General features: G+C 67.0%; 50 protein-coding genes and 1 pseudogene (2 of these 51 cut by a window edge). 27 read left to right on the top strand and 24 right to left on the bottom strand.

The features are described 5' to 3' along the window. The 15 genes from MKP05_RS04735 to MKP05_RS04805 all read left to right on the top strand — a co-directional run. Positions 1–352, top strand: partial view of a hypothetical protein gene (locus MKP05_RS04735; RefSeq protein WP_240567265.1) — the 3' end only. It extends 356 nt beyond the left edge of the window; the window shows 352 of its 708 coding nt (coding positions 357–708); its start codon lies off the left edge, out of view; it ends in the stop codon at positions 350–352. 117 nt (positions 353–469) lie between these two features. Then, the gene (locus tag MKP05_RS04740; protein ID WP_240567266.1) at positions 470–1,396 is read left to right on the top strand and encodes a LysO family transporter; all 927 of its coding nucleotides are present in this window, start codon (positions 470–472) and stop codon (positions 1,394–1,396) included. 236 nt (positions 1,397–1,632) lie between these two features. Next, entirely contained in the window at positions 1,633–2,904 is a 1,272-nt protein-coding gene (locus MKP05_RS04745; RefSeq protein WP_240567267.1) for an ABC transporter substrate-binding protein, read from the top strand. Positions 2,905–2,916: 12 nt separating this feature from the next. Further along, positions 2,917–3,894, top strand: coding sequence for a carbohydrate ABC transporter permease (locus MKP05_RS04750; RefSeq protein ID WP_240567268.1), 978 nt, complete (start codon positions 2,917–2,919; stop codon positions 3,892–3,894). After that, complete coding sequence (locus tag MKP05_RS04755) at positions 3,891–4,733, top strand: carbohydrate ABC transporter permease (RefSeq protein WP_240567269.1); 843 nt, start codon at positions 3,891–3,893, stop codon at positions 4,731–4,733. Before MKP05_RS04750 ends, MKP05_RS04755 begins: the two co-directional genes overlap by 4 nt. A gap of 24 nt (positions 4,734–4,757) precedes the next feature. After that, positions 4,758–6,380 carry an alpha-glucosidase gene (locus tag MKP05_RS04760; protein WP_240567270.1) on the top strand — a complete coding sequence of 541 codons (1,623 nt, stop codon included), beginning with the start codon at positions 4,758–4,760 and terminating at the stop codon, positions 6,378–6,380. A 47-nt stretch (positions 6,381–6,427) separates the two neighbouring features. After that, entirely contained in the window at positions 6,428–7,546 is a 1,119-nt protein-coding gene (locus tag MKP05_RS04765; protein ID WP_240567271.1) for an ABC transporter ATP-binding protein, read from the top strand. 419 nt (positions 7,547–7,965) lie between these two features. Further along, positions 7,966–9,225, top strand: a complete 1,260-nt coding sequence (locus MKP05_RS04770) for an ABC transporter substrate-binding protein (protein ID WP_373681009.1) — start codon at positions 7,966–7,968, stop codon at positions 9,223–9,225. Between the two features lie 67 nt (positions 9,226–9,292). Further along, complete coding sequence (locus tag MKP05_RS04775) at positions 9,293–10,942, top strand: alpha-amylase family glycosyl hydrolase (RefSeq protein ID WP_240567272.1); 1,650 nt, start codon at positions 9,293–9,295, stop codon at positions 10,940–10,942. 121 nt (positions 10,943–11,063) lie between these two features. Then, complete coding sequence (locus MKP05_RS04780; RefSeq protein ID WP_110282298.1) at positions 11,064–12,116, top strand: LacI family DNA-binding transcriptional regulator; 1,053 nt, start codon at positions 11,064–11,066, stop codon at positions 12,114–12,116. Positions 12,117–12,229: 113 nt separating this feature from the next. Beyond that, entirely contained in the window at positions 12,230–13,675 is a 1,446-nt protein-coding gene (locus MKP05_RS04785) for an ATP-binding protein (protein ID WP_240567273.1), read from the top strand. Further along, positions 13,672–14,391: a response regulator gene (locus MKP05_RS04790; protein WP_110282300.1), complete on the top strand. Its 720-nt coding sequence runs from the start codon at positions 13,672–13,674 to the stop codon at positions 14,389–14,391. Before MKP05_RS04785 ends, MKP05_RS04790 begins: the two co-directional genes overlap by 4 nt. A gap of 116 nt (positions 14,392–14,507) precedes the next feature. Continuing rightward, entirely contained in the window at positions 14,508–15,218 is a 711-nt protein-coding gene (locus MKP05_RS04795) for a type 2 periplasmic-binding domain-containing protein (RefSeq protein WP_240567274.1), read from the top strand. 456 nt (positions 15,219–15,674) lie between these two features. Continuing rightward, positions 15,675–17,723, top strand: coding sequence for a choline BCCT transporter BetT (betT, locus tag MKP05_RS04800; RefSeq protein ID WP_240567275.1), 2,049 nt, complete (start codon positions 15,675–15,677; stop codon positions 17,721–17,723). Positions 17,724–17,956: 233 nt separating this feature from the next. Further along, a complete protein-coding gene (locus MKP05_RS04805) occupies positions 17,957–18,196 on the top strand; it encodes a hypothetical protein (protein ID WP_240567276.1) in 240 nt (79 codons plus the stop codon). Between the two features lie 196 nt (positions 18,197–18,392). Here the strand turns inward: MKP05_RS04805 and MKP05_RS04810 are convergent, their stop codons facing one another. The 3 genes from MKP05_RS04810 to MKP05_RS04820 all read right to left on the bottom strand — a co-directional run bounded on the left by MKP05_RS04810 (position 18,393) and on the right by MKP05_RS04820 (position 20,152). Beyond that, complete coding sequence (locus tag MKP05_RS04810; protein ID WP_240567277.1) at positions 18,393–18,908, bottom strand: universal stress protein; 516 nt, start codon at positions 18,906–18,908, stop codon at positions 18,393–18,395. A 225-nt stretch (positions 18,909–19,133) separates the two neighbouring features. After that, complete coding sequence (locus tag MKP05_RS04815) at positions 19,134–19,553, bottom strand: secondary thiamine-phosphate synthase enzyme YjbQ (protein ID WP_240567278.1); 420 nt, start codon at positions 19,551–19,553, stop codon at positions 19,134–19,136. A 119-nt stretch (positions 19,554–19,672) separates the two neighbouring features. Further along, positions 19,673–20,152, bottom strand: coding sequence for a cupin domain-containing protein (locus MKP05_RS04820; RefSeq protein ID WP_240567279.1), 480 nt, complete (start codon positions 20,150–20,152; stop codon positions 19,673–19,675). 270 nt (positions 20,153–20,422) lie between these two features. On the opposite strand from MKP05_RS04820, the gene MKP05_RS04825 reads away from it, so the two are divergent. The 3 genes from MKP05_RS04825 to MKP05_RS04835 are packed head-to-tail and all read left to right on the top strand — an operon-like array spanning position 20,423 to position 22,538. Next, complete coding sequence (locus MKP05_RS04825) at positions 20,423–21,049, top strand: RNA polymerase sigma factor (protein ID WP_240567280.1); 627 nt, start codon at positions 20,423–20,425, stop codon at positions 21,047–21,049. After that, a complete protein-coding gene (locus tag MKP05_RS04830; protein ID WP_240567281.1) occupies positions 21,046–21,288 on the top strand; it encodes an anti-sigma factor family protein in 243 nt (80 codons plus the stop codon). Before MKP05_RS04825 ends, MKP05_RS04830 begins: the two co-directional genes overlap by 4 nt. Positions 21,289–21,320: 32 nt before the next feature. Beyond that, positions 21,321–22,538 carry a MerC family mercury resistance protein gene (locus tag MKP05_RS04835; protein WP_240567282.1) on the top strand — a complete coding sequence of 406 codons (1,218 nt, stop codon included), beginning with the start codon at positions 21,321–21,323 and terminating at the stop codon, positions 22,536–22,538. 110 nt (positions 22,539–22,648) lie between these two features. Here the strand turns inward: MKP05_RS04835 and adhP are convergent, their stop codons facing one another. The 5 genes from adhP to pedF form a co-directional block, all read right to left on the bottom strand. After that, entirely contained in the window at positions 22,649–23,677 is a 1,029-nt protein-coding gene (gene adhP / locus MKP05_RS04840; RefSeq protein ID WP_240567283.1) for an alcohol dehydrogenase AdhP, read from the bottom strand. A 307-nt stretch (positions 23,678–23,984) separates the two neighbouring features. Next, a complete protein-coding gene (gene exaC / locus MKP05_RS04845; protein WP_240567284.1) occupies positions 23,985–25,505 on the bottom strand; it encodes an acetaldehyde dehydrogenase ExaC in 1,521 nt (506 codons plus the stop codon). 205 nt (positions 25,506–25,710) lie between these two features. Next, positions 25,711–27,471: a PQQ-dependent methanol/ethanol family dehydrogenase gene (locus tag MKP05_RS04850; protein WP_240567285.1), complete on the bottom strand. Its 1,761-nt coding sequence runs from the start codon at positions 27,469–27,471 to the stop codon at positions 25,711–25,713. 360 nt (positions 27,472–27,831) lie between these two features. Further along, a complete protein-coding gene (locus tag MKP05_RS04855) occupies positions 27,832–28,761 on the bottom strand; it encodes a substrate-binding periplasmic protein (RefSeq protein WP_240567286.1) in 930 nt (309 codons plus the stop codon). Between the two features lie 34 nt (positions 28,762–28,795). Next, the gene (pedF, locus tag MKP05_RS04860; RefSeq protein WP_240567287.1) at positions 28,796–29,218 is read right to left on the bottom strand and encodes a cytochrome c-550 PedF; all 423 of its coding nucleotides are present in this window, start codon (positions 29,216–29,218) and stop codon (positions 28,796–28,798) included. A 300-nt stretch (positions 29,219–29,518) separates the two neighbouring features. Here pedF and MKP05_RS04865 point away from each other — a divergent pair, with 300 nt between their 5' ends. From MKP05_RS04865 to MKP05_RS04885, 5 genes and pseudogenes are all read left to right on the top strand, one after another. Further along, a complete protein-coding gene (locus MKP05_RS04865; protein ID WP_240567288.1) occupies positions 29,519–30,691 on the top strand; it encodes an ABC transporter substrate-binding protein in 1,173 nt (390 codons plus the stop codon). A 49-nt stretch (positions 30,692–30,740) separates the two neighbouring features. After that, a complete protein-coding gene (locus MKP05_RS04870) occupies positions 30,741–31,709 on the top strand; it encodes a YVTN family beta-propeller repeat protein (RefSeq protein ID WP_240567289.1) in 969 nt (322 codons plus the stop codon). A 35-nt stretch (positions 31,710–31,744) separates the two neighbouring features. Next, positions 31,745–32,491, top strand: a pseudogene (locus tag MKP05_RS04875) (ABC transporter ATP-binding protein). Continuing rightward, a complete protein-coding gene (locus MKP05_RS04880) occupies positions 32,488–33,276 on the top strand; it encodes an ABC transporter permease (RefSeq protein WP_240567290.1) in 789 nt (262 codons plus the stop codon). Before MKP05_RS04875 ends, MKP05_RS04880 begins: the two are co-directional and overlap by 4 nt. Positions 33,277–33,413: 137 nt before the next feature. Further along, a complete protein-coding gene (locus MKP05_RS04885) occupies positions 33,414–35,525 on the top strand; it encodes a NosR/NirI family protein (RefSeq protein WP_240567291.1) in 2,112 nt (703 codons plus the stop codon). A 562-nt stretch (positions 35,526–36,087) separates the two neighbouring features. Here the strand turns inward: MKP05_RS04885 and MKP05_RS04890 are convergent. Genes MKP05_RS04890 through MKP05_RS04900 form a run of 3 tightly spaced genes read right to left on the bottom strand, consistent with a single transcriptional unit; the run spans position 36,088 to position 38,535 of the window. Further along, entirely contained in the window at positions 36,088–36,759 is a 672-nt protein-coding gene (locus tag MKP05_RS04890) for an ABC transporter ATP-binding protein (protein WP_240567292.1), read from the bottom strand. Beyond that, entirely contained in the window at positions 36,752–37,513 is a 762-nt protein-coding gene (locus tag MKP05_RS04895) for an ABC transporter permease (RefSeq protein WP_110282317.1), read from the bottom strand. Before MKP05_RS04895 ends, MKP05_RS04890 begins: the two co-directional genes overlap by 8 nt. Then, a complete protein-coding gene (locus tag MKP05_RS04900; RefSeq protein WP_110282318.1) occupies positions 37,510–38,535 on the bottom strand; it encodes an ABC transporter substrate-binding protein in 1,026 nt (341 codons plus the stop codon). Before MKP05_RS04900 ends, MKP05_RS04895 begins: the two co-directional genes overlap by 4 nt. Positions 38,536–38,674: 139 nt before the next feature. On the opposite strand from MKP05_RS04900, the gene MKP05_RS04905 reads away from it, so the two are divergent. Together MKP05_RS04905 and MKP05_RS04910 are read left to right on the top strand one after the other, a co-directional pair. After that, positions 38,675–38,875 carry a hypothetical protein gene (locus MKP05_RS04905; RefSeq protein ID WP_240567293.1) on the top strand — a complete coding sequence of 67 codons (201 nt, stop codon included), beginning with the start codon at positions 38,675–38,677 and terminating at the stop codon, positions 38,873–38,875. A 61-nt stretch (positions 38,876–38,936) separates the two neighbouring features. Beyond that, positions 38,937–39,620, top strand: a complete 684-nt coding sequence (locus MKP05_RS04910; protein WP_110282829.1) for a response regulator — start codon at positions 38,937–38,939, stop codon at positions 39,618–39,620. Here the strand turns inward: MKP05_RS04910 and MKP05_RS04915 are convergent. The 7 genes from MKP05_RS04915 to pqqA all read right to left on the bottom strand — a co-directional run bounded on the left by MKP05_RS04915 (position 39,592) and on the right by pqqA (position 46,792). After that, positions 39,592–42,177, bottom strand: a complete 2,586-nt coding sequence (locus MKP05_RS04915; protein ID WP_240567294.1) for a PAS domain-containing hybrid sensor histidine kinase/response regulator — start codon at positions 42,175–42,177, stop codon at positions 39,592–39,594. The two genes, MKP05_RS04910 and MKP05_RS04915, sit on opposite strands and share 29 nt — an antisense overlap. Further along, complete coding sequence (gene nosP, locus MKP05_RS04920) at positions 42,152–43,339, bottom strand: nitric oxide-sensing protein NosP (RefSeq protein ID WP_240567295.1); 1,188 nt, start codon at positions 43,337–43,339, stop codon at positions 42,152–42,154. Before nosP ends, MKP05_RS04915 begins: the two co-directional genes overlap by 26 nt. A 148-nt stretch (positions 43,340–43,487) precedes the next feature. After that, entirely contained in the window at positions 43,488–44,636 is a 1,149-nt protein-coding gene (gene pqqE, locus MKP05_RS04925; protein WP_240567296.1) for a pyrroloquinoline quinone biosynthesis protein PqqE, read from the bottom strand. Then, positions 44,633–44,914 (bottom strand): pyrroloquinoline quinone biosynthesis peptide chaperone PqqD, encoded by a 282-nt coding sequence (pqqD, locus tag MKP05_RS04930; RefSeq protein ID WP_110282321.1) that lies wholly within the window; start codon positions 44,912–44,914, stop codon positions 44,633–44,635. Before pqqD ends, pqqE begins: the two co-directional genes overlap by 4 nt. Further along, complete coding sequence (pqqC, locus tag MKP05_RS04935; protein ID WP_110282322.1) at positions 44,911–45,687, bottom strand: pyrroloquinoline-quinone synthase PqqC; 777 nt, start codon at positions 45,685–45,687, stop codon at positions 44,911–44,913. The genes pqqD and pqqC overlap by 4 nt, the downstream gene beginning before the upstream one ends. A 23-nt stretch (positions 45,688–45,710) precedes the next feature. After that, positions 45,711–46,640: a pyrroloquinoline quinone biosynthesis protein PqqB gene (gene pqqB, locus MKP05_RS04940; protein WP_110282323.1), complete on the bottom strand. Its 930-nt coding sequence runs from the start codon at positions 46,638–46,640 to the stop codon at positions 45,711–45,713. Between the two features lie 80 nt (positions 46,641–46,720). Beyond that, entirely contained in the window at positions 46,721–46,792 is a 72-nt protein-coding gene (gene pqqA / locus MKP05_RS04945; RefSeq protein WP_102629406.1) for a pyrroloquinoline quinone precursor peptide PqqA, read from the bottom strand. A gap of 309 nt (positions 46,793–47,101) precedes the next feature. On the opposite strand from pqqA, the gene MKP05_RS04950 reads away from it, so the two are divergent. Next, positions 47,102–47,602, top strand: coding sequence for a hypothetical protein (locus MKP05_RS04950; protein ID WP_146218651.1), 501 nt, complete (start codon positions 47,102–47,104; stop codon positions 47,600–47,602). Between the two features lie 141 nt (positions 47,603–47,743). Here MKP05_RS04950 and MKP05_RS04955 read toward each other — a convergent pair whose 3' ends face one another. From MKP05_RS04955 to ptsP, 3 genes are read right to left on the bottom strand one after another with little or no spacing between them, the layout of a single operon-like run. Continuing rightward, positions 47,744–49,501, bottom strand: a complete 1,758-nt coding sequence (locus tag MKP05_RS04955) for a PTS fructose-like transporter subunit IIB (RefSeq protein WP_240567297.1) — start codon at positions 49,499–49,501, stop codon at positions 47,744–47,746. After that, positions 49,498–50,472 (bottom strand): 1-phosphofructokinase, encoded by a 975-nt coding sequence (gene pfkB, locus MKP05_RS04960; protein ID WP_240567298.1) that lies wholly within the window; start codon positions 50,470–50,472, stop codon positions 49,498–49,500. The genes MKP05_RS04955 and pfkB overlap by 4 nt, the downstream gene beginning before the upstream one ends. Beyond that, entirely contained in the window at positions 50,472–53,339 is a 2,868-nt protein-coding gene (ptsP, locus tag MKP05_RS04965; RefSeq protein WP_240567299.1) for a phosphoenolpyruvate--protein phosphotransferase, read from the bottom strand. Before ptsP ends, pfkB begins: the two co-directional genes overlap by 1 nt. A 206-nt stretch (positions 53,340–53,545) precedes the next feature. Between ptsP and cra the strand changes: the two genes are divergently transcribed. Beyond that, the gene (gene cra, locus MKP05_RS04970; RefSeq protein WP_240567300.1) at positions 53,546–54,568 is read left to right on the top strand and encodes a catabolite repressor/activator; all 1,023 of its coding nucleotides are present in this window, start codon (positions 53,546–53,548) and stop codon (positions 54,566–54,568) included. On the opposite strand, the gene MKP05_RS04975 is transcribed toward cra, so the two are convergent. From MKP05_RS04975 to MKP05_RS04985, 3 genes are all read right to left on the bottom strand, one after another. After that, complete coding sequence (locus MKP05_RS04975; protein WP_240567301.1) at positions 54,554–56,713, bottom strand: ATP-binding protein; 2,160 nt, start codon at positions 56,711–56,713, stop codon at positions 54,554–54,556. The genes cra and MKP05_RS04975 overlap by 15 nt on opposite strands. Before the next feature lie 35 nt (positions 56,714–56,748). Further along, a complete protein-coding gene (locus MKP05_RS04980) occupies positions 56,749–57,267 on the bottom strand; it encodes a putative pterin-binding protein (RefSeq protein WP_240567302.1) in 519 nt (172 codons plus the stop codon). A gap of 88 nt (positions 57,268–57,355) precedes the next feature. Beyond that, a protein-coding gene (locus tag MKP05_RS04985) for a lysozyme inhibitor LprI family protein (RefSeq protein WP_240567303.1) crosses the window boundary here: on the bottom strand, positions 57,356–57,671 show its 3' portion. The gene runs 203 nt beyond the window's last position; the window shows 316 of its 519 coding nt (coding positions 204–519); the start codon falls outside the window, past its right edge; it ends in the stop codon at positions 57,356–57,358.

Raw genomic sequence — 57,671 nt, forward strand, 5'->3', positions numbered from 1 at the left:
CGGCAGCGACGAACTGGCCGAGCGACCGGACCGCCAGACCGCCCTGTTCGAGCTGTCGCGCCGCGCCCTCACCGGCGACTGCCAGTACGCCTCCTGTCGGCTCGACTACCAGGACCACCGCGGCCGCGGGGAGCGGCTCGACTACCGGGTACTCGACCGCGAGACGCTCGCCCTGCCCGCCGGGGAGTTCGAAGCCGTCAGGGTCGAGGCCAGCGACCCCGAGAAGCCCCAGCGCCGGCTGCTGTTCAGTTTCCACCCCGAGTACCCCGGACTGCTGCTGGCGGTGGAATACCACCGCGACGGCAAGCGCCAGAGCCGCCTGTCGCTGACCGAGCTGGCCCGGGCCGACTGACATTCATGTCGCTGATCCCCCATTCGGGAAAAGCCTTTCCCCTCTCCCGCGGGCTTCTCTAAAGTAACGGGCCTCACGGCCGCCGACGGCGGCCCTATTGCCGGGAAGGGAGTCTCGATGCTGTCCGGTCTGCTGATCGTGCTGTTGCCGCTGGTGCTGGGCTATCTGGTGCCGGTTCACCAAGCCCGGGCCATGGCCCTGATCAATCACGGGGTGAACGCCTCGGTCTACGTGATCCTGCTGCTGATGGGGGTGAGCCTCGCCGGACTCGAGGACCTCACCAGCCAGCTCTCGCGCCTGGGCGGTCAGGCCCTGCAGCTGTTCGCGGTGATCAGCGTCCTGAACCTGGCAGGCCTGTGGTGGCTCTCCCGGCGGCTCGGCCTGCGTGCGGACCCGTCGCAGGTGGTACCCGGCGCGCCCACCAGCAAGCTGGCCGCCATTGCCGGCTCGCTCGCGTTGGTGGGCGTGGTGGTGCTGGGCGTGCTGCTGGGCCTGGCCGGCGGCGGCCTGGCCGGCGCGGCGCTGTTCGCCCAGACCGAGACCCTCGCCGAGTGGGTGCTCTACGCCCTGCTCGCGCTGATCGGCTGCCAGTTGCGCAACTCCGGCATGCCCCTGCGGCAGATCCTGCTCAATCGCTTCGGCCTGGCCATCGCCACGGTGCTGGCCGTGACCTCGCTCGCCGGCGGCCTGCTGGCCGCCCCCCTGCTCGACCTGGCCTGGAACGAGGGGCTGGCCATGGCCGCCGGCTTCGGCTGGTATTCGCTCTCGGGCATCCTGATCGGCGACCGGCTCGGGCCCCTGCTCGGTGGGGTGGCCTTCTTCAACGACCTGACCCGGGAGCTGCTCGCCTTCGTGCTGATCCCGCTGGTGATCCGCCGCCACGCGGCACTCGCCATCGGCTACGGCGGCGCCACCTCCATGGACTTCACCCTACCGGTGATCCAGCAGCACGGCGGCGTGGCCTGCGTGCCCATCGCCGTGGTCAGCGGCTTCATCCTGTCGCTGCTGTCGCCGCCGCTGATTCTGTTCCTGCTCTCCCTATGATGGGCGGCGGCCTCCAACCGCCGGCGCCCTCAGCTCGTAGCTCGTAGCTCGTAGCTCGTAGCTCGTAGCTCGTAGCTCGTAGCTCGTAGCTCGTTAGCCCAAAGTCTAGGTTGAACTTCGCGCCACGAAACGGCTAACTGGGCGCCATTGAACTTAATCGTTTAAGTTCACGCGATGACTGGCACTACCGACAGCCCTATCCATACTCAAAACAACAAGCCGACGAGGAAACCACCATGCTCAAGAAACAACTGATCACCGCCATCGCCCTGGCTGGCGCTACCACTGCCGGTACCAGCCAGGCCCAGGCAGCGGAGCTGACCATCTCCTGCGGCGCCGTGGGGGCCGAGCTCACCCTGTGCGAACAGGGCGTCGCCCAGTGGGAAGAGAAGACCGGCCACGAAGTGGATATCGTCTCCACGCCCAACTCCTCCACCGAACGCCTGTCGCTCTACCAGCAGATCCTCTCCGCCCAGTCCGACGACATCGACGTGATGCAGATCGACGTGGTGTGGCCGGGCCTGCTGGCCAACCACCTGCTCGATCTGAACGAGACCCTCGGTGCGGATGCCGCCGAGGGTCACTTCGAGACCATCGTCACCAACAACACCGTCGACGGCCGCCTGGTGGCCATGCCCTGGTTCACCGATGCCGGGGTGCTCTACTACCGCAAGGACCTGCTCGAGGAGTACGGCTTCGAGCCCCCCGAGACCTGGCAGGAACTGACCGAGATCGCCACCGAGATCCAGGCCGCCGAGCGAGAGGCGGGCAATGACAGGATGTGGGGCTATGTCTTCCAGGGCCGAGCCTACGAGGGCCTGACCTGCAACGCCCTGGAGTGGATCGCCAGCTACGGCGGCGGCAGCGTCGTCGACACCGACGGCGAGATCACCATCGACAACGAGCGCGCCGCCGAGGCCCTCGACCTGGCCGCCACCTGGATCGGCGAGATCTCCCCGGACGGCGCCCTCAACTATACCGAGGAGGAAGCCCGCGGCATCTTCCAGTCCGGCAACGCCGTCTTCATGCGCAACTGGCCCTACGCGTGGTCACTGGCCCAGAGCGAGGACAGCAACGTGCGCGACAAGGTTGGCGTGGTCAAGCTGCCGCACGGTGCCGACGGCGAAAGCGCGGCCACCCTGGGCGGCTGGAACCTGGCGGTGTCGAAGTACAGCGAGCATCCCGAACTCGCCGCCGACCTGGTGGCCTTCCTGACCGGCGAGGCCGAGCAGAAGCGTCGCGCCATCGAGGGCGCCTACAACCCCACCCTGGCCTCCCTCTACCAGGACGAGGAGGTGCTCGAGGCCGTGCCCTTCTTCGGCACCCTCTACGAGACCTTCACCAACGCCGTGGCTCGCCCCTCGGCGCCCACCGGCGACAACTACGGCCGCGTCAGCAACAGCTTCTTCAACGCCGTGCATCAGGTGCTCTCCGGAGACCTCAGCGGTGCCGAAGCCGTCGCCCAGGTGGATAGCGAACTCTCGCGCATCAAGCGTCGTCGCTGGTAACCGGAGGTCATCATGACGATTCAAGCAACCGACAGCGCCCCTGCGAAGGGGCGCGCCCCCCAGGCAAGCCATCATCGTGGTACCAAGGTTCGCCGCCAGCGCGTGCGTGCCGCCTGGACCTTTCTCGCGCCGATGCTGGTGGTGCTGGTCATGGTCGCCGGCTGGCCGCTGCTGCGCACTATCTACTTCAGTTTCACCGATGCCTCGTTGTCCGACACCGCCGGCGCGGCGCTGATCGGTTTCGAGAACTATCTCGTCTATGACGATGGCGCCTGGTACGGCCTGCTCGCCGACCCGGTGTGGTGGCGATCGGTATGGAACACGGTGTTCTTCAGCGTCGTCTCGGTGTCGCTGGAAGTGGTATTCGGCATCATCGTCGCCCTGCTGCTCAACGCCGAGTTCAAGGGCCGCATGCTGGTGCGTGCCGCCGTGCTGATTCCCTGGGCGATTCCCACCATCGTCTCGGCGAAGATGTGGGCCTGGATGCTCAACGACCAGTTCGGGATCATCAACCACATGCTGATGGCGATCGGCATCATCGATTCGCCCATCGCCTGGACCGCCAGCGCCTCCTACTCCATGTGGGCGGTGATCATGGTCGACGTCTGGAAGACCATCCCCTTCGTCGCGCTACTGGTCCTGGCCGCCCTGCAGATGCTGCCCAAGGACTGCTACGAGGCGGCGGAGGTCGACGGCATCCACCCCGTGCGCGTCTTCTTCAGGGTCACCCTGCCGCTGATCACGCCGGCCCTGATGGTCGCGGTGATCTTCCGCATGCTCGATGCCCTGCGGGTGTTCGACGTCATCTACGTACTGACCTCCAACGCCACCAGCACCATGACCATGTCGATCTACGCCCGCCAGCAGCTGGTCGAGTTCCAGGACGTGGGCTACGGCAGTGCCGCCTCGACCCTGCTGTTCCTGATCATCGCCCTGGCCACCGTAATCTACCTGTATCTCGGGCGCCGTCAACTGGGAGTGGAACAATGAACCAGTATCAGCTCATCAAACTCGCCAAGCGCGTGGGGCTCTATGCGCTCATCGCCGTGGTGATGGTTTATGCCGTCTTCCCCTTCTACTACGCCGTGATCACCTCGCTGAAACCCTCCAGCGAGCTGTTCCGCATCGACTTCTGGCTATCATCGCTGGATTTCGGCAACTATGTGCAGATCTTCTCCCAGAAGAGCTTCGTGCGTGCCATCTTCAACTCGATCATCGTCTCGCTCTCGGTGGTCTTCATCGCCCTGCTGCTGGGCATCACCGCCTCCTATGCCCTGGGTCGGGTGCGCTTCCGCGGCCGCACCACGGTGATGCTGGTGATCCTCGGGGTGTCGATGTTCCCCCAGGTGGCCGTGCTCTCCGGGCTCTTCGAGGTCATCCGCACCCTGAACCTCTATAACAACCCCGGTGGCCTGATACTGAGCTACACCATCTTCACCCTGCCCTTCACCGTCTGGGTGCTGACCACCTTCATGCGACAGCTGCCCATGGAGCTGGAAGAGGCGGCGATCATGGACGGCGCCACCCCCTGGGTGATCATCACCAAGGTATTCCTGCCGTTGATGTGGCCGGCCATGGCGACGACCGGCCTGCTGGCCTTCATCGCCGCCTGGAACGAGTTCCTGTTCGCCCTGACCTTCACCCTCACCGACGACCAGCGCACCGTGCCGGTAGCCATCGCCCTGATCTCCGGCGGCAGCCAGCACGAGCTGCCGTGGGGGGCGATCATGGCCGCGTCGGTGACCGTCACCGTCCCCCTGGTCATCCTGGTGATGATCTTCCAGCGGCGCATCGTCTCCGGCCTTACTGCCGGCGCCGTCAAGGGCTGATCCATGCTTTCAAGGACCCCCAACATGCAAGACAACCTGACCTGGTGGCGCGGCGGCGTCATCTACCAGATCTACCCGCGCAGTTTCATGGATGCCAACGGCGACGGCATCGGCGACCTCAAGGGCATCACCGATAAGCTCGACTATGTCGCCTCGCTGGGCGTCGACGGCATCTGGCTGTCGCCCTTCTTCACCTCGCCGATGCTCGACTTCGGTTATGACGTCAGTGATTATCGCGACGTCGACCCGATGTTCGGCACCCTGGGGGATTTCAAGGCCCTGCTCGCCCGAGCCCATGAGCTGGGCCTCAAGGTGATGATCGACCAGGTGATCAGCCACTCGTCCGACCAGCATCCCTGGTTCCAGGAGAGCCGCCAGAACCGCACCAACCCCAAGGCCGACTGGTACGTGTGGGCCGACCCCAAGCCGGACGGCACGCCGCCCAACAACTGGCTGTCGATCTTCGGCGGGCCGGCCTGGACCTTCGATTCGCGTCGGCGTCAGTACTACCTGCACAACTTCCTGACCAGCCAACCGGACCTCAACTTCCACAACCCCGAGGTCCGCCAGGCGAACCTGGACAACATGCGCTTCTGGCTGGAGCTGGGCGTCGACGGCTTCCGCCTGGATACCGTCAACTTCTACTTCCACGACGCCGAGCTGCGCGACAACCCGCCGGTGCCGGCCGGCGAGGCCAAGACCCTGGGGGCACCGGACAGCAATCCCTACACCTGGCAGCGCCACGTCTATGACCTGAGCCGCCCCGAGAACCTCGACTTCCTCAAGGACCTGCGTGCCCTGATGGATGAGTTCCCCGGCACCACCACGGTGGGCGAGATCGGCGACGACAATCCGCTCCAGCGCATGGCCGAGTACACGGCCGGCGGCGACAAGCTGCACATGGCCTATACCTTCGACCTGCTCAATGACCCGCACTCGCCGGCCTATATCCGCGAGGTGATAGAGCGCTTCCAGCGGCTGGCCGGCGACGCCTGGCCGTGCTGGGCGCTGTCCAATCACGACGTGGTGCGCAGTGCCACCCGCTGGGGCCAGGGCGAAGATCCCGTGGCCTACCCCAAGGTGGCGCTGGCCCTGCTCTTCTCGCTACGCGGCAGCGTCTGCCTCTACCAGGGCGAGGAGCTCGGCCTGCCCGAGGCCGAGGTGCCCTTCGAGCGCATCCAGGACCCCTACGGCAAGGTGCTGTGGCCGGAGTTCAAGGGTCGCGATGGCTGCCGCACCCCCATGCCCTGGACCGACAGTGCCCAGGGCGGCTTCACCGCCGGTGATGTGGAACCCTGGCTGCCGGTGGTGCCTCGGCACCTGCCGCTGGCCGTCGAGTGCCAGGAAAAGGCCCAGGAGTCGATCCTCAATGCGACGCGGCAGATGCTGGCCTTCCGGCGCGCCCACCCGGCGCTGGTCGATGGCGCCCTCGAGCTGGTCGACGTCGGCGACGACCTGCTCGGCTTTATCCGCGAGGGGCATGGCGAACGGCTGCTGTGCGTCTTCAACCTCGGCGCGGAGAGCCTGAGCACGACGCTACCGCAGCCCGGCATCCCGCTCCAGGGCCATGGCTTCGCGTCGCGCCTCGATAACGACACCTTGACGCTGGCGCCCTATCAGGCCGCCTATCTCCAGCTCGATACCTGACACACCACACAAGAATGCCGGCCTCGCGGCCGGCAAGGAGTCGCAAGATGGCAAGCGTGACCCTGGAAAAGCTCAACAAGACCTTCGGCCACACCCATATCATCAAGGACGTCGACCTCAAGGTCGCCGACGGCGAATTCGTGGTCTTCGTCGGGCCCTCCGGCTGCGGCAAGTCGACCCTGCTGAGGCTGATCGCCGGCCTGGAATCGATCACCGACGGCGAGCTGAAGATCGCCGACGGCGTGGTCAACGACCTGCCACCGCGCGAGCGCGGCGTGGGCATGGTCTTCCAGTCCTACGCCCTCTATCCGCACATGACGGTCTACGAGAACATGGCCTTCGGCCTCAAGCTGGCCAAGATGGCCAACGAGACGGTGGACGACCGGGTGATGGCCACGGCCCGCATCCTGCAGCTCGAGGAGCTGCTGCACCGCAAGCCCAAGGAGCTCTCCGGCGGCCAGCGCCAGCGGGTGGCCATGGGCCGCGCCATGGCCCGCGAACCGCGCATCCTGCTGTTCGACGAGCCGCTGTCCAACCTGGATGCCTCGCTGCGCGTGCAGATGCGCAACGAGATCGCCCGCCTGCACTACCGCCTGGGTTCGACCATGATCTACGTCACCCACGACCAGGTGGAAGCCATGACCCTGGCCGACAAGATCGTGGTGCTGCGCGACGGCCGCATCGAGCAGGTCGGCAGCCCCCAGACCCTCTACCAGCAGCCGGCAACGAAGTTCGTGGCGGGCTTCATCGGCTCGCCGACCATGAACTTCATGCCGGCCGAGCTGATGCATAAGACCGTCAGCGGCAGCAACGAGGGCTGCCGGGTAACGGCGCCGGGCCTGGGCGAACTCGCCCTGCCCCAGGATGCCAGCGGCGAGAGCAAGGGCGCCAGCCTGTCGCTGGGCGTGCGCCCCGAACACCTGCGCCTCGACGAGGCCCACGGCGACAACAGCTTCGAGATCGTCAACATCGAGTACCTGGGCAACGAGGTCTATGTCTACCTCGAACCCAAGGTCGGCGATACCCTGCTGATCCATCGCAGCGAGGCACCCAGCCGCTGGACACTCGGTCAGCGCGTGGCGCTGGTGCCCGACCTGGAGCACGTTCACCTCTTCAACGGCCAGGACCAGGCATTGACCGTCAAGACCACGCGAGCCGTGGCCTGACGGCCATATCGGCGTCCGCCGGTGACCCCTTTACCGCCGACGCCGCAGCGTTACCCGGCAAGGGGCTTCCCGACCGGGAAGCCCCCTGCCTCGTCAATGGCCCGAGCATCGAGCAGGCGACCTGCCGGGCGGCAACGACAAGACCCAGCCGGAGAACCTGTCGTTGCAGGCCCCTGGCATCGCCATGGCGCTTTGCCATCGATCCACAGGCGCGACGTCGACCGGGATGCCCTGAATCGCTTCAGCCTTCGCGGCGACTTCTCAAACCAAGGTCTAGGTTGCCCCTGTCGAAGATGGGCGACTAGTCTGCAGCAGACTTAAACGTTTAAGTCCTGACTGACATCGACCTCCACAACGACAATCACGGAGAACCTCCCATGACTCACGTTTCGATCCCCCACCAGCGTGCCGGCCATCGCCTGCTCAAGACGGCCACCGGGGCGGCACTGCTGGGGGGCACCTTCCTGGCCGCTCCCCATGTCCTGGCGGAGGAGATCTCCATCGCCTGCGGCACCGGCGATGCCGCCGACTACTGCCCGATCGCCGCCGAGCAGTGGGCCGAGAAGACCGGCAACACCGTTCAGGTCGTCTCCACCCCCAACAGTGCCACCGAGAAGCTGTCGCTCTACCAGCAGCTGCTGGGCAGCGAGTCCAGCGATATCGACGTGCTGATGATCGATATCGTCTGGCCCGGCATGCTCGATGACCACATGGTGGACCTCTCCGAGTACCTGCCCGAGGACGCCACCGACGGCTTCTTCCCGGCGCTGGTCGACAACAACACCGTCGACGGCCGCCTGGTGGCCATGCCCTGGTTCACCGATGCCGGGCTGCTCTATTACCGCAAGGACCTGCTGGAAAAATACGGGCACGAGGTCCCCGAGACCTGGCAGCAGCTGACCGAGATCGCCCGCGAGGTCCAGGCCGCCGAGCGCGCGGCCGGCAACGACGATTTCTGGGGCTTCAGCTTCCAGGGCCGCGCCTACGAGGGCCTGACCACCAACGCCCTGGAGTGGGTGGCGAGCCACGGCGGCGGCACCATCGTCGACGACGAAGGCAACGTCACCATCAACAACCCACGCGCCGCCGCCGCGCTGGACCTGGCCGCCAGCTGGGTCGGCGACATCTCCCCCGAGGGCGCCCTCAACCATACCGAAGAGGAGACCCGCGGGATCTTCCAGTCCGGCAACGCGCTGTTCCTGCGCAACTGGCCCTATGTCTGGTCGCTGGCCAACGGCGAGGACAGCGAGGTGGCCGGCAAGGTCGGCATGGCGCCGCTCCCCCATGGCCCGGAGGGCGAGTCGGTCGCCACCCTGGGCGGCTGGAACTGGGCCGTGTCGCGCTACTCCGAACACCCCGAGCTGGCCGCGGACCTGGTCGCCTTCATCACCTCGAAGGAGCAGCAGAAGGCACACGCCATCCAGATGGGCATGAACCCGACCATCGAGGCGCTCTATCAGGACGAGGAGGTACTGGCCAGCAACCCCTCCATGAGTGAGCTCTACGAGACCCTGGTGGGCGGCGTGTCGCGTCCCGCCACGGTGACCGGCGACGCCTACGCGCGGGTCTCCAACGCCTTCTTCAACCGCGTCCACTCGGTGCTCTCCGGTGACCTCGACGGCGAAGCCGCCGTGCAGCAGCTCGAGGGCGAGCTGCGCCGCCTCAGCCGCCGCTGGTAAGCCGGCTTCCCGCTCACCCACGACCCAGGGAGGGCCACCAGGCCCTCCGCCACTTCGGGAGGTATTCATGACCCTGTCCCAGCAACGCCCGAACGACCGAACCGACTGGTGGCGCGGCGCCACTATCTACCAGATCTACCCGCGCAGCTTCCTGGATGCCAACGGTGACGGCATCGGCGATCTCAAGGGCATCACCGCACGGCTCGACCATGTGGCGAGCCTCAATGTCGATGCCATCTGGCTGTCGCCCTTCTTCACCTCGCCGATGGACGACTTCGGCTACGACGTGGCCGACTATTGCGATGTCGACCCCATGTTCGGCACCCTGGATGACTTCCGTGCGCTGGTCGAGCGCGCCCATGAACTGGGCCTGCGGGTGATCATCGACCAGGTGCTCTCCCACAGCTCCGACCAGCACCCCTGGTTTCAGGAGAGCCGCCAGGACCGCACCAACCCCAAGGCCGACTGGTACGTCTGGGCCGACCCCAGGCCCGACGGCACCCCGCCCAACAACTGGATGGCCGCCTTCAGCGGCCGCGCCTGGACCTTCGACGCCCGGCGCCGCCAGTACTACCTGCACAACTTCCTGCCCAGCCAGCCGGACCTCAACTTCCATAACCCCGAGGTGCAGCAGGCCCAGCTCGACAACCTGCGCTTCTGGCTGGAGCTCGGCGTCGACGGCTTCCGCTTCGACGTGGTCAACTACTATTTCCACGACCCCGCGCTGACCGACAACCCGCCCATGCCCCGCGAACGGGTACAGCCCGGCAACCCCCAGAGCTACCAGTTCCAGCAGCACAACATCGAGCAGCCGGAGAACCTGCCCTACCTGGAGCGCATCCGTGCCCTGCTCGACGAGTACCCGGGCTCCACCACCGTGGGCGAGATCGCCGGCAACGACCAGCTGCCGACCATGGCCGCCTATACTCAGGGTGAGTCGCGATTGCATATGGCCTACACCTTCGACCTGCTGGGCTCCACGGGCGACGCCGCCGAGCTGCACGACGTGCTGGCGCGCTTCCGGGAGCTCGGCGAGGACACCTGGCCGTGCTGGGCACTCTCCAACCACGACGTCGAGCGCAGCGCCACCAGCTGGGGCGAGGAGCGCGCCCTGCTGGCACTGACCGTGCTCTGCTCGCTGCGCGGTAGCCTGTGCCTCTACCAGGGCGAGGAGCTCGGCCTGCCCGAGGCCGAACTGGCCTATGAGGACCTCCAGGACCCCTTCGGCATCAACCTCTGGCCCGAGGTCAAGGGCCGCGATGGCTGCCGGACGCCGATGGTCTGGGAGGATGCACCGAACGGCGGCTTCTGCCCGGAGGGCGTGCCCCCCTGGCTACCGGTCTTCGCGCGCCACCGGCCCCTGGCCGTGGAACGCCAGGACCAGGCGCCCGACAGCCTGCTGAATCGGGTACGCCAGCTGCTGAAGCTGCGCGCCGACAGCGATACCCTGCGCCAGGGCGAGCAGCAATTGATCGCCCCCGAGGCGCTACCCGAAGACGTCTTCGGAGTGGTACGCCAGTCGGGCGAACAACGCCTGCTGTGCCTGGCCCATCTCGGCCAAGAGGGGGCCGTTGCGGCACGGGTGCGGCTCGACGACCTGGTGCCCGGCGCCAATGGCTGGTCGAGCCTGGCGCTGCCGGGCATGGCCACGCCGCAGCTGGAGGGCCGTGAGCTGGGCCTCGAACCCGGCCAGGCGACCTGGCTGGCCATCACCTGAGCCACCAGCGGTCGGCGGCTGCCTCGGCGCCGTCCGACCGACTGGCCCCTCGCCCCTCGATACGCTATGCTAGGCTGCTAACTAAATCGTTAAAGCTAACCACCCGGAGCCGAGTCGTCCTGTGTCCCCCCCACGCCGTACCACCCTCAAGGACCTGGCGCGCGAGCTCGGTGTCTCCACGGCGACCATCTCCAACGCCTTCAATCGCCCCGACCAGCTCTCGCCGGCCCTGCGCGAGCGCATCCTCGGCGAGGCCAAGCGGCTAGGCTACCGGGGTCCCGATGCCAAGGCGCGCAGCCTGCGTACCGGCCGCTCACGGATCATCGCGGTGGTGCTCGCCGAGAGCCTCACCTACAGCATCAACGATCCAGTGGCCAGCGAACTGCTGTCCGGCATCGCCGAAGTGCTGGATGCCCATGGCCATACCCTGCTGCTGCTCTCGGGTCGCCAGCACGTCTCCCAAGTGCCCGGCTCGGCGAGCATTGCCGACGGCTTCATCGCCTACGGTCTGATGCCGCCGAGCCTGATGGTCTCGGCCGACCTGCCCGCCCAGCGCCCCCTGGTGGCCATCGACTTCAGCCCTGCAGGCTACCCCACCGTGCATATCGACAACGAACCGGCCAGCTACATGATCGCCCGGTATGCCCTGCGCACCCCGGCGCGCCGGCCGGCGCTCGTCAGTCTCCGGCTCACCGCCGAGCCCTGCAATGGCCGCATCACCGAGGAGCACACCCTGCTCCCTCCCGAGAGCAGCATCACCCGTTCACGATTGGCAGGTTTCCATCGGGCCCTCGAGGAACGGGGTTTCACACCCTCGGACGCGCCCATGTGGAATATCGAGGAGAATACCTTCGAGGTGTGTGCCCCGGTGCTCGAGGAGATCCTCGACCTGCCCGACGACGAGCGACCCGACCTACTGCTGTGCATGTCGGATCGCATCGCCCTCACCGCCCTCACCCTGGCCGAGCAGCGCGGCCTGCGCATCCCCGAGGACCTGCGCCTCACCGGCTTCGACGGCATTGCCGAGGGCCAGTACCGGGCCCCGCGGTTGACCACGGTGCGCCAGGACAGCGTCGAGAAGGGCCGCATCGCCGCGCGCATGATCCTCGGCCTGGCGCCCTCCGAGTCGACCCTGCTGCCCACCACGCTGATCGTCGGCGACACCGCGCCCTGAGGTTGGCCGGCCCCTGCTTGCCGGCGCTTGCACCTTGCTTGCACAGTACCTGACCAATGGCTGCATCGCCCTCGGCGATGCTGTGGTCTCCGTTCTTCCGTCTCGAGTCGCCCATGAGCCCCCGCCTCCCCCGTCCCGCCGTGTCCCGCCTGGGCATCAAGCTGTTCGTGATCATCCTGGTGGTCAACGTGGTCATCTCGGTGCTGGTCTTCCTGGCGGTGTCACGCAGCCTCGACCGCGGCTTCATCGAATACCTCGACACCACCCAGACCAACCGCGCCGAGACCCTGGCCGAGGGCCTCGGTGAGGAGTGGGCCCGGCGCGGCGACTGGCAGTGGCTGCGCGCATCTCCCTCCGCCTGGCACCGGCTGGTCCGTCAGCAGCTATGGCCGGGCGAAGGGCCGCCGCCCCAGGGCTTCGAGCGCCGCCTGGGCGATGCCAGTAACTTCGTGCTCCACGACGCCCGCGGCCTGCCGGTGATCGGCCTGCCCCCGGCGCCGCCCGACGAGCATGAGCCACCCCCCGAACTACGCTGGCTGCCCATCGAATACGACGGCGAGCGGGTCGGCACCCTGGGCTATCGTCCCCCCGAGCAGCTGATGGCGCGCATGGACCGCATCTTCCTGGCGCGTCAGCAGCGCAACCTGGCGATCATTGTCGGCTCCCTGGGCATCGCCTCGCTGCTGCTGGCCGGTGGTCTCTCCTGGTGGCTCGGCCGGCGCACCCGCAGCATGGCGCTGGCCACCCGGCGCCTCACCGAGGGCGACTACAGCATCCGCCTGCCCGAGCGGGGCCGCGACGAGCTCTCGCGGCTGGCCCACGACTTCAACGTCCTGGCCGGCACCCTGGAGGCCAGCCGCGCGGCGCGCTCCCGCTGGGTCTCCGACATCGCCCACGAGCTGCGCACCCCGCTCGCCGTGCTGCGTGGCGAGATCGAGGCGATGCAGGACGGCATCCGAGCCCTGGACCAGGACAACCTTCACTCCCTCTCCCAGGAGGTGGGCCAGCTCGAGCGCCTGGTGGCCGACCTGCGGCTGCTCTCCCAGAGCGACGCCGGCGCCCTCGAGGTCCAGCTCGCCCCGCTGGATCTGGCCGAGAGCCTCGCAAGCCGGCTGGAGGACGCCCGCGGCTGGCTCGACGACAGCGGGATCACCCTCGAGACCGAGATCTCCGGCAAGGCCTGGATCCGCGGCGACATCCAGCGCCTGCGCCAATTGTGGAACAACCTGCTCGACAACACCTGCGCCTACACGCACGCCCCCGGCCGGCTCCGGGTGAGCGTGCAGCCACTGACGGACAGGGTCCGGGTGACCTGGGAGGACAGCGCACCGGGCGTACCGCCACCGGAACTGCCGCGGCTGACCGAGCGACTCTACCGGGTCGAAGGCTCGCGCAGCCGCGCCAGCGGCGGCAGCGGTCTGGGGCTCTCCATCGCCACCGCGCTGGTCAAGGCCCATGGCGGACGCATGATGGCCTCGCCATCGTCGCTCGGTGGGTTATGCTGGATACTGGAGTTTCCGGCACTCGACGCCCCGGGATTCAGGGAGAAACATGCATGAACCACCACGACACCCCACCGGACACCATCCTGATCGTCGAGGACGAGCCCAAGATCGCCCGGCTGGTGGCCGACTACCTGGAGGGCAACGGCTTCGCCACCCGGCACCTCGACCATGGCGATGCGGTGCTGCCCTGGCTCGAACACGCCAGGGAGGACAACGCAGCACCCGACCTGGTGTTGCTCGACCTGATGCTGCCGGGCACCGACGGCCTGACCCTGTGCCGCGAGATCCGCCAGCGCTGGCCGCGGCTGCCGGTGATCATGCTCACCGCACGGGTCGAGGAGGTGGACCGCCTGCTGGGCCTCGAACTCGGCGCCGACGACTACATCTGCAAGCCCTTCAGCCCGCGGGAAGTCGTGGCCAGGGTCAAGGCGGTGCTGCGCCGCAGCCGGGCGGCCCTGGCCCCCGCCACCACGACCGGCAGTGACCTGGTGCTTGACGACGATGGCTGGCGGGCACTGGCCGACGGCCAGGACCTGGGCCTGACCGCGGTGGAGTTCCAGCTGCTGCGGGTGATGATGCACGCCCCCGGCCGGATCTTCTCCCGCGACCAGTTGATGGATCACATGTACCGCGACCACCGCATCGTCTCCGAGCGCACCGTGGACAGCCACATCAAGAAGCTGCGCAAGAAGATCGGCGAGGTATGGCCGGAGCGGGAGATCATTCGCTCGGTCTATGGCGTGGGCTACAAGTACCAGCCGGAGGAGTAGCCGGCCGCCCGGCCCCGGGCGGCCGATGCACGGCCTTTGCACCTTCGCTGCATGCCCCTTGCACGGCGGCGGGCGAGACTGCCATTGTCAACTCAAGCCCTTCCAGGAGTGCCACCATGAACATCTCCCTCTCCCGCAAGCTGCTGCTGCCCGCCCTGCTCGCCGTCGCCATCGCCCCGCTGGCGCTTTCCGCCACCGCCGGCCCCCAAGGTGAAGGGCGCCCGGCCGGGTACGAGCAGTACCAGGAACAGCGCGAGGCCAAGCGCCAGGCGCTGTTCGAGCGCGCCGGCCTCGACGAGGCCACCCGCGAGGCCCTGGAAGAAGCCCACAACGAACACCGTCAGGCCATGCGCGAGCTGCACCGGGAGCACCGTGAGCGCCTCGATGGAATCCTCGACGAGGAGCAGCGCGAGGCCCTCGCGGAGGCGCGCCGCGAGATGCGCGAGGAGCATCGCAGCGAGTGGCGCGAGAGCCGTCGCGCCGCCATGCAGGAGCGCCTCGAGGCGCTGGTCGACGGCTGGGAGCTCAGCGACGAGGAGCGCGAGGCCCTGCGCGAGGCCCGCGAGTCGATCTACGCCGACCTCGAGGCGCTACGTGGCCGGGACTTCGACTCCCGGGAAGAGCGTCGCACCGCCATGCGGGAAATGCGTGAACAGCACCAGGCCAGTCTGGCCGAACTGCTCAGCGATGAGCAGCTCGAGGAGCTCAAGGCCGCCTTGAAGCCGCACGGCGGAAAGGCCCATGGCAAGCGCCACGGCCATTACCACCACGACCATCACTGGGGTGACGACAAGCACGCTGAAAAGGATGAGGACCGCAACGACTGACCTGCCCGGCGCTTCCTGCGTTCGCCCCGGCCCGACCTCCGTGTCGGGCCTTTTCGTGTGCCGACGCCGCCAGTTGTATGACACGCCCGGCAGCCAGAAGACGATGCCGGGGAAATTGTGTTGTAGAGGATCGCCACGACCACCAGCAGCCTGGCACTCCCCGGGCCGGCTGCCACCCTGCCTCCAACGCAGGGTTGCAGCCGACAGCAGAAGCGCGTATTTTATTTGAACGATCAATCAATAAAAATCATTATGCCGACCATTCATCCCGTCTCATGTCCAGCGGCGACATTCGAGGGTCCGGGGCTAGCCAAGGCGTACCGATTGACGTTATTTTGATTGTGCGTTCAATCAAAATAACGTTCCAGCACCTTCGAACGCCCGCACGACAGCCCTGCCCACCCGTTGCCCGACGGCGTGAGACACGACATCAACAACATTCAGGGAGTCAGCCCCATGGCGCATGACATTACCCACCCCGAACGACGGGATCGTCTCAATCCGGCCGTGTTCCACGGTTCGGTTGCCGGCATCCTGGTCTTCCTCGTACTGACCATGCTCTTCACCGAGCAGGCCGGTGCCTTCTTCGATGCCGGCCTGGCCTGGGTCAGCGAGACCTTCGGCTGGTACTACATGCTGGCGGTCGTGGCCTACCTGGTCTTCGTGATCGCCATCGGCGCCTCGCGCTTCGGCAGCATCCGCCTCGGCCCCGACCACTCGCGGCCGGAATTCTCGCTGCTCTCCTGGTCGGCGATGCTGTTCGCCGCCGGCATCGGCATCGACCTGCTGTTCTTCAGCGTCGCCGAGCCGGTGGCCCACTACCTGGCGCCGCCGGACATGACCCCGGAGAGCCAGGAGGCGATGCGCGCCGCCGTGGTCCAGACCTTCATGCACTGGGGGCTCTCCGGCTGGGGACTCTACGTGCTGATGGGCATGGCCCTGGCCTACTTCAGCTATCGTCATCGCCTGCCGCTGGCCATCCGCAGCGCCCTCTATCCCCTGCTCGGCAAGCGCATCCACGGCCCCATCGGCAATGCCGTGGACATCACCGCGGTGATCTCCACGGTATTCGGCATCGCCACCAGCCTGGGCATCGGCGTGATGCAGCTCAACTACGGCCTCGCCTACATGTTCGACGTGCCGGAAAGCCTCTCGGTGCAGGTCATCCTGATCGCCCTGGTGGTAGTGCTGGCGACGATCTCGGTGGTCAGCGGCGTGGAGAAGGGCATCCGCCGCCTCTCCGAGTTCAACATGCTGCTGGCACTGGCGCTGCTGCTGTTCGTGCTCTTCCAGGGCCACACCCTGAAGCTGCTCGACATGGTGGTGAACAATGCCGGCGACTACTTCTCGGGCTTCGTGGCCAAGAGCTTCGACACCTACGCCTTCGCCGGCGACGCGGCCAACGAGTGGAAGATGTGGTGGACGATCTTCTTCTGGGGCTGGTGGATCGCCTGGACGCCCTTCGTCGGCCTGTTCCTGGCGCGCATATCCCGTGGGCGCACCATCCGCGAGTTCGTCGCCGGTGCCCTGTTCATTCCGCTGGCCTTCATGATGGTGTGGATGTCGGTGTTCGGTAACAGCGGCATCGACCTGGTCGCCAATCAGGGTATCGTCGAGCTCGGCGAACAGGCGCTGAACACGCCGCAGACCACCATGTACACCCTGCTCGAGCACTACCCCTGGGTCGGACTCACCGCCGCCGTGGTCACGGTGCTGGGCATCGTCTTCTTCGTCACCTCGGCGGACTCCGGTGCCCTGGTGCTGGCCAACTTCACCTCGATCCTGTCCGACGTGAACCACGACGCCCCGGTACGCCTGCGCATCTTCTGGTCGGTGGTGATCGGCCTGATCACCGTCGCCCTGCTGATGGCCGGCGGCCTGGCCGCCCTGCAGAGCGCCGTGGTGATCACCGCCCTGCCCTTCTCGCTGGTGATCTTCGCGATCATGGTCGGCATGTACAAGGCACTGAAGCTGGAGGGTCGCAAGGCCGATGCCCGTCGTCGCGTCTCCGGCACCGCCCCGGGCGGCGACTGGCGCGAGCGCCTCGACCGCGCCCTGGACACCTCGACCCGGGCCGGCGCCGCCGCCACCATCGAGCACGCCATCCGCCCGGCGCTGACGCAGTTCGCCCAGGAGCTGGAGAGCCGCGGCCAGGAGGCCACGGTGACCGAGGAGCCGCTCGAGGGCGAGCCGCTGCCGAGCCTGACCCTGCAGGTGCAACTGGAGAATGCCGCCAGCTTCGTCTATCAGGTCTGCCCGCACCGCCTGCGTACGCCGAGCTTCCTGCCGGTGGATGACGACTACTATGTGCGGCTGGACGTCTACCTGGCCGAGGGCGGCACCGGCCAGGACCTCAACGGTTATACCCGCGGCCAGGTGATCGGTGACGTGCTCTCGGAGTACGAGCGCCACCTGCACTTCCTGGCGTTGACCGACGAGGGCGGCAACGTTCAGGCCATGCCCGGCGCCGTGGGCGAACCACCCGTCGAGGCCACCCAGGCCTGAGCCGCGGTTCGTTCCCTCCTGCGATAACGGCGACGCCCCCGGGCGTCGCCGTCTGTCGTCAGGGACGAGGCAACTGCCTGTGACCAGGCGTCCTCTCCGACCACACCCAGGGCGTGATCTGGCTGGGACACAGTAAGGTATCTTCATCGGCGACTGATTGGCAGCATCGCACGAGACACTGCCAGGCCTCGACTAGACTGAGAGCCACCTACCGCTCATGGAGCGAAACGACTATGAGTCACCGATTCATCGAGGTCATCACCGACTATCCCACCACCGAGGAAGAGTACGTCCTGCTGCTGCATCTCGACCAGATCGCGCAGATTCGTCCCGAGATCGAGGCGGAAAACGAGCCGCGCCACGAGCCGGTGGCCGTGGTCACCCTGACCAGCGGCGAGACGGTGATCCTCAAGAACAGCTTCAAGAGTGTGGTCAAGCGGCTCACCGAGGCGAAGATGGTGATGCGGCCCTGAGCGCTCGCCCCTGTGGCCTGACACCCGATCTCCAACAAGCGCAGCGGGGGCTCACCGGCTATCGTCATGAACAAGGCAATTGCCGGTGAGCGGGCGTCCTCTCCGGCCCCCGCACCGCTTGGGTGCATGATGCCCCACGGCGACGCTCAGGCGTCGCCGTGTACAGGCAGCAGGCCCTCATCCACCATTGCTGATCTCAAGCCTCGGCGACATTGATGATCATCATGGGGATCGAAAGGTGGTGCAGGACATCCTCGGTCACGCTGCCTTCAAGCAACCGCTTCACGCCAGCACGTCCGTGGCTCGCCATGGCCACCAGCGCCACATGCTGCAGTTTGGCGAGTTCCACGATTTCCTCGGCCGGCTTGCCGAAGTGGATGGCGACCGAGACGTCGTACCCCTTCGATCTCAGGTCAGTGATGTCATCCTCCAATTCACGACGAAGCTTCTCCTCGAAGGAGCTCCATTCCGTGTCCCGGAAGATGGGATGAGGATCCGCTTCCTGATCCAATGTCGTCACGACACCATAGGGCCCCAGGATCATCGGCCGAGAGGTGATGTTGCTCAAGTCGAACTGGCTGGAGGGCACCCGGGCGGCCCGCAACAGGAGAATCTCATAGCTATCGGGGCTGAAGAATTCACACACCGGCAGAAGAATCCTGCGGCTGACGTCCGAACCGTCCATCGGAATGAGGATCTTTCGCTTGTCCATCGTGCCTGCCCTATACCTGAAAAGGTGGTGATGATAATCGCTTACACGCTCTATCGATTACCTTAGCCCATGGCCCGGATCCTCACACTGCCCGCTGCTGAGCCGCCGCGAGCACAGGGGAAGGATATTCCTCTTCACACGAGGGGCCTGCCCTCTACCTGACGTCACAGCGACAAGAGGGGGCGACGTGCGCGTCGCCCCCTCTTGTCGTTCAGGCCTCGCCGATCATTCGCCTTGCAAGGTGGCGATCAGCCGCCGCGCACCGCCCCGGTCGCGATGCTCGCCGAGCCAGAGGCCCTGCCAGGTCCCCAGCACCAGGCGGCCGCCGCGCACCGCCAGGGTCAACTGGGTACCGAGCAGGCTGGCGCAGATATGGGCCGGCATGTCGTCGGGGCCCTCCAGGGTATGGCGGAAATACGGCAGGTCGCCGGGAATCCGCTCGCGCAGGAAGGCATCCAGGTCGTGGCGCACGTCCGGGTCGGCATTCTCGTTGAGCGTCAGCGACGCCGAGGTGTGCAGCAGCTGCAGGTGCAGCAGCCCCGTCGACACCTCCCGCAACCCGGGCAGACCGTCGACGACCTCGTCGGTGATCAGGTGAAAGCCGCGCGAGCGCGGCGTCAGTCGCAGTTCCTGCTGCATCCACATGGCGGACTCCTCCCGTTCGGACAGCCTGTATCGCCATCCTAACAGGCCGGAAGTCTGGCAGAGAGTGCCGCAACGTCGACGCGACGTGCGGCACAAGAGGGATCATGGCAACGGGTCGGTCAGTTGCGTGGGTCATCCGCCGGGTCTAGGTACTCGATGCCCCAGGGCCCCGTGCCGTGGAGCTGGATGACGGTCTCGCCCTCGGCGTAGCCGAACATGGGATCTCCCGGCGACATGATGGCGTAGCCGCCCACCGGCAGCGCCTGGGTGGCGTCGGGATCGAAGCTCTCGCCATGGGCGAAGTGCAGGGTGCCCTCGAGCACCGTGACCCGCTCATAGGCCGGGTGGACGTGGGGCTTGATCTCGTAGCCGTCATCGAGACGGATACGCAGGGTGAAGGGCTCCTCCTCAGCCAGGTTGCCCTCGATGATGGCAATTTCCGCGCCCTCGCCCATGGAACCCACCGGCCCCCACTCGAGCGCGTCGGGGGTGCCGATCAGGTGCCCGTCGCCCTGGTAGGTGTCGGCCTGCAGGGCGCCGCCGGCGGCGGCCAGGACGAGCCCCAGGGTGATGGCAGTGGTAGTGAGCGTGTTGTGCATGATCATGCTCCTCTCGAGTGTGCATGTGAGGGGCACGGCACGGGTGCCGTGTTCGCAGAGGACGCGGGCACCACTGCAATTGTTCCCATCCCCACCGGTGGCATCCGCCGGGAACCATCGCGCCGCTTGCCGCGTCCTTGTCGTACCACTTGCCCACGCCAGCCGGGCGGCCCATGCTCGAAGGAGCTCCTTATGCCCCTCGCCCATCCAGTCACCCTGCCCTCGCTGCCATGGTGCCCCACCCAGGCCGCGGAGGAGACGAGGCCGACCATGAGCGATCGCCATGCCGATACGCGGCAGTGGTTCGAAGCTCGCCTGGAGCCGCTCCTCGACCGGCTCTACGGCACGGCCCTGCGCCTGACCCGCGACCCGGACGATGCCGAGGACATTGTCGCCGATGCGGTGGGCAAGGCCTGGCGGCGCCTCGACGAGCTGCGCGACCCGTCGCGCTTCGACGCCTGGCTGTTCCATATCCTCACCAATACCTTCATCAGCGAGTGGCGTCGGCGGCAGAGCCGCCCCCGGCCCCCGAGCGGCACCGAGCCGCCGTCCCCGGACGACCTCGACGCCGGCGACTTCACCCTCTTCCAACAACTGCATCAGCCCTTCCTGCTCTGGTGGGGCAGCCTGGAGGAGCAGTTCTTCAACAGCCTGCTGCAGGAAGACCTGCAACGCGCCCTGGATGCCCTCCCCGCCCCCTTCCGGGTGGCGATTGTGCTGGTCGAGGTGCAGGGCTATACGTATGAGGAGGTGTCGCGCCTGCTCGGGATTCCGCTGGGCACGGTCCGTTCGCGGCTGAGCCGGGCGCGTGCCCGGCTGCAGAAGGCGCTCTGGGAGCAGGCCAGGGAAGCCGGCGTGACCTCCTGCCACCCGGGACAGGGAGGGCAGCGATCATGAGCACCAGAGAGCCGAGCTGCGAGGAGGTCATCGAGCGGCTCTTCGACTATCTCGACCGGGAGCTGGATCACCTGCAGGCGGCCGATATCGAGCGACACCTGAGCCGGTGCCGCGACTGCTTCACACGCGCTGAATTCGAGAAACGACTCCGGGCCAGGGTGGAAGCCACCGGCACGGTGAAGGCCCCGACGCGCCTGCGCCACCGTATCCGCGATCTGCTCGACCAGTTCGACGACTAGGCGGATGTCCTGACCCGTGAGGAGACCCTCCCATGGTAGCCATACTCGGGTACTCACCCCGGCAGATCAGCGATGCCGTCCAGGGCATGTACAGTGCAGTGGCCGACACGCCGGACTCCCCCTTCCACTTCCCGGTCGGTGGCTCGGCCTGCCGGGCGCTGGGCTACCCCGAGGAGCAGCTGGCCGGTCTTCCGCCGCCACTACTGGCTTCCTTCGCCGGCGTCGGCTACCCCTTCCGGGCCGGGGCCATTCGCCCCGGCGACCGGGTGCTCGACCTCGGTGCCGGCGCCGGCAACGATTCGCTGATCGCCGGCCGGCTCGCCGGGCGCGATGGCCGGATCATCGCCCTGGATCTCACCTCGGCCATGACCCGCAAGCTCAAGCGCACGGCCGAGGATATCGACAACCTTCACGTGGTCCAGGGCTCGGCGGAATGGCTACCACTGGCCGATGCCAGCGTCGACAGCATCACCAGCAACGGCGCCCTCAACCTGGTGCCGGACAAGCGCCGCGCCGTGGCCGAGATGTTCCGTGTGCTCAAGCCCGGGGGGCGCGTGCAGTTGGCCGACGTGGTGATCCACCGCCCGGTGTCGGTGGATTGCCACGAGGACCCGCGCCTGTGGGTCGAGTGCGTGGTCGGGGCCACGGTGAAGGAGGAACTGATAGCCCTGTTCGAGGAGGCCGGCTTCGAGGAAGTCGAGGTGGTGGGCAGCCACGACTACTTCGCCCTGAGCCCCAGCGCCCAGACCCGCGAGGTCGCCGCCGGCTTCGGCGCGCACTCGGTCGAGATCGGCATGCGCCGCGGGGAGTTGGCACCTTCGCGCCTGCGGCAGTGGTGGCGGCGGCTCGACCCCAGGCGCTGGTTGCTGCTGCTGCGCCGCCGCGGGCTGCTCGGCATCGCGGCCCTGTGCCTGGCGCTGCTGAGCTGCTACGGCACCCTGGCGCTGGTCGGCCTGCTGCCGTTGCTGGGCATCAGCCTGGCCCTCGACGAGGGGGCCTGGGCCCTCGCCATCGCCGCCTTCGTGCTGCTGACCCTGGCGACGCTGGCCGCCGGCATCCGGCGCCATCACGCCGTCGGCCCGACGCTGCTGGCGACGGCGGGCGGCGCCACCATCCTCTACGCGCTGTTCATCGACTATCACGCCTCGGTCGAGCTGGCCGGCTTCGTACTGCTGGCCGCCGCCACCCTGTGGGACCTCAGGCAACGACGACGGCAGGAGGCCAGGGTGCTGGGATTATCGGGGAGCTAGCAGAACACGCTACCGGGACGCGATGGGGCTTCGGTAGCGCCGAGGCCGGTGACCGCAACGACACGGGGCGCGACCAAGGTCGCGCCCCGCGGGTCTTCGCCGGTCGGCGTTCAGCCCGCCATGTCGAGCACGATACGACCCTCGATCTGGCCGTCGAGCATCCTCTTGAACACCTCGTTGATGTTCTCCAGGCGATCGGTGGCCACCGTCGCCTTGACCTTGCCCTCACCGGCAAAGTCCAGCGCCTCCTGGAGATCCTGGCGCGTGCCGACGATCGAACCGCGCACGGTGATGCCGTTGAGCACGGTTTCGAAGATCGGCAGCGGGAAATCACCGGGCGGCAGGCCATTGAGCGAGATGGTGCCGCCGCGGCGCACCATGCCCTGGGCCTGCTCGAAGGCCTTGGGCGACACCGCGGTCACCAGCACCCCATGGGCACCGCCGATCGCCTTCTTCAGGTAGGCGACCGGGTCGGTCTTGGCCGCATTGACGGTGACGCTGGCCCCCAGCCGCTCGGCCAGCGCCAGCTTGGCGTCGTCGATGTCGACCGCGGCCACGTTGAGCCCCATGGCCCTGGCGTACTGCACCGCCATGTGCCCCAGTCCGCCGATCCCCGAGATCACCACCCACTGGCCGGGGCGGGTATCGGTCACCTTGAGCCCCTTGTAGACGGTGACGCCCGCGCACAGCACCGGTGCGATCTCGGCGAAACCGACACTATCAGGCAGGTGGCCGGCGTAGTCGGCGACGGCCAGGGTGTAATCGGCGAAGCCGCCGTTCACCGAATAGCCAGTGTTCTGCTGGGTCTCGCACAGGGTCTCCCAGCCCCCCAGGCAGTGCTCGCAGTGGCCGCAGGCGGAGTGCAGCCAGGGCACACCGACTCGATCGCCCTCCTTGACGTGCTTGACCCCCGCGCCCACGGCGGCCACGTGACCGACCCCCTCATGCCCGGGAATGAAGGGCGGATTGGGCTTGACCGGCCAGTCGCCGTGAGCGGCATGCAGGTCAGTATGACAGACCCCGGAGGCGGCGACCTTGACCAGCACCTCGCCCGGACCGGGGCGTGGCACCTCGACTTCCTCGATGGCCAGGGGGTCTCCGAATTTCCGTACCACGGCGGCTTTCATCGTCTTGTCCATCTCGAATCTCCTCTCGGAGCAGCCCATCCGGCTGCCGGTTGGTGATGTTGTCAGGTGCTCTATATACAAAGGGTGGAAGGAAGTGCAGAGGGTGAAAGGGAGTGCACTCTCAGCGTACGACCGGAGGAATGCCGCCTCATGGACAGCAAGCGTCGGAGCGGAAATATCATGGTGTCCCTCGGGATCACGGTCAGAAGCTGGAGCAGTGAAAAAAGGGGCGCGATTTGCGTCGCGCCCCAAGCTTCTCACCGCTTACACCACACGGCTTGCCTTACGAGAGAGCCTTCACGGCGTCATGGCCACGGCCTCAGAAGAAGCCCAGCGGATTGATGTCGTAGCTGACCAGCAGGTTCTTGGTCTGCTGGTAGTGCTCGAGGGCCACCTTGTGGGTCTCGCGGCCGACACCGGACTTCTTGTAGCCACCGAAGGCGGCGTGCGCCGGATACTGGTGGTAGCAGTTGGTCCAGACGCGGCCGGCCTGGATGCCACGCCCCATGCGAAAGGCAACGTTCATGTCGCGGCTCCACACCCCGGCGCCGAGGCCGAACTCGGTGTCGTTGGCGATGGCCAGCGCCTCGGCCTCGTCCTTGAAGGTGGTCACGGCGACCACCGGACCGAAGATCTCCTCCTGGAAGACGCGCATCTGGTTGTGGCCCTTGAGCAGGGTCGGCTGGATGTAGAAGCCCTTCTCGAAGGCCGGATCGAAGCTCTCCTTGTCGCCGCCGGCCAGGAATTCCGCCCCCTCCTCGCGGGCGATGTCCATGTAGGACATGATCTTGTCGAACTGTTCCTGGGAGGCCTGGGCGCCGACCTGGACGTCGGTATCCAGCGGGTTGCCGCGCTTGATCGCCAGGGTGCGCTCCATGACCTTGGCCATGAAGTCGTCGTACATGCTCTCCTGGATCAGCGCCCGCGACGGGCAGGTGCACACCTCACCCTGGTTGAAGAAGGCCAGCACCAGGCCTTCCACCGCCTTGTCGATGAACTCCGGCTCGGCGTTCATGATGTCGGCGAAGTAGATGTTCGGCGACTTGCCGCCCAGTTCCACGGTGGAGGGGATGATGTTCTCGGCGGCGCACTTGAGGATGTGCGCGCCCACCGGGGTGGAGCCGGTGAAGGCGATCTTGGCGATACGCTGGCTGGTGGCCAGGGCCTGGCCCGCCTCGGCGCCATAGCCGTTGACGACATTGACCACCCCGGGCGGCAGCAGGTCGCCGACCAGTTCCATCAGCTTGAGGATCGACGCCGGGGTCTGTTCGGCGGGTTTGAGCACCACACAGTTGCCGGCGGCCAGCGCCGGGGCCAGCTTCCAGACGGCCATCAGCAGCGGGAAGTTCCAGGGAATGATCTGCCCCACCACCCCCAGCGGCTCGTGGAAGTGGTAGGCCACGGTGTTGGCGTCGATATCGGCGGCCGTGCCCTCCTGGGCGCGAATGCAGCCGGCGAAGTAGCGGAAGTGATCGACCGCCAGCGGGATGTCGGCGTTGAGCGTCTCGCGCACCGCCTTGCCGTTGTCCCAGGTCTCGGCCACGGCGAGCGCCTCGAGGTTGGCCTCGATGCGATCGGCGATCTTCAGCAGGAGGTTGGAGCGCTCGGTGGCGGAGGTCTTGCCCCAGGCGGGAGCGGCGGCGTGCGCGGCGTCCAGCGCCAGCTCGATATCCTCGGCGGTGGAGCGCGGGATCTCGCAGATCACCCCGCCGTTGACCGGACTGATGTTGTCGAAATACTGGCCCTTCACCGGGGCGACGAACTCGCCGCCGATATAGTTGCCGTAGCGTTTCTCGAAGGAAACGACCGATCCAGAACTACCGGGGTTGGCGTAGATCATGACGTGCACTCCTGCTCTGTTTGGATATCTCTGGTGATTCGGCGGTCGGCGATGCGTCGTAGTCGTTGACCGAACCTGTGTAAGAGCCTAGCGAAATCTGGCTGGCGGCCCATGCTGCTATGGGGGGTAACGACGGGGGCCTTTGGTCGTAGTCTTCGGGAAGTGCCCGACGGCTTGCCGAGTCGCCGGGCCCCCTTGGGTTACCTTACTGCTCGCTGGGCAGCTTGAAGGTCCACAACATGCCGCCCTGGTTGAAGTCCTTGACGACCCTGGCCACCTCGCCACCCCACAGCGGCACCGCACCACCCCAGCCCGATGCCACGGAGACGTACTGCTCCCCGTCCATGGTCCAGGTGATAGGCGTGCCGACGACCCCGGAGCCGGTGTTGAAGCGATACAGCTCCTCACCGGTCTGCGCATCGAACGCCTTCAGGTAGCCCTCGGGCGTGCCGGTAAACACCAGGTTGCCCGCCGTGGTCATCACCCCGCCCCACAGCGGAGCCGTGTTTTCATAGCGCCAGACTTCCTCGCCGGTCCTGGGATCGATGGCGCGGAGGACGCCGATGTAGTCATCGTTGACCGGCTTGATGGTGAAACCGGCGCCGAGATAGGCCGCGCCCTTCTTGTAGGAGACCGGCTCGTTCCAGATATCCATGGCCCACTCGTTGGAGGGCACATAGAACAGGCCGGTATCCTGGCTATAGGCCATGGGCATCCAGTTCTTGCCACCGAGGAAGGCCGGCTGGGCCAGCACGGGCTCGCCCTTGTCGCCTTCCGTATCAGCCGGGTTGCCAGGCCGTCCGCCCTCGGCATAGATCGGCCGCCCATTCTCATCGAGTCCCTCGGCCCAGGTGATCTCGTCGACGAACGGGAAACCATGGAGGTAACTGCCGTCGGTGCGGTCGAGGACGTAGAAGAAGCCGTTGCGATCGGCGGTGGCGGCCGCCTTGACGATCCCGCCATTCTCTTCATAGTCGAAGGAAATCAGCTCGTTGACGCCGTCATAGTCCCAGCCGTCGTTGGGCGTGGTCTGGAAGTGCCACTTGATGCTGCCGTCGTCCGGATCGATGGCCAGCCGCGAAGACGAGAACAGGTTGTCCCCCGGGCGCAGGTGCGAGTTCCAGGGCGCCGGGTTACCGGTACCGAAGAAGAGCGTGTCGGTGTCGGGGTCGTAGGTGCCCCCCAGCCAGGTTGCCGCACCACCTGTCTTCCACATATCGCCCGGCCAGGTCTTGCCGGCCTCACCGCCGGAGATGCCGTTCTCGACGGCTTCGCCATCCTGGTAGACATAGCCCATGTGCCCTTCAACGGTGGGGCGGGTCCAGAGCTTGTCACCGGTGGTCGGATCATACGCCTCGATCTTGCCGACGATGCCGAACTCGCCACCGGAGACACCGGTGATCAACTTGCCCTTGACGATGATCGGGGCAGCGGTAATGGAGTACCCTTCCTGGTAATCCGCCACTTTCTTGATCCATACCACCTTGCCCGTATCCTTGTTCAGGGCGACCAGCTTGGCATCGAGGGTGGCGAAGAAGAACAGATCGCCATACAGGGCGCCGCCGCGGTTGACCACGTCACAGCACGGCATGATGCCATCCGGCAGACGGGCATCGTATTGCCAGATCTCCTCGCCGGTCCTGGCATCGATGGCATAGGCGCGCGAATAGGAGGCGGTCATGTACATCACCCCATCCTTGACCAGGGGCTGGGATTCCTGGCCCCGCATCTTCTCGCCGCCGAAGGAGAACGCCCAGACCGGCTGCAGGGATTTGACGTTGTCGGTGTTCAGAGTATCGATGGTACTGTAGCGCTGGCCCTGCAGCCCCATGCCGTAGCTCACGACGTCATCGGCCGTGGTGTGATCGTTCAGGATGTCCTCATCGGTGACCGCATAGGCACCAGAGGACACGGCCAGCGCCAGGGCGCTGACGACAAACTGCTTACTGATTGGACTCGATCTCATTGTTGCGCTCCCACTTCTCTTGTTTTCACGTTTCCGCAACGAACCGGGAACTCTTCCCGCCTCTTGGGTAATTCTTGGCGGCAAGCCCTCATGCAACAATCGAACTCTCGCACAACATCCCTCATCACTTGGTAGTAAGACCCTCAAGGGCATAAAAAAACCGCAGGAGTAACCTGCGGTTATTGATCGCCAGCAGATCGAGGAGTTGCCGCCGCCAAGTGCCTAATGAAAAGTTTTCGCGTATTCCATGTGCGAGAAACTCACTCTTTTCAAATGGTTGATAAATCCCCAACATTTGAAAACCTGTATTCAGGCACTTATTCGGGAATCAGGAGCAGCGCCGCTTTCAGGGTCTCATCGCTATGGTTCCTCATCGCCGACACCCAGGATCTCCTCATAGAACGCGGGCATGCCGTAACGCAGTCCATGACGCTCGAAGATGTCTGCCATCTCGCCCTCACGCACCATGCGATCCACGATCGCTTCGATCGCATACCCCAGCTGCCGGTGCGTGTGCTTGACCGCCATGCCGATATCCCAGGCCTGCTTGCCCATCCCCGGGAAGCCATTCTCTGCCGCAGCGAAACCCTGGCCGGCATGGGCTCCCAACTCGTGGTCGATCTCGGCACGCATGCCCATGACCGCGCTCACGTCACCGTCGGCCATGGCCCGGAAGGCCTGGCGGACGCTGCTGAAGTGGTGCGTATTGTCGCGCAACCGGCCGCCGAAGGCTGACGTCAGGTAGGTGGCCGGCAGGGTGTCGATCTCGACGCCGATGGGGTGATACTGGAATACGGCCAGCGTCCCCACGGAGTCGATATCGCCGGGATCATAGGCGATCTGCCACCGCTCCTGCTGGTAGGGCCCGAACATCACGACCTGATCATTGATCACCTCGCCGGTGGAGTCCCGCATGTAGGCGTATTGCTTGTCATACGGCACGCGCAGCATGACATCGGCGATACGCCGCTTGGCCAGGTAATGCCCTTTCCAGATATTGTTGCGCAGGTCGTCTTCCAGGGTTTCGTCGGGGGTGATCCAGTGCACCCGGAACTCCACCTCCAACTCTTCCGCTATCCGCTTGCCGATGTCGATGTCGACACCGACCGCTTCTCCCTCCTTTTCATAGGAGTAGGGAGGAAAGTCACGATAGACCCCGACGTTCAAGTACCCCGACTCGATGACGATGTCATAGGGCCGCTCGGGTGCCCGCTCGAGGACCGACTCGCCGGCCTGTACCGATACGCTCAGCACCAGCGCCAAGACAGTGAACCACCGAGTCAGCAACATGACACTCCCCCCCTCGTTTTCAGTGACTGCCTATTCACTCCTTGACGGACTCGATATACGTCTTGACCGCCCAGATGGCATTCTGGTCCAGGTTGCTCTTGAAGGAGGGCATACCCCGGTCGGTTCCATTCAGCACACGACCGATGAAGTATTCGTCATCCCACTCTTCGAGTTCGCGCAAGTCCGGCGTCAGCCCCCCCGACTGGGCCTGAATACCATGACAAGCGGCGCAGTTTCCGGAGTACCCGCTTTCACCGATCTTGATCGCCTCCTCATTGTAGTCGCCATGCTCGTTGCCGGCCCGGAACGGGTTTTCCATCAACGGCTCGGAGCCCAGCTCGGGGAGACTGCCGGTATCGACCTCCTGTGGGGTCACATTACCATGGCCCATCACCAGCGCCGCCCACCCGAACAGGCCAGCGGCAACACATGCTTTGAGTGGAGAAGGAACTGCCATACCGAATACCTCTGTTGGATAGCTGTGGGCCGATCCACCGCGATCGATGGGCGGACGGGCGATTCCGCTCCCAGTCTAGAAACCCTTCCCCGCTCCCTGAATGCCACTTTCGGGCCTTCGCCCCTGTTCCTTGGTAGTAGCCCCCTTCACCTCATCGTTGGTGGCAGCGCTATTCCTGCTGGCGGTCCTCGAACGCAGGAAATAGTTCCTTAGTACAGGCGTATTGCTACTTTCTGAATATTTCCGCTTTCTCCCGCCTTCCCTAAGCTCGAAGCATAACGACAAACAGCGAGGCTCCCCATGTGCACTCCCCTGAAAGTTCCCCTGGCCATGCTACTCGCGTTGTGGCTGTCGGCACCGCTGGCGGCGTTCGGACTGGATATCCCCATCGGCTATATCCAGTGGGTCCCGGACCAGGGCCCGGTGCTGTCCAACGTCACCCCGGAACCGGAAGACGCGGGCCTGCGGGGTGCCGAGCTGGCCATCGAGGACAACAACACCACCGGCCGATTCCTGGAGCATCACTACGCCCTGACGTCGCGGGTGGTGGATTCCGAGGACCAGGCACAGGAAGCCCTCGAGCAGATGCTGGATGAGGGAATCACCCTGTTCGTGCTGCGCGTTCCGGCCGACACGCTGGGCAGCATGGCGGAAAAGACGGCGGGTGAAGCGCTGCTCTTCAATGCCGGCGCCAAGGACGATGCGTTGCGCATTTCAACGTGCCACCCGCATGTCCTGCACACCCAGCCGAGCTACGCGATGCTCACGGATGGCCTGGCACAATGGCTCAACCTGCGGCGCTGGAAGAAGCTCTTCCTGATCACCGGCCCGACCGACAGCGACACGGCCTGGGCCGAGGCCTTCCGCCGCTCGACGCGGCGTTTCGGCGTGGAGATCGTGACCGACAAGCCCTGGACCTTCGACGCCGATCTGCGGCGTACGGCATCGCAGGAGCTGCCCCTGTTCACCCAGGCGGACGACTACGATGCCGTGGTGGTGGCTGATGTGCGGGGCGACTTCGGCGAGTACGTGCCGTTCAATACCTGGCTGCCGCGTCCGGTGGTGGGCACGCAGGGCATGTCGCCGGTGGCCTGGCACCGGGTCATCGAGAGCTGGGGGGCCGCCCAGCTGCAGAACCGCTTCCGCGAGCTGGCCGGCCGTCACATGAACGGTAACGATTATGCCGCCTGGGCCGGCGTGCGCTCCGTGGGGACCGCCGTGACGCAGCTCGATGCCGCGGATGCCGGCCCGATCCGCGACTTCCTGTTCTCCGACGACTTCCAACTGGCCGCCTTCAAGGGCCGCAAGCTCAGTTATCGCCCGTGGAACGGCCAGCTCCGCCAGCCAATTCCGCTGGTCCACCCCCAGGGGCTGGTTGCCACCGCGCCGTTCGAAGGCTTCCTGCACCCCGTGACCGACCTGGACTCCCTTGGCTACGACGAAGCGGAGAGCGACTGCCGCATCAACTCATAGGCAGCCAGTGACCTCCCATTACTGCATGAACAACCCAAGGAAAACTCACATGAAGAATATTCTCCGTGCGACTGCCCTGGCCGCCCTGTTCGGACTCTCGGCTCCGGCCCTCGCCAGCCTGGCCTATGTCTCCAACGAGAAGGACAACAGCATCTCGGTGATCGATATCGACTCCCTGGAAGTGGTCGAGACGATCCCGGTCGGCCAGCGCCCCCGAGGTATCCTGCTGTCCAAGGATCATACCAAGCTCTATATCTGCGCCAGCGACGACGACACCGTGCAGATCATGGACCTGGAAACCCGCCAGATCGTCGATACCCTGCCGTCGGGTGAAGACCCCGAACAGTTCGCCCTGCATCCCAACGATCGCTGGCTGTTCATTGCCAACGAGGACGACGCCATCGTGACCGTGGTGGATGTCGCGACCAAGGAAGTATTGGCGCAGATCGACGTCGGCGTCGAACCGGAAGGCATGGCGGTCAGCCCGGACGGCAAGTGGGCGGTCAATACCAGTGAAACCTCCAGCATGCTGCACTGGATCGATACCGAAAGTTTCGAGATCAAGAAGAACATGGTGGTCGGCCAGCGCCCCCGCCACGTCGAATTCAGCCAGGACGGCAAGATTGCCTGGGCCTCTGCGGAAATCGGCGGCACCGTTCACATCATCGACGTGGACGAGCTGGAGGAGATCCAGACGCTGGACTTCAAGATCCGCGGCGTCAATCAGGACAAGGTACAGCCGGTGGGCATCGAGCTGACCTCGGACGGCCGCTATGCCTTCGTGGCGCTCGGGCCGGCCAACCATGTGGCGGTCGTCGACGCCCAGAGCTACGAGGTCCTCGATTACCTGCTGGTCGGCCGGCGAGTATGGCAGCTGGAGCTGACCGAGGACGAGAGCCAGCTGTTGACTACCAATGGCGTCAGCGGGGATGTCTCGGTGATCGATGTCGACAGCCTCAAGGTCACCAAGTCCATCGAGGTTGGCCGCTACCCCTGGGGCGTGGTCGTTGCGCCATGACCACCGCCGCCGATCGCACGAAGCGGGCTCACCCCATGCTCGAGGTTGACGACATCAGCCATCGCTATGGGGCTCACCAAGCGCTCGATCGGGTGGGTTTCTCTCTGGAGCAGGGCGGCTTTCACGCCCTGCTCGGCCCCAACGGCGCCGGCAAGAGCACCCTCATCGCCCTGATCACCGGCCTGCTGCGCTGCCGGAGTGGCGAGATCCGCGTCGCCGGTCGTTCACTGTCGCGGCGTGCGCGTGAAGCGCGCCGACAGCTGGGCGTGGTTTTCCAGCAGCCGACCCTGGACCTGGATCTCAGCGTGCGCCAGAACCTGCTCTAACATGCCGCGCTGCACGGCCTGGGCCGGCGCGTGGCTCAGGAACGCAGCGACCGCGAGCTCGCCCGCCAGCACCTCGAGGCACGCGCCGACGACAAGGTGCGCCGGCTCAATGGCGGCCATCGCCGGCGCCTGGAGATCGCCCGTGCCCTGCTCCACGACCCTACCCTGCTGATCCTCGACGAGGCCAGTGTTGGCCTGGACACCGCCAGTCGCCAGGCCCTCAACGACCATGTCCGCGCTCTGTGCCGGGAGCGCGGCATGACGGTCCTGTGGACGACCCACCTGCTCGACGAGATCGCACCGGAAGACCCGGTGGTGGTGGTGTGCAGCGGCCGGGTGATTGCCGACAGCCGCGCCCAGGCCCTGTGTACCCATACCGGTACCCATTCGCTGCAGGATGCCTTCCAGCACCTTACCACCCCGTCCAACGCTGCCGTCATGGAGGAGCCGTCATGAGCGCCGTCGCCTACCTGCACTGCTTCCTGGGCGTGAGCGGTCGCGAATGGCGTCGCTTCGTCCAGCAGCGCACGCGCTTCTTCAGCGCGCTGGTCCGCCCACTCTTGTGGCTGGTGGTGTTCGCCGCCGGGTTTCGCGCCGTGCTGGGCATCTCGATCATGGCACCCTACGACACCTACATCCCCTACGAGGTCTATATCACCCCCGGGCTGTGCTGCATGATCCTGCTGTTCAACGGCATGCAGGGGTCGCTGTCGATGGTCTACGACCGCGAGATGGGCAGCATGAAGGTGCTGCTGATGAGCCCGCTGTCACGCCCCTTCCTGCTGCTCTCCAAGGTGCTGGCGATCTCGCTGGTGTCGCTGGTACAGGTCTACGCCTTTCTCGCCATCGCCTGGTGGTACGGCATCCGGCCGCCGGCCTGGGGCCTGGCCACGGCCATGCCGGCGCTGCTGCTGGTGGCGCTGATGCTCAGCACCGTGGGGCTGGTGCTGGCCAATGCCATCCGCCAGTTGGAGAACTTCGCCGGGGTGATGAACTTCGTGATCTTCCCGCTGTTCTTCCTCTCCTCGGCACTCTACCCCTTGTGGAAGATGCAGGAAGCCGGGCCGTGGCTGTACCGGCTGAGTGCCTACAACCCCTTCACCCATGGGGTCGAGCTGGTGCGCTTTGCCCTCTACGAGCAACTGGCGATGGCCCCCCTGCTGTGGTGCCTGGGATTGACCGGCCTGTTCGGGCTGGTCGCGGTGACGACCTTCAACCTGCAGCGCGGGCAGGGCCTCTGACCGACTTCCGCTGTCGGTTTTGGCGTGCGCCTGTACTACCAAGGTGCCAGACATGGCACTCGGAAGTAGCGTTGAGCCGGACCATCGCTGCCGGGAGACTGTTCCATCAAGAAAAGGCCCGGAGTCTGGCGATGGTCATGGCAGCGTTTCGTACCCTGGTGCTATTGATCGCATCGATGCTGGTGCTGGCCCCGACGCTTCGGGCGGAGCCATCGCCCGAGATGCAGGCCCCCATCCAGCAGCTCTTTCCCAAGGCCACCCGCATTGAAGACAAGCGCGCGGATTATCCGGTCTACCCGGTCTACCAGCTCAGCGAGCTGCTGGGTTATGCCTACGAGTCCCGTGATATCAGCGACCTGACCGGCTACTCCGGCAAGCCCATCAGCCTGCTGATCGGCATCGACGTCGACGGTGACTTCACCGGCGTGCAGGTGATGGACCATCACGAGCCGGTGTTCCTGCATGGCCTGGGGGAAGCACCGCTATTCGGCTTCGTCGACCAGTACCCGGGCCGCTCCCTGACCGAGCACATCGTGGTCAACGGCAAGAAGGCCGGAAGTGACGCCGAGGGCGACGTGGTGAATTTCGACGGCATCACCTCGGCCACCGTTTCGGTGGTCATCATCAACGACACGGTGCTGTCTTCGGCCCTCAAGGTGGCCCGAAACACGCTGGAGGCCTTCGCCCAGGCCCCGGCCGCCCAGCCCAGGGCGGATCTCTACGAGCCGCTGTCCTGGCAGCAGATGCTGGACCGGGGGTATATCGGCCACTGGCGCCTCTCGGTCGAGGAGGCCGAGGCCATGATCGGCAATACCCTGGACGCCTATCCGGAGGTGGCCGAACCGGAGCCGGGTGAGGCCTTCACCGATATCTACTATGCCTACGCCAGCTCGCCGATGATCGGACGCAACCTGCTGGGGGATGCGGCCTTTGTCCGCCTGACCGACGACCTCAAGAGCGGCGAGCAGATGCTGGCGGTGATGTCCAACGGGCTATTCACCCACGTACCGGATGACTTCCGTCCCGGCACCGTCCCCGGACGACTGTCCCTGGAGCAGAGCGACCTGGCGGTGGAGCTGCGGGACATGAACCGGCTGGACTCGGACACCCCCCTGCAGGCCGATGGCATGCCGCATTTCGAACAGGCCCACTTGTTCAAGATGGGCGGCAGTGGCGGCTTCAACCCCGGTGCCGACGCCAGCCTGGTGATGAACCTGGCCTTGGCCAGGAACCACCTGAGCGCGGATCGGGCCAGCTTCCGCACCGAGATGAACCTGCCCCCGGAGCTCTTCGAGCGAGTGGAGGTGACCGCGCCGGTGGAGCAGAACCGCCGGCCGGCCTGGGTGAGCCTGTGGCAGGAGCGCTGGCCGCAGGTGACCATCCTGGTGGCCAGTCTGATGGTGTTGACGGTGTTCTTCGCCCGCCAGCGCCATTACAGCCGCTACCCGAAACTGCTGCACCGGTTTCGCTGGGGATTCTTGTTCTTCACTTTGTTCTTCATCGGTTTCTACGCCCAGGGCCAGCTCTCTGTCGTGAATATCTTCACCTTGCTGCTGTCCCTCTACGACGGCTTCGAGATTGGCACCTTCCTGTTGGACCCGGTGATCTTCATCCTCTGGACCTTCACCTTCATTACCCTGTTCATCTGGGGCCGCGGGCTCTTCTGCGGCTGGCTGTGCCCGTTCGGGGCAATGCAGGAGATGGCATCGTGGCTGGGCAAGACACTGCAGGTCCGCCAGCGCAAGGTGCCCGAAGCCTGGCACCGGCGACTGATCCACCTCAAGTACCTGATCCTTGTCGGCCTGGTCGGCACCTCCTTTCACTCCCTCACCCTGGCCGAGCAGTTGGCGGAAGTGGAGCCCTTCAAGACCAGTCTGACCCTCTACTTCTGGCGCTACTGGCCATTCGTGGTCTACGCCGTGGGGCTGCTGGTGGCGGGCATGTTCGTGCACAAGTTCTTCTGCCGTTACCTATGCCCGCTGGGGGCAGGGTTGGCGGTGCTGGGCAAGTTTCGTCTGTTCAGCTGGCTGGAGCGGGTCAAGCTCTGTGGCCAGCCCTGCCAGAGCTGCAAGAACCATTGTGAGATCAACGCCATCCGCACCGATGGCCGGATCGATTACAACGAGTGCATCCAGTGCCTGGAGTGTGTGGTGATCCTGCGGGACGATACCCGGTGCGTGGACAAGCTGATCCAGCAGAAACGGCAGCGTCGCGCCCGGATCCAGGCGGTGAATGTTGGTGTGTCGTGAAATGCCGTCGCCGCCTGGCTCACGCCACCGGCCCGACCATGGCGTGTGCGCAGGCTCGTAGCGCCAAGCCCGTGCCCGTGCCCGTGCCCGTGCCCGTGCCCGAGAGAGATCCTACCAGCGGCATGCGCCCTAAGTACCGGTCAATCGCGACCATCGGCATATATCGGCGCCTGGCCCGGACCGGCTAGGCTTCTCCCATGGCTCCGTGCGTGACGCGACTTCCCGACAACGGCAGTGCGATCACGCAAGGTACATCACCCGAGGAGAACCGCAATGCCTGTCCGTCCATCCACCCATCCGCCAGTCTCCGTTCCCTCCGTTACGGCTGCTGGCCGCCGGGGATGAACCCACCGAGAGGAGTTCCTGGTCATGTCCCGATTCCCCCTCACTAGCACTCCGGCCCGGGCCGCCATGCTGGCACGGTGCATGTTCGGCAACGGCACCGCCGCAGACGACGGCACCCGACAGGACGACACCGGCCTCGGGTCCCTCGACCCGAAGACAGGTGGTGGCGGCCCCATCGCCGGCATGGCAGATCCTGCAGAGGGCGAGGCGCTGGAAGTCAGACCACCTTGCTCTCCAGGCTGCGCAACTTCCGGGTAATGCCTGCCACGTCAGCGCCGCTCGCCAACCGCTCATCCCACTCCAACCGGGCCGGCTGACCATTGAGGTACCAGATCCGGTTGGCGAGTCGCCCAGCGTCCCGGGCATCGTGGGTGACGCAGATCATCGCCATGTGCGGGCGCGCGTCCAGCAGCGTGCCTACGAGGTTCTGCAACGCCTGCGCCCGGGGAGGATCGAGCGACGCGAAGGGCTCATCGAGCAATAGCAAATCCGGCTGGATCGCCAGGCAGCGCGCCAGCGCCGCGCGGCGCGCCATGCCCAGCGACAGCTGATCCGGCAAGTGCTCCGCGCACCCGGCCAGGCCCACCTGGGCCAGCAACGGCTCTACCTCGTGCGCGGGTACCCCCACCAGCCTCAGGTTCTGGCGCAACGTTCGCCACGGCAGCAGGCGGTGCTCCTGGAACAGGTAGCCGATCCGCAGACCTGCCCTCCTCCTCACCGCCGCGGCGGGGAATTGCTGTTCCAAGCCGACGATGACATTGAGCAGGGTGGTCTTGCCGATCCCCGAGGGTCCCAGCAGGCAGATGCGATCCCCCTCGGCAATGCGCGTGGCGATATCGCCCAGCACGGGTTGGCGGGACATGCGCGCCTCGATGCAGAGTTCAAGCATGACGCACCCCGGCCGTCCGCCAGCGCGATGCCCGACGCTCCAGGGGTTGCAGCACGGCCAGCTCGATCACTTGCACCACGGCAATGAACGCCAGGCTATAGGCCAGAATGCTGGCCACATCGAATACCTGAAACGCCATATGCAGCTGAAAGCCGATGCCGTCGGAACGGCCCAGCAACTCCACCACCAGGACAATCTTCCAGATCAGCGCCAGCCCGCCCCGGGTCGCCGCCATCAGGTAAGGAAACAGCTGCGGGGTCCACACATGGGCCAGGCGCTGCCAGCGGGTGAAATGATACACCTCGGCCATCTGCTCCAGCCGGTTGTCCAGGCTGCGGGCCCCCTCTCGCACGGTCACGGCCACATTGGGCACCTTGTTGATCACTACCGCCAGCACCGCCGCGGCTTCCACCAGGCCCACCCAGACATAGAGCAGGATGATGGTGACCAGGGCGGGCAGGTTGAGGAACAACACCAGCAACGGGTCCAGCAGGGCATTGACCAGCGGCGCGCGCCCCATCCACACGCCAAGCAGCGTGCCCAGCGCCATGGCCAGCGCGAAGCTGAGCATGACCCGGCGTAGCGTCACCCCCAGATGATGCTGCAGTTCACCCGCCCGTACTTCTCCCCACAGGGTCTGGAGCACGGCCAGGGGGCTGGGCAGCAGGGCGGAATCCAGCAGCGCGGCCACCAGCCCCCAGATCAGCAGCGCCGCCGGCAGGGCGATCCAGCACGCCCAGGGCGCGGTTTTCATGGTGCTCTCCGCGACGCATCCGCCCGGTAGAACAACCGATCGGGCAGCACCTCATCCGCCTCGGCACCGGTCAACACGAGCAACCGCTGCAGATCGCTGATGCGCTGGTCGTCCAGCGCTGCCGGGGTGCCGGCAACGAAGCCCTGGCGCAGCGCCTCGAAGTCGGCATCGCCCTCCACTCGCATCAGCGGCCGGATGGCCTCCCAGCGTGACGCCTGCTCAGCCAGTTGCCGCTTGGCCTCGACCAGCGAGCCGGCGAAGCGATCCAGCAGGTCGCGATGCTCGCGTGCCCACGACTCGCGAAACACATAGCCCAGCACCGGCAGGTCCCGATCCAGCGACAGGGCATCGAGCAGGTCCGCCATCTGCAATGCCGTGCGGACGCCCCCCGCCGCCTTGAGCTTGGCGGCGAAATGCCAGTAGGTGACCAGCACGTCGACCCTGCCCCGCCGCATGGCTTCATTGAGCAGCGGCGGGGCCGCATAGCTCACCTCGGCCTCCCGCTCCAGGTCCAGGCCCTGCTCGGCCGCGACCCTGCGCAACAGGATCCAGCCCTTGCTGTCCGGGCCACCGGCCACGCCGATCCGCTTGCCCCGCAGGTCGTCAATCGACTCGAAGCGCGCGTCCTCGGCCACCAGAATATCGCCAATCTGCGATGAAAAGGGCAGGTACAGGTAGGGTTCGCCCTGATCATAGCGGGCCTGAACCCAAAGCAGGTCGGCAACGGCGCCCTGGACATCCCCACTGGAAACGGCAATCCGAGAGGCCGGCAAATGGGGCACCAGACGCACCTCCAGATCATAGCCCGCCTGCCTGTCCAGCCCCAGGCGCTGGATATGATCCAGTTCCCAGTGGGCGGTACCGAACTGCAGGACACTCAGCTTCAGCACCGGGAGTTCTTCCCCCAGCACCGGGGCGCTCCACAGGTTGATGACCCCCAGGCTCACCACCAGGACCGCCAGCAATCGGCAGCGCAGAAATCGGCGCAGGTCGCGCCATGACTTGCAGAAATATCGGCTCATGTCTTGCACGATACGGAGGGTGTTTATACGCCAGAATAGTACTTTGGTGCCTCTTTTGTTGAGACAATGGTGGCATTCCCAAATGCGCAACTCATATCGTTCAATGGATGGCACCATAACAACGACTTGAGGTGCATCCATGGTGACCAGGATCATCCTCAGCCCCCTGATTTTGCCGTCCGCTTCATGCTTCGCCGGGCCCGCCACATCCCTCGCCGCCGATGCCGGCCAGCGCCGCACTCAAGCCGACCCACTGTTTTCCGAAGATGGCTATCGTATCGACCGCTATCGCCGCCCCACGCCGGCGCTGATCGCCCCCGGGAGAGGCCGCGATGGATAACCTGGCCCATACTCCTGATAATAACGACCCCGATAACAACGACGACCATCAGGGCCCTGCCATGTACAAACTACTGATCGCCGACGATCATCCCCTCTTTCGCGAGGCCATCGGTCGCGTCATCCGCGATGGCTTCGAGGATAGCGAGATCCTCGAGACCCAGGATCTCGAGTCGACCCTGGCACTGACGCAGCAGCACGAGGACCTCGACCTGATCCTGCTCGATCTCAACATGCCGGGTATGCACGGGCTATCGGGGCTGCTCCAGTTGCGCAACGAGGCGCCGACCATCCCGGTGGTGATCATTTCCGCCGAGGAGGAGAAACAGGTGATCCTGCAGGCGGTGACCTACGGCGCGGTGGGTTTCATCACCAAGTCGTCGCCCCGGGAGCAGATGACCCACGCCATCGCCCAGATCCTCGATGGCAACATCTACCTGCCTTCGGACATCATCCGCGCCAGCGGCACCGCCCGGCGCAATTCGCCACGTGACGAACACGCCATCACCACCCAGCAACTCGAGGCCCTGACCCGCAAGCAGCTACAGGTGCTCGAGCACATGACCCGCGGCGAATCGAACAAGATGATCGCCTATCACCTCGATATCGCCGAGACTACGGTCAAGGCCCATGTCTCGGCGATCCTGCGCAAGCTCGGCGTGCACAACCGGGTCCAGGCGATCCTCTCGGCCAGCGATATCGACTTCAGCGCCTACCTCAAGCGCGGCCCGCGACCAGGCGACTGAGCGCCATGCGCAGCTTGAGCGGCTTGACCGGCTTGTGCAGCAGCGCATAGCCCAGCTCGCGCATACGCTGCTTGAGATCCACGCTGTGGTTGGCGGTGATCGTCATCACCGGCAGCGGCACCTGGCGCCGGGCATTGATACGCTCGGCGACCGCCAGCCCGGTATCGCCATCGTCGAGATGGTAGTCGACGATCAGCACATCGGCGGGGGCCGTGGCCAGGGCCACCTGCTCCGCCAGCGCCGCCTCGCCATCGGCCACCCAGACCTCGCAGCCCCAACGCGTCAACAGCACGCGCATGGCCTCGCAGATATCGGCATCATTGTCGACCACCCAGATCCGTCGCCCCTCCAGCACGTTCTCGCCCATCGCCGCCGCCGGCGCCTGGGAAAGCTGGCTGCGTGGCGCCAGTTCACCGTAGGGCAGGCGCACACTGAACAGCGAACCACGCCCGGCGATCGAGGACACCGCAAGCGGATGCTCGAGCATGCGCGAGATCTTGTCGGCGATCGCCAGGCCCAGCCCCAGGCCACGGTCCTGGCGCTTGCCGGCCGCCTGCGAACGGCGGAACTCCTGGAAGATCACCCCCAGCTCCTCGGTGGCGATGCCCATGCCGGTGTCGCCGACCATGATCTCCAGGCCGTCGGCACGCCGCCGGCAGCCCAGCAGGATACGCCCCTCGCCGGTATAGCGAACGGCATTGGTGAGAAAGTTGCGCACCACGCGGGTCAGCAGCTGGGCATCACTGCGCACCACCGCACTGCTGGGCACATAGTCGAATCCCAGTCCCTCGCTGGCCGCGACCTGCCGGTACTCGCGGGCCAGGCCATCGAGCAGTTCGGCCACCGGAAAGGCATCGACATCCGGGGTCACCACCCCGGCATCGAGCTTGGAGATGTCGACCAGGGTCCCGAGCAGGGTCTCGACATCCTTCAGCGAGCGGCCGATCTGGTCGATCAGCTCACGGCCGCCCGGCGCCACGTCCTGCTCGCACAGGGCGCCGGTAAACAGCCGCGCGGCATTGAGCGGCTGCAGCAGGTCGTGACTGACCGCGGCCAGGAACTTGCTCTTCGACAGGTTGGCCGCCTCGGCCTCGGCCTTGGCCTCGCGCAGGCGCTGTTCCGCGGCAGCACGCTCGGCGATCTCCTCGCGCAACTGGCCGTTGACCTGGGTCAGCTCGGCGGTGCGCTCGCGCACCCGTTGTTCCAGGTTCTGGTAGGCCTGATGCAGGGCCTCGGCGGTACGCCGGCGCTCGGTGATATCGCGGATCAGCACGAACAGTCCGATCACCCCGCCCTCACTGTCGTAGTGCGGCACATAGGCGCGCAGCAGCACCCGGTGTTCGCCACTGGCGCTCTGCTCCGGGAACTCGAAGGAGACGCTCTCCCCGGCCAGGGCCCGGGTCAGATAGGGGCGCAGCCGGGCACAATGCTCCTGACTGTGCAGGGCCTCCATCTCGCCACCCAGCAGCAGGTCGCGCGGCCAGCCGTACCACTCTTCATAGACGCGGTTGGTAAACACATAGCGCAGGTCGTGGTCGAGGTAGGCGATCATCGCCGGCAGTTCGTCGGTGATGGTGCGGATCCAGTGTTCGCGTTCACGCAGGGTCTCGGCGTGACGGATACGCTCGGTGACATCGGTATAGGTCAACACCTGACCACCGCCGGGCATGGCGTGCCCGCGCACCTCCACCACCCGGCCATCCTCGAGCCGACGCTCGCAGGCCGCGGTCACGCCCTCGGCATCCATGGCGTCGACCAGTTGGCTGGAATGACACAGCGCGGCGAACGGCTGTGGCACCTCGAGTGACTCGAGTCCGGTCAGGTCGCGAAAGCGCTGGTTGCACATCTCCAGCATGCCGCTGGCGGTGACCACCGCCACCCCCTGGGAAAGGCTGTCCACGGTGGCCTGCAGCAACCGTGTCTTCTGCGCCAGGGCATGCTCGCGCTGGGCATGCTCGTGACGCTTGAGCTCGGTGATGTCGACGTACAGGATTACGCGGCCACCGCCGCGGGTGGGCCGCTGATGCACCTGGACCCAGCGATTGTCGTGCAGGCGGTAGACGGTGCGCCCGTCGCGGCGCCCCAGCTGCTCGCTGATTACCAGCCCCGAGCTCAGCGCCAGCCGGCGCAGGTCGTCCAGGCGCATGCCCTGGCGGATACGAATACCCGCCGGTCGCCAGAATTCGGCGAAGCGGCTGTTGAACCGCTGGATGCGCTGATTGGCATCGAACAGCACGAAGGCGTCGGTGATGCTCTCGATGGCATCGATGAGGTGCTGGCCGGCGGTCTCCGCCCGCTCGCGGGCCTCCGCCAGCAGGCGATTGCTGGCGCGCAGCTCATGGGTGGTCTGGTTGAGCGCCTGGGTGCGCTCGCGCACCTGCTCGGCGAGCAGCACCGAGTGCTCGAAGGCGGCATACGGCCCACTGCGCGGCAGGTTGCTGGCCTCGACGCGCTCGATCAGGGCGGCGTTGATGCGCTTGAGCTTGGCGATCTCGCGCTCGAGTTGCCGCTCGCGCTCGCGCTCGCTGCCGTCAGCCGCCGCGACGTGACTGGCCAATGACGACTCCGGTGAAGGTCTGGTTGAGGTGCATGCCATTGCACTGCTCTCCATAGGTGTTGAAGCCCACCACGCGATAGGCACGCAGCAGTGACGAGGCAGCCTCACTCTCGCCGTCCGATTCGATCTCCAGGCGACGCAGGAAACAGTCGCAGCCGATCACCAGCCGTGGTGGCCCCAGTCGCGCGACGATGCCGTCGAGGACCTCCCGCAGGTCATCGAGGATCGGTGCGGCGCGCATGGCGGTCAGCACGATGCCGTTCTCCACCGCACAGTAGAAACTCAGGCTGAGATCCTCGTTGACCCGCTGGATCGAGCGCACATAGGTCTGGTCGTGCAGACGTACCGCCAGCGGATGGCGGGCGAAGGTCTCCTCGTCGAGCTCCTCGACCCGCCGTCCCACCAGCCGGGCGTACTCCTCGGCGGCGGGCTCGGCATTGAGTTCGATGACCCGGCGGTTCTCGCGGTCGGCCGCGGTGACCACCAGCTTGTCGGCCAGCGGCCGCAGGTGGTGGGTGGTGAAGACCTCGAAGTCGAGCGCGGTATTGAGCATCACCACCACCGCGGCGCCGGTACGGAAACCGCCGTTGCCGTAGACATGGGTACCGGCCAGGCGGTTGTCGTCGCCGGCGCTACCGCCGAAATGGGGAATGCCGCCGAGCGCCGCATTGAGGGTCGCCAGCACCCGCTCCTCGCTGGCCGACAGGCCGTCGAGCAGCGTCAGGGCGAAGGTATGCTCCTTGATCGGCGCGATGCCCGCCTGCCGGCAGTGGTCGAGCAGGCGGTCGGTCAACTGCTGGGCGGCCAGCAGCGAGACCTCGTCGAGGTCATCGATCACCGCGTAGTCCAGCGCGAAGGCGCGCTGGTCGAAACCGATGGCGGTGATACCGCCTCGGCCATAGCCCTCATCGGTGATCTCGCCCGCGGTGGTGCAGCCACACAGCCTCACGCCACCGAAATGCTGCTCCAGCGCCTGCCCCAGGGCCGCGAGGTCGTATTCCGCCGAGCAGAAGAACAGCACGCCCCCCAGCCAGGGGTGCAACAGGCGGCTCGCCAGGTCCTGGGCGGCCATGTCCGGGTCCCGGGACCGCGACTGGGCGATCAGTACGGCATCCTGTCGAGCGGCGATACCGGCTGGCGGTGTCGGAAGGTCGATGTCCATGGGCGGCTCTCGGCGTAGAAGGGCTGACTCGAAGTATAGAAAGCCCCCGACTCACTGGATATGCCACTTGGGTGCCGTCCCAGGCCCCCCGGTGCCACTACCAAGGTAGTAGTCGTGCCACCAGACTGCGGGGGAAGGCCCCAGCGCCTCAGCCACGACAGAAGACCCGCGACTCCCGGGCATTGCGTGACACCAGCTCGCCGAGGCTTCGGGCCTCGCCGTCGGCCTCCGCGCGGGCAGCCTCGATCAGGTGGTGATCCGGCGACCGGTCGCAGACCGGGTCGGTGGCGGAGAGGTCGCCGGTCAGCAGGTAGGCCTGGCAGCGGCAGCCGCCATGGTCCTGGTGGCGTTCGTCGCAGTCGCGACAGGGAGCCGGCATCCAGGCATCGCCGCGGAAGCGGTTGAAGGCGGCACTCTCGTACCAGATCGCCGCCAGCGAGTGCTCAGGCACACGGGGGAAACGCATCGGCAGGTCGCGGGCGCTATGGCAGGGCAATACCGTGCCGTCGGGGGCCACGGTCATGAAGATCGCTCCCCAGCCGCCCATGCAGGCCTTGGGGCGATCCTCATGATAGTCGGGCACCACGAACAGCAGGCGCATGTCCCGGCCGCGGGCCGCGAGTGTCGCGCGCCAGCGTGCGGTGGTGGCCTCCGCGGCCTCGATCTGGGCGCGGCTGGGCAACAGCCCGGCGCGGTTGAGCTGCGCCCAACCGTACATCTGGCAGTTGGCCAGTTCCACGGCATCGGCGCCGAGGTCGTCGCACAGCGCAATGATGGCATCGAGGTCATCGATGTTGTGGCGGTGCAGCACCACGTTGAGCACCATCGGGTAGCCGGCGGACTTGACCGCCCGCGCCATGGCCAGCTTCTTGGCATGCGCCTTGGGCGAGCCGGCCACCGCCGCGGCGACCTCGGCATCGCCGGCCTGCAGGCTGATCTGGATATGGTCGAGGCCGGCCTCACGCAGCGCGACGATGCGTGCCTCGTCGAGGCCCAGCCCCGAGGTGATCAGGTTGGTGTAGAAACCCAGCTGGCGTGCCTCGGCGACCAGCGCCTCGAGGTCGTCACGCACCAGGGGCTCGCCACCGGAGAAACCCAGCTGTACGGCGCCCATGGCACGCGCCTGGCGCATCGTCTCGATCCACTCGTCGGTGGAGAGTTCGTCGCGGTGCGCGGCGAAGTCCAGCGGGTTCGAGCAGTAGGGGCACTGCAGCGGGCAGCGATAGGTGAGTTCGGCGAGCAGCCACAAGGGGGCGCCGACCGAGTGATCGCGAGGCGTCATGCGGGGGTCGCTCATGTCGCCTCCGTCTCGCGGATCCAGCCCTGGTGCAGGGCGTCGGCGACGAAGTCGTGAACGTCGCGCTCCAGCCCCTCGTCGGCCTCGGGGTAGCGTTGGCGCAGCGCCGCGAGCACCGCGGCCAGGTCACGCTCGCCGTCGAGCAGGCCGAGCACGGCGCCGGCACTGTCGTTGAGCTGCACCATGCCCTCGGGATAGAGCAGCACATGGCGCCCCTGGGCCTCCTCCCACTGCAGGCGCCAGCCGGGTTTCAGGCGATAGACGGTCGCGACGTTCATGACAGCCCCCGATGATGGACGCGCCGGTCGGTGACGCTGTGATAGGGCGCCCGGTCGAGCTGGTAGGCCAGCGTCATGGCGTCGAGCATCGACCACAGCACATCGAGCTTGAACTGCAGGATCTCCAGCGCCCGTTGCTGGGTCTCGACCGTCGTGCACACCGCCAGCGCCACCTCCAGGCCGTGCTCGACGTCGCGACGCGCCTCCTTGAGCCGCTTGCGGAAGTAGGCGTAGCCGGCCGCGTCGATCCACGGATAGTGCCCCGGCCAGGTATCGAGCCGGCTCTGGTGGGCCAGGGGAGCGAACAGCTCGGTCAGCGAGGAGATCGCCCCCTCCTGCCAACTGGCGCGACGCACGAAGTTGACGTAGGCATCCACCGCGAAGCGCACGCCGGGCAGCACATGCTCCTGGGCCCACAGCTCCTCGCGCGACAGGCCCACCGCCTCGCCGAGCGCCAGCCAGGCCTCGATGCCGCCGGCGTCGTCGCCGTGACCATCATGGTCGAGCAGCCGCTGGATCCAGCGCCGGCGCGTCGCGGCATCCGGGCAGTTGGCCAGCAGCGCGGCGTCCTTCTGCGGAATCATCACCTGGTAGTAGAAGCGGTTGGCCACCCAGCCGCGGATCTGCTCGGGCGTGGCGCGGCCCTCGGCCATGTCGACCTGATAGGGGTGGTGGATATGGTAATAGTCGCCCTTGGCCAGCAGCGCGGCGCGGAAGGCCTCGGGCGACAGCGGCGCGGTGGCGGCGGGTGAGGTGGCGGGGGTTGCAGTCATGGCAGGCTCCCGGCAATGCCGATTCACAGCGTCAGTCGCATGCCGTCGTAGGCGACCTCGATGCCGTGGGCATCGAGCGTGGCCCGCTCGGCAGAGGTCGCGTCGAGAATCGGATTGGTATTGTTGATATGGATGAGGAGGCGGCGGGTGGTCTCGGGCAGGGCATCGAGCTCGGCGATCATGCCCCCTTCGCCGGCCAGCGCCAGATGGCCCATCTCCGCCCCCGTCGACTGCCCGACCCCCAGGCGCTGCATCTCGTCGTCGTGCCACAGGGTGCCATCGATCAGTACACAGTCGGCCCGACGCATGAAGCCGCGGACCTCGTCGGTCAACCGGCCCAGCCCCGGGGCGTAGAACAGCGTGGCACCGCCGGCGTCGTCCTCGATGAACAGTCCGAGGTTATCGCCCGGAGTGGGCGAGCCGCGACGCGGCGAATAGGGCGGCGCATTGCTGTCCAGTGCCACCGCGGTGAAGCGCAGCCCGGGGCAGCTCGGCACGGTGAACGTCGCCTGGCGATGCTCGCCGTCGAGCAGGATCGGCTGCCAGCGCAGTCCCCCTTGCCAGTGATCCAGCATCGGGAACAGCGGGAAACCGGTGCTCAGGTCGTGATGCACGCCGGGCGTGCACCATACATCCAGCGGGCAACCCTCGCGCAGCGACAGCAGGCCGGTGACGTGATCGATCTGGGCATCCACCAGCAGCACCTCGGCGATGCCGCTGTCGCGCAGCCCGCGGCGCGGATGCAATTCGGGCGTGGCGGCCAGCTGGGCACGGATGTCCGGCGAGGCGTTGCACAGCAACCAGCGCTGGCCATCGCTGCTGATGGCGATCGACGACTGGGTACGCGGCGTGACGGTCGGCTCGCCCTGCCGTGCCCCCCGACAGTTCGGGCAGTTGCAGTTCCACTGCGGCAAGCCGCCGCCCGCTCCGGACCCCAGTACCAGAATCTGCATGCGTGATCTCCTCGTTGGCTCGTGCTCGATGCCCCCGGTGGCCCGGCGCTGTTCCACAGCGCCGGGCCGGGTCGTGGCCTTCAGCGGTTGGCGATATAGAGGGTGACCTCGAAGCCGAGACGCAGGTCGGTATAGCTAGGCTTGGTCCACATGGGAATGCTCCTCTGATGGGCGGTTTGTCGTTGGCAACTGCCAGGTACAGTTAAGCATCCTCGCCGCCCCGGCGACCCGGTACTTTGGAAGGAATCGGGCTCGTCCCTTGGTGCCCGGGCAAGGGTCGCGCGCCCCGGCGACTCGCCCCACCGGGCGAGCGTCGCCATTCCGGCGAGCATGAACCCCTCTGGTACTTTGGGCGACATGACGGTGAAGTTGACAGGTATCAAGGGCAGGGACGGCCCGGGGGGCCTACCCTGTGCTGACGGAGCCCGGAAGAGGCCCGAGTGACAAAAGGAGAGAAACCCGTGCCACCGCTCACTTCAAACGACACCACCCACGCCTGCCCGACAGATGAACAACTTCGCCTCGCCCACGACCACGAGCACCGCGAGATGCAGCGCTATCGCGGCCTCGCGCTGAGCTTTCTGCCCACGCGCCCCCGGGTCAGCCGGCTGATGGCCGCCATCGGCGTCGAATGCGAGCAGCGACTCGCCGCGCTGGAGGTCCTGGCCGACCACCTGCAACTGCGCCACTGCCTGCCGGTCGCCCGTCCCCGCCGCTTTCGGTTGCCGGAAGCCCACCGTCTCCATCTCTTCATCGCCAACGACGCCATGGCCTGCCAGGCCCTGGGCTATGCCCTGGCCGCCGCCCACCACTCGCGCCAGTTCAGCGAGCTGCTGGTGAAGTTCTGCCACACGCCGGAACTCGAGGCCCTGCTCGAGCGCTTCGTCGAACAGAAGCGCAACGAGTGCCGTCTGCTGGAAGAGGCCCAGGACTCCGCCTACGCTGCCTCCGCCTGGGCCTGATCACGACGTACGCACCCGCTGCTCGAGCACCATGATGGTCCAGTCGCCGCTGCCGCCGCATCATGGCGATTCACGGGCATCGAACGCAGAACGCCCCCGGATCCTGGCGACCCGGGGGCGTCTCGTTGCACCGCCAGGCGGTCAGGCGTTGGCCTGGCTGGCCTGGATGGCCACCGCCTGCTCACCACGCTTGATCGCCGCGTAGCCCAGGCCGGTAACCAGGGAGCCGATCACGATGGCCGCCAGGTAGAGCAGCACCGGGGTGATGGCGTTGGGGATCAGCAGCACGAAGATGCCGCCGTGGGGCGCCATCAGCTTGGCGCCGACCAGCATGGAGAGGGCACCGGTGATCGCGCCGCCGGCGATGCAGGCCGGGATCACCCGCAGCGGATCCTTGGCGGCGAAGGGAATGGCGCCCTCGCTGATGAAGCACAGGCCGAGGACGAAGGATGCCTTGCCCGCCTCACGCTCGGGCTCGGAGAACTTCGACTTGGCGACGAAGCTGGCGATGCCCATGCCGATGGCCGGGACCATGCCGGCGGCCATGATCGCCGCCATGGGCGCGTAGGTCTCGGAGGCCAGCAGGCCCACGCCGAAGGTGTAGGCGGCCTTGTTGACCGGCCCGCCCAGGTCGAAGCACATCATGGAGCCGAGCAGGATGCCCAGCAGCACGGCGTTGGCGGAGCCCATGTTCTCGAGGAAGGCGGTCAGCGCCGAGAGGATTCCCGCCACCGGCTCGCCGACGATGTAGATCATCACCAGGCCGGTCACCAGGCTCGCCACCAGAGGAATGATCAGGATCGGCTTGAGCGACTCGACGCTGGACGGCAGCTTGACGCGCTGGGCCACCGCCTTGGCCACGTAGCCAGCCAGGAAGCCGGCCAGGATACCGCCGATGAAACCGGCGCCGATATTGGCCGCCAGCATGCCGCCGATCATGCCCGGGGCGATGCCGGGGCGGTCGGCGATGGAGTAGGCGATGTAACCGGCCAGCACCGGGATCATCAGGGTGAAGGCGGTGCCGCCGCCGATCTGCATCAGCGCCGCGGCCAGCGTGCCCTCTTCCTTGAAGGCCTCGATGCCGAACACGAAGGAGAGCGCGATCAACAGGCCGCCGGCCACCACCATGGGCAGCATGAAGGAGACCCCGGTGAGCAGGTGCTTGTAGACTCCCTTTTCCTTGACGCTCTTCTGGGCCTCGCCCTTGCCGGAGGAGGCGGTGCCGGCGCTTTCCACCTCGGCCTGCTCGAGGGCCGCCTCGATGGTCGGCTTGGCCTTCTTCAGGGCGTTGCCGGTGGAGGTGCGGTAGATGCGCTTGCCGGCGAAGCGGGTGGGATCCACCTCGATGTCGCAGGCCAGGACCACCACGTCGGCTTCCGCGATCTCCTCTTCGGTCAACTGGTCCTGGGCACCTACCGAGCCCTGGGTCTCCACGCGGATCGCATGACCCAAGGCCTTGCCGGCTTCGCTCAGGGCTTCCGCGGCCATAAAGGTATGCGCCACCCCCGTCGGGCAGGCGGTCACGGCGACGATCCGTCGGCCGCCCGAGGCGGCCTGCGGTGCGGCGGCCTCGTCCTCGGCGGGCGGCTGGAACTCGGAGGCCTCGCGGCTGGCCCGCTCGAGGAAGGCGCGCGGGTCGGGCAACGCCTGGTCGATGGCCGCGCGATAGAGCCGCTTGCCGGCAAAGCGCTGGGGCGCAGGCACATGGTCGGCGGCCACCACCACCAGGTCGGCGTCGGCGATGGCCTCGGCAGTGACCGGCGTGAGCGGCTCGAGCTCACCGTGCATCTCCACGTGGGTCTGCCAGCCGAGTCGCTCGGCGGCCTGTTCGAGGCGGCGGGCGGCGAGGAAGGTGGTGGCCATGCCGCTGGGGCAGGCGGTGATGATGATGGTATTCATACGAGTGCTCCCCCTGCATCGACATCGTTGAGACGGCGAACGCGGGTCTGTTGTTGGAGTTGAGGAAAATCAGGGGCACGGGGGTCTCCCACGCCCACATGGCGAACGGCTTCGGCGGAGAGTGCCGTGGCCAGCCGCAGGGCCTGGTCGGGCGGGTGCCCCGAAAGCACCCCGTGCAGCATGGCGGCGACCAGGGTATCGCCGGCACCCACGGTGCTGGCCACGTCGAGCCGCGGCGGCAGCGCCTGCCAGGCGCCGCGCCGGCTGACCCAGAGCACGCCCTCGGGGCCGGCGGAGATCAGCGCCTCCTCGACCCCTTCGGCATAGAGCCGGAGCGCCGCCCGGAGCCGGGCATCCGGCGTCGCCAGGGGCATACCGGCCCAGCTGGCGAGTTCGTGCTCGTTGGGCTTGACCGCGGTGGGTCGAGCCCCGATGGCGGCCATCAACGCCTCGCCGCTGGTATCGACCCACACCGGCAGGTCGACCGAGCGCAGGCGGCCGATCAGGTCGGCGAGGCCCGCGGGGGCCCCCCCCGGCGGCAGGCTGCCGGCGATCACCACCGCCTGGGGCCGGCGCACGGGATCTTCCGCGCAACCGTCGAGCCAGTCGAGCAACCGCTGCCAGGCCTCGGCACCGATGGCCGCACCGGGGCCGTTGATGTCGGTGACCCGGCCATCGGCCTCGGCGACCTTGGCATTGATGCGGGTCTCGCCGGGCACCCGGATGAAGGCGTCTTCCACCCCCATGGCCTCGAAGGCGCGCAGGAAAGGGCCGTCGTTGTCGGCCCCGAGGAACCCCGAGACGGTGACCTCGTGGCCGAGGCCGACCAGCACCCGGGCCACGTTGACCCCCTTGCCGGCCGCCGTCAGGTGGCTCTCGCGGGTGCGATTGACCTCTCCGGGCACCAGCCGCTCCAGGCTCACCGACAGGTCCAGGGCGGGGTTGAGGGTCAGGGTCAGGATCCTGGCCATCAGCGCACCTCCAGGGCGTCGCGTACCGCCTCGCTGGTGGCCTGGGCCAGGGCCAGCTCGGCCTGGGCCCGGGCGTCGGCCAGGTCGAACTCGCGCAGCCGCGCCTTGACCAGCGGCACCTGGCGGGCGCTGACCGAGAGCTCGTCGACGCCGAGCCCCACCAGCACCGGCACGGCGATGGCGTCACTGGCCAGCTCGCCACACACACCCACCCACTTGCCTTGGGCATGGGCGGCCGCGACGGTCATCTCGATCAGCCTGAGTACCGCCGGATGCAAGCCGTCGGCCTGGGCAGAGAGCTCGGGATGGTCGCGGTCGATCGCCAGGGTGTACTGGGTCAGGTCGTTGGTGCCCACCGAGAAGAAGTCCACCTCGGCGGCCAGGCTCGGCGCCAGCAGCGCCGCCGAAGGCACCTCGATCATCACCCCGAGCTGCACATCGGTGGTGCGCTCGGTCTCGGGGATCTCGGCCAGCAGACGGTCGTGGATCGCCTTGGCCTGACGGAACTCGGCGAGGTCCTTGACCATCGGCAGCATGATGCGCAGCGGCCTGCCCACTGCCGCCATCAGCAGGGCGCGCAGCTGGGTCTCGAGCACCTCGGGGCGGGTCAGCGCCAGGCGGATGCCGCGCAGGCCGAGGAAGGGATTGTCCTCGTGGGGCACCGGCCAGTAGGGCAGCGGCTTGTCGCCGCCCACGTCCAGGGTACGGGCCACCAGCGGGCGGCCGTCCAGGGCATCCAGGGCCTCGCGGTACTCGCCGATCTGGGTGTCGAGATCCGGCACCTGGGCATGGGCCATGAACAGGAACTCGGTGCGCAGCAGGCCGATGCCCTCGGCGCCGCGTTCCACGGCATCCGCGGCATGGGTGGTGTTGCCCAGGTTGGCGGCGACCTCGACCCGGTGGCCATCGCGGGTGTATGCCTCCTGGTGGCGTGCTTCCCAGGCTTCGGCCTCGCGGCGCTCTCGCTCGGCCAGGCGCTGCTCGGCGGCCTGGCGGCGCTCGGCGGAGGGTGCCGGGGTGACCCGCCCGCGCTCGCCGTCGAGGATCAGCTCCACGCCGTTCTCCAGGGTCAGCACCCGCTTGCCGGCGCCGACCACGGCGGGAATGCCGAGTGCCCGGGCGAGGATGGCGCTGTGCGCGGTGGCGCCCCCCCGGGCGGTGAGCAGGCCGCGCACCCGGCTGGTGTCGAGACGCGCCACATCGGAGGGACCGATGTCGTCCATGACCAGAATATAGGGGTGATCGGGCGGCTCGGGCAGCTCGACCCGACAGAGGATGCCCAGCACCCGCCGGCCGACGTCACGCAGGTCGGCGGCGCGCTCGGCCAGCAGACGGTCGGCGAGCATCTCCTGGGCGTGGGCGGAGGTCTCGATGGCGTTCCACCAGGCGGCCTCGGCGGAGCCACCCTCTTCGATGCTCTCGCGGGCGGCCTGCAGGAGCTCGGGGTCGTTGAGCATCTCCTCGTGCATGGAGAGGATCTGCGCCACCTCGCCACCGCGGGCCTGCTGGACCAGGGCCTCGAGCTGCTCGGCCCCTTCGCGGATCGCCTGTTCGAGGCGACGCAGCTCGACACCGGGATCCGAGGCCCGCTCGGGATAGTCGAAGCGTGGCGTGCGCAGCACGAAGACCGGGGCGATGGCCAGGCCCGGCGAGGCGGCCACCGCCGCGTGGGGTTCATCGGCGGGCAGCGGCTCCGGCGGCGGGGTGTCCTCCTCGCGCGGCTCGATCCGCTCGCGACTCTCGTCGAAGGGCAGCACCTGTTCGCCGAGGCCCTCGGCCACGGCGTTGCAGACCGCCTCCAGCGCCCGGTCGGCGCCCTCCCCCTCGGCGGAGAACACCAGCGGCTGCCCGCGCCGGGCGCCGAGATTGATCACCTTGGTCAGGCTGGTCGCCGAGACCGCCTCGCCGCCCCCCTCGGCCAGGCGCACGCGGATCGTCAGCCCCTGGGCGCGCGCCACCTGCACCAGCTGCTTGGCCGGGCGGGCGTGCAGGCCGTGGGCGTTGAGTACCCGGGCCTGCCGGGTGGTGGCCACGGCGGACTCCCCGGCGAGCCGCGCCAGCACGGTGGCGGCATCGGCCTCGCGCAACTCGTTCGCCGCGCCATTCTCCAGCAGGGCGAGGATGCGCTCCAGCAGGCCACGATGGGTATCTTCCCGGGTGGCCAGGCAGAAGACCCCGGCCACCGCCTCGTCGTCCTGCTTCAGGAGCGACTCGGGCGTGGCCAGCGACAGTGCCGGCGCCGCGACACCACGATCGCTGCTGACCAGCCACAGCCCCTGGCCGAGGTCCCGCGGCGCGCGTTCGGCCACGGCGGCGACGAAGTCGCTGCCCACGCAGCCGGCCTGTCGCAGACGGGCGGCGCCGGCCAGCGCCAGTTCCTGGCGGTCACGGGCGGGAAAGCCCAGGCAGAGGGTGTCGGCATCGAGGCGCGCCTCGACCACCGCCTTCGACAGCAGCCCGGCGATCTCGCCGCAGGAGTCGGCGGCGGCCAACCGTTCGGCCACCCCCTCGCGGTCCAGCACATGGGTCAGCTGGCGCAGGATATCCAGGTGCTCGTCGCTCTGGGCGGCGATGGTCACCAGGACATGGACGCGGTTGCCGTCGTGCCACTCCACACCGGCCGGAAACTGCAGCACCCGAACACCAGTGCGGCGCACGTGCTCGCGGCTCTCGGGCGTGCCGTGGGGAATGGCGATGGCGTTGCCCAGGAAGGTCGAGGACTGGGCCTCGCGGTCGAGCAGGCCATCACGGTAGCCGGGCGCGACCAGGCCGGCCTGGTGCAGGGCGTCGGCGGCACTGTTCAGTGCCGCACGCCAGTCATCGGCCCGGCAATCGAGCAGGATGTCTTCCTGGCGTAGGGTCAACATGGGGATCTCCTGTACGCTCGGGTGACGCGGCGGTGATCGCCTGTCGCTCAGCTCCGGAAATCTTGCCGGCTGAATCGTGTCACCTACAATGATGTAAATGCTGGCTCGATTCGATCTGTTTGGCAAGCCCCCTTTTCTACGACTTTGGCAGGGGGCACCAGGTCCCGACTTGGCATAGAATGTCCCCATTCCCGACAGAGGTTCCCATGACACTCGCTGAAGTAGCCCGCCTGGCCGGGGTCTCGCGCACCACGGCCAGTTATGTGATCAACGGCAAGGCCCAGGAACGGCGTATCAGCCAGGAGACCGTCGACCGGGTGATGGCGGTGGTGCGCGAGCACCGCTACCGGGTCGACGCCCAGGCCGCCGCGCTGCGCCGCGGCTCCAGCCGGATCCTGGGGCTGATCATTCCGGATCTGGAGAACGTCAGCTATGCGCGACTGGCCAAGCGCCTGGAGCGCGGCGCCCGGGAGCGGGGCTATCAGCTGCTGATCGTCGGCTCCGACGATCAGCCCGAGAGGGAGCGGGAGCTGGCCCTGGCGCTGCGTGCCCAGCGTTGCGAGGTGCTGATCACCGCCAGCTGCCTGCCGATGGAGGATCCCTTCTATCGCGAGCTGATGGCCGATGGCCTGCCGGTGGTGGCGATGGACCGCGGCTTCGATCCGCGGCACTTCGCCAGCGTGGTCAGCAACGACCGGGAGGCCGCCGAACGGCTGACCCGCTCGGTGCTCGACGATGACGTGAAACGCATCGCCTGGCTCGATGCCGTGCCGCACCTGTCGATCAGCCAGGAGCGTCGCGCCGGCTTCCAGCAGGCGCTGGCCGGCAGCCATGCCGAGGTGATCAGCGCCGCGGCCGAGCGCTACGACCGTACCGAGGGCGCGCGCCTGATGCGCGAACTGCTCGACCGCCATGGCCTGCCCGATGCGCTGGTCATCGCGTCCTACACCCTGCTCGACGGGGTCTTCGATGTGCTGCTGGAGGATGGAGGCCTGCCCCAGGCACTGCGCCTGGCCACCTTCGGCGACAATCGCCTGCTCGACTTCCTGCCGCTGCCGGTCAACTCGGCGGTACAGGATCACGAGCGCATCGCCGCCGCGGCCCTGGTCAGTGCCCTGGCCGCAGCCCGGGGCGAGTACCGCCCGGGCCAGCAGGTGATCGCCCGTACCCTGAGGTGGCGACTGCCGGAACGCACGCCTCGCGCGCCTGCCCCCTTAACGGGTCGGTGACCAGGCCTCCAGGTCCGAACAGGTGGTCGTCAGGCAGCCGCGCAGGGCCCCCAGGACGGCGGCGGCTTCCGCCAGTCGTCCATCCCTGCCAATGTGTTCCAGACGCAGGGCCAGACCGGCCACCTTCACCGCTCCCAGGCTCGAGGACTCTCCCTTGAGCTGGTGAGCCAGTCCCCTGACGCGCTCCGCGTCCTCCTCCGCCACGGCCCGCTCCAGCTCCGCCAGGCGGTCGGTGGCCTGGCGGCGGTAGAGCGCGATCAGCGCTGCCAGGCTCGCGTCCCCGAGGCTCTCCTGGAGGGCCGCCAGCGCGGCCGGGTCCAGCGGCTGATCGGCGGCGACCGGCCCTTTCGGCCTGACGGGCAGCGTGCCGACATGCTTCAGGTGGCGATGCAGGGTCGCCACCAGGGCATCCTGGAACAGCGGCTTGGTCAGATAGCCGCTCATGCCGGCCGCCAGGCAGCGGGCCTGCTCGCCACCGGGGCCTCCGGCGGTCATCGCCACGATCGGCACTTCGGCCGACCAGCCGTCGCGCTGGCGCAGGCGACGGGTCACTTCCAGGCCATCCAGGTCGGGCATCTGAACGTCCATGAAGATCAGGTCGAAACGCTCCCGGGTCACCCGCTCCAGGGCATCGCTGCCGCGCTCCACGAGGCTCACCTTGCAACCGAGGCGCTCCAGCATCGCCACCGCCACCTGCTGGTTGACAGGGTTGTCCTCGACCACCAGCAGGCTCGCTTCGTCGAGATGCACCGGGCGCGGCGCCGGCTCCTCGCCTGCCGTCAGCAGGGGCTCGAGCGGAGCCGCCACCAGCGGCAGCGTGAACCAGAAGCGGCTGCCCAGGCCGGGCTCGCTCTCCACGCCGATCTGCCCGCCCATGGCCTCCACCAGGCGGCGGCAGATCGCCAGGCCGAGGCCGGTGCCGCCGAAGCGACGCGCGGTGGAGGCCTCGCCCTGCTGGAAGGGCTCGAACAGCCGGGACAGCTGGGCGGGCTCGATTCCACAGCCGGAATCGATCACCTCGAAGCGGATCCGGTCCGTCCCGCCGGCCGACACTTCGAGGCGGATCTCGCCCTCGGTGGTGAACTTGATGGCATTGGAGAGCAGGTTCAGCAGTACCTGGCGCAGGCGGCCGGGATCGCTGACCACCCGGGCCGGCAGCTCGGGATCCAGGCGGCTGACCAGTTGCACGCCGCGGGCCTCGGCACGGTGGGTGAACAGCGCCATGGCTCCGTCGGCCAGCTCGGCGAGCTCCAGCGGGCGCGACTCCAGCTCCAGGCGACCGGCCTCGATCTTCGAGAAATCGAGCAGGTCATTGATCAGTTCCAGCAGCAGGCCGGCACTGTCGTGGATGGTGTCGGCGTAATGGCGGGCGCGCCCCTCCAGCGGCTGGTCGAGGAGCAGGTCACTCATCCCGATCACCCCGTTGAGCGGCGTCCGGATCTCGTGGCTGACCGTGGCGAGGAATTCCGACTTGGCCTGGCTGGCCGATTCGGCGCTGCGCGCCGTGACCTCGAGTTCACGACTGAGCGCCTCGAGGGTACGCCGGGCGGCAGCATTGTCACGGGCCTCGCGGAACAGGAAGACCACCACCAGCAGCGCCGCCACGCTCATGGCCAGGATCAACACCAGCAGTAGCGCGTAGAGCGTCTGCAGCTGCTCACGCTCACGGGTGCTCGTGTCGGCCAGGTGGCCGTTGAGGGCGATGATCAGCCGCTCGGTGCTCACCCCCAGGGCCTCGAGCTGCCGGTCCAGGGTGAGCCGGACGTCGCTGTCCAGGCTCTCCAGCCGTTCGATACTGGCATCCAGCGCCTCGATCCGCTCCTCGATCTCGTCCATCAGCCCGATGGCCACGGGGATGGTATCGATCAGCTCGGTGATATCGCCTCCCCGCAGCAGGGTGAGACGGCTGTAGAGCAGCTCGAAGCGCAGCCTCAGCTCCTCGAGGTTGCGGTCCCTCTGCCCCAGGTAGTTGCGCAGTTGCACCGTGTCGCGGTCGAGCTTGTAGGCATGCCAGGTGGTATCGCCGCCCACGCTCTGGGCCAGGCTGTCCTGTCGCCAGGAGACCAGTCCGACCACTACCAGGGCAGCGGCAAAGAACAGCAGCGCCGCCATGGCACCCAGCTTCAGGCGCAGGGGGTAGAGCATCGATGACAGCATCCGGGGATCAGCCCACCCGGGGCTCAGGGCACATGCAGGCGCTCCACCTGCCAGACCGAGCGGAAACGGATCGTCTCGGTGAGCAGTTCGGGATGATCATCGAAGGGGTAGAGCACGAACAGCGGCCCGAAGTCGCGGATCGCCATCTCCTCGCCGTTGCGCGTCATGGCCAGGATGACGTCATAGTCATGCAGGTCGGCGACGGGAATCTCGGCTTCGTAGTCGTTCAACGCCCGTACCCGCACGCGATCGCCATTGGCGCCGACGGCAGCCAGCACGGCCCTGAACAGCGGCCCTTCGTAGCGTCCCGGCCCACTGTGCCAGGGCGTGTGCGTCTCTATCACCATCGGTGAGAGGGTCATGAGCATGTCGCGGTCGAAGCGGGCCTCGTCTCCCACATTGGGGTGGTCGATGTCGCCGCTGACGGTCAGGATGATCTCTCCGGTGGGCGGCGGCAACGCGGAAGCTTCGGCCGATACGGAGGCCAGCAGGACGGCAACGATCAAACCGAGCAGAACACGCGACGTGGCTCTCTGGCGCATGAAATCGATCCTGTAAGAGCTAATGGATGCCGCCAAGACTACGCGATTCGCGGGCAAAGGTCAGGGGCCGTACGCGATATGCAGGCGCTCAGGACGAGGGCTCATCGTCCCCGGGCGCCGTCTCGTGGACCGCCTCCAGGCCGTCCAGAAGACGCTGCAGACGATCGACCCGTACCTCGAACACGGCATTGCGATGCAACTGACGCGCCAGCGGGATGAGCTCGGGGTCGCCCAGCTCGGCCTCCTCGAACTGGGCGTGGTAAGCCTCGATGAACGCCAGATCGGCGTCGCGGCTGGCCTGCCAGGCCAGATCACTCGCTTCCAGCGCCTCCCGCGCCTCGCCGCCGAGCACACTGGCCAGGCGCGCCGTGAGACGCTCGACCTCGTCCTGCCACTGCGGCTCG

It is taken from the genome of Halomonas flagellata, from assembly GCF_022487945.1.
In the GTDB taxonomy this organism is placed as follows: domain Bacteria; phylum Pseudomonadota; class Gammaproteobacteria; order Pseudomonadales; family Halomonadaceae; genus Halomonas; species Halomonas flagellata.

Excerpts from the sequence above, each read along its gene's own strand:
- cra (WP_240567300.1), top strand. The coding sequence starts at position 53,546 with ATGACACTCGCTGAAGTAGCCCGCCTGGCCGGGGTCTCGCGCACCACG.
- nosP (WP_240567295.1), bottom strand. The coding sequence starts at position 43,339 with ATGGACATCGACCTTCCGACACCGCCAGCCGGTATCGCCGCTCGACAG.
- MKP05_RS04900 (WP_110282318.1), bottom strand. The coding sequence starts at position 38,535 with ATGAGCCGATATTTCTGCAAGTCATGGCGCGACCTGCGCCGATTTCTG.
- pedF (WP_240567287.1), bottom strand. The coding sequence starts at position 29,218 with ATGGCAGTTCCTTCTCCACTCAAAGCATGTGTTGCCGCTGGCCTGTTC.
- MKP05_RS04830 (WP_240567281.1), top strand. The coding sequence starts at position 21,046 with ATGAGCACCAGAGAGCCGAGCTGCGAGGAGGTCATCGAGCGGCTCTTC.
- MKP05_RS04820 (WP_240567279.1), bottom strand. The coding sequence starts at position 20,152 with ATGCACAACACGCTCACTACCACTGCCATCACCCTGGGGCTCGTCCTG.
- MKP05_RS04805 (WP_240567276.1), top strand. The coding sequence starts at position 17,957 with ATGAGTCACCGATTCATCGAGGTCATCACCGACTATCCCACCACCGAG.
- MKP05_RS04825 (WP_240567280.1), top strand. The coding sequence starts at position 20,423 with ATGAGCGATCGCCATGCCGATACGCGGCAGTGGTTCGAAGCTCGCCTG.
- MKP05_RS04880 (WP_240567290.1), top strand. The coding sequence starts at position 32,488 with ATGAGCGCCGTCGCCTACCTGCACTGCTTCCTGGGCGTGAGCGGTCGC.
- MKP05_RS04815 (WP_240567278.1), bottom strand. The coding sequence starts at position 19,553 with ATGTGGATGCAGCAGGAACTGCGACTGACGCCGCGCTCGCGCGGCTTT.
- MKP05_RS04755 (WP_240567269.1), top strand. The coding sequence starts at position 3,891 with ATGAACCAGTATCAGCTCATCAAACTCGCCAAGCGCGTGGGGCTCTAT.
- MKP05_RS04760 (WP_240567270.1), top strand. The coding sequence starts at position 4,758 with ATGCAAGACAACCTGACCTGGTGGCGCGGCGGCGTCATCTACCAGATC.
- MKP05_RS04895 (WP_110282317.1), bottom strand. The coding sequence starts at position 37,513 with ATGAAAACCGCGCCCTGGGCGTGCTGGATCGCCCTGCCGGCGGCGCTG.
- MKP05_RS04890 (WP_240567292.1), bottom strand. The coding sequence starts at position 36,759 with ATGCTTGAACTCTGCATCGAGGCGCGCATGTCCCGCCAACCCGTGCTG.
- MKP05_RS04980 (WP_240567302.1), bottom strand. The coding sequence starts at position 57,267 with ATGCGCCAGAGAGCCACGTCGCGTGTTCTGCTCGGTTTGATCGTTGCC.
- pqqB (WP_110282323.1), bottom strand. The coding sequence starts at position 46,640 with ATGCAGATTCTGGTACTGGGGTCCGGAGCGGGCGGCGGCTTGCCGCAG.
- MKP05_RS04870 (WP_240567289.1), top strand. The coding sequence starts at position 30,741 with ATGAAGAATATTCTCCGTGCGACTGCCCTGGCCGCCCTGTTCGGACTC.
- MKP05_RS04790 (WP_110282300.1), top strand. The coding sequence starts at position 13,672 with ATGAACCACCACGACACCCCACCGGACACCATCCTGATCGTCGAGGAC.
- betT (WP_240567275.1), top strand. The coding sequence starts at position 15,675 with ATGGCGCATGACATTACCCACCCCGAACGACGGGATCGTCTCAATCCG.
- pqqC (WP_110282322.1), bottom strand. The coding sequence starts at position 45,687 with ATGACTGCAACCCCCGCCACCTCACCCGCCGCCACCGCGCCGCTGTCG.
- MKP05_RS04865 (WP_240567288.1), top strand. The coding sequence starts at position 29,519 with ATGTGCACTCCCCTGAAAGTTCCCCTGGCCATGCTACTCGCGTTGTGG.
- pfkB (WP_240567298.1), bottom strand. The coding sequence starts at position 50,472 with ATGGCCAGGATCCTGACCCTGACCCTCAACCCCGCCCTGGACCTGTCG.
- exaC (WP_240567284.1), bottom strand. The coding sequence starts at position 25,505 with ATGATCTACGCCAACCCCGGTAGTTCTGGATCGGTCGTTTCCTTCGAG.
- MKP05_RS04955 (WP_240567297.1), bottom strand. The coding sequence starts at position 49,501 with ATGAATACCATCATCATCACCGCCTGCCCCAGCGGCATGGCCACCACC.
- MKP05_RS04745 (WP_240567267.1), top strand. The coding sequence starts at position 1,633 with ATGCTCAAGAAACAACTGATCACCGCCATCGCCCTGGCTGGCGCTACC.
- pqqE (WP_240567296.1), bottom strand. The coding sequence starts at position 44,636 with ATGAGCGACCCCCGCATGACGCCTCGCGATCACTCGGTCGGCGCCCCC.
- MKP05_RS04785 (WP_240567273.1), top strand. The coding sequence starts at position 12,230 with ATGAGCCCCCGCCTCCCCCGTCCCGCCGTGTCCCGCCTGGGCATCAAG.
- MKP05_RS04975 (WP_240567301.1), bottom strand. The coding sequence starts at position 56,713 with ATGCTCTACCCCCTGCGCCTGAAGCTGGGTGCCATGGCGGCGCTGCTG.
- MKP05_RS04740 (WP_240567266.1), top strand. The coding sequence starts at position 470 with ATGCTGTCCGGTCTGCTGATCGTGCTGTTGCCGCTGGTGCTGGGCTAT.
- MKP05_RS04810 (WP_240567277.1), bottom strand. The coding sequence starts at position 18,908 with ATGGACAAGCGAAAGATCCTCATTCCGATGGACGGTTCGGACGTCAGC.
- ptsP (WP_240567299.1), bottom strand. The coding sequence starts at position 53,339 with ATGTTGACCCTACGCCAGGAAGACATCCTGCTCGATTGCCGGGCCGAT.
- MKP05_RS04795 (WP_240567274.1), top strand. The coding sequence starts at position 14,508 with ATGAACATCTCCCTCTCCCGCAAGCTGCTGCTGCCCGCCCTGCTCGCC.
- MKP05_RS04905 (WP_240567293.1), top strand. The coding sequence starts at position 38,675 with ATGGTGACCAGGATCATCCTCAGCCCCCTGATTTTGCCGTCCGCTTCA.
- MKP05_RS04885 (WP_240567291.1), top strand. The coding sequence starts at position 33,414 with ATGGCAGCGTTTCGTACCCTGGTGCTATTGATCGCATCGATGCTGGTG.
- pqqD (WP_110282321.1), bottom strand. The coding sequence starts at position 44,914 with ATGAACGTCGCGACCGTCTATCGCCTGAAACCCGGCTGGCGCCTGCAG.
- MKP05_RS04835 (WP_240567282.1), top strand. The coding sequence starts at position 21,321 with ATGGTAGCCATACTCGGGTACTCACCCCGGCAGATCAGCGATGCCGTC.
- MKP05_RS04850 (WP_240567285.1), bottom strand. The coding sequence starts at position 27,471 with ATGAGATCGAGTCCAATCAGTAAGCAGTTTGTCGTCAGCGCCCTGGCG.
- MKP05_RS04750 (WP_240567268.1), top strand. The coding sequence starts at position 2,917 with ATGACGATTCAAGCAACCGACAGCGCCCCTGCGAAGGGGCGCGCCCCC.
- MKP05_RS04855 (WP_240567286.1), bottom strand. The coding sequence starts at position 28,761 with ATGTTGCTGACTCGGTGGTTCACTGTCTTGGCGCTGGTGCTGAGCGTA.
- MKP05_RS04765 (WP_240567271.1), top strand. The coding sequence starts at position 6,428 with ATGGCAAGCGTGACCCTGGAAAAGCTCAACAAGACCTTCGGCCACACC.
- MKP05_RS04910 (WP_110282829.1), top strand. The coding sequence starts at position 38,937 with ATGTACAAACTACTGATCGCCGACGATCATCCCCTCTTTCGCGAGGCC.
- MKP05_RS04775 (WP_240567272.1), top strand. The coding sequence starts at position 9,293 with ATGACCCTGTCCCAGCAACGCCCGAACGACCGAACCGACTGGTGGCGC.
- adhP (WP_240567283.1), bottom strand. The coding sequence starts at position 23,677 with ATGGACAAGACGATGAAAGCCGCCGTGGTACGGAAATTCGGAGACCCC.